This is a genomic window from Escherichia sp. E13S3, assembly GCF_004212325.1.
GTDB lineage: Bacteria > Pseudomonadota > Gammaproteobacteria > Enterobacterales > Enterobacteriaceae > Escherichia.
Genome location: NZ_RHJR01000003.1, coordinates 346,028 through 403,698, shown reverse-complemented (window position 1 = coordinate 403,698; position 57,671 = coordinate 346,028). Strand labels below are relative to the sequence as shown.

The window sequence follows — 57,671 nt, the reverse complement described above, 5'->3', positions numbered from 1 at the left end:
TTTGAAGTTGCTGGATACTCGCCCGGCTATAGGTACGGTGCTAAACCAGGGCGATTATGAAAATTTCAAAAAGTCCTTAACCAGCATTGCGTTGCGTAAAGGTTATTTCGATAGCGAATTTACCAAAGCGCAGCTGGGCATTGCGCTCGGCCTGCATAAAGCCTTCTGGGATATTGATTACAACAGTGGCGAACGTTACCGCTTTGGGCATGTCACTTTTGAAGGTTCGCAAATTCGCGACGAGTACCTGCAAAACCTGGTACCGTTCAAAGAAGGCGATGAATACGAGTCAAAAGATCTGGCGGAACTGAACCGTCGCCTTTCCGCGACTGGCTGGTTTAATTCGGTAGTAGTGGCACCGCAATTTGATAAAGCGCGCGAAACGAAAGTATTACCGTTGACGGGCGTGGTTTCGCCGCGAACAGAAAACACCATCGAAACCGGGGTCGGTTACTCTACGGACGTGGGACCGCGCGTGAAAGCGACGTGGAAAAAGCCGTGGATGAACTCATACGGTCACAGTCTGACTACCAGTACCAGTATTTCCGCGCCGGAACAGACCCTCGACTTCAGCTATAAAATGCCGCTGCTGAAGAATCCGTTAGAACAATATTATTTGGTGCAGGGCGGTTTTAAGCGTACTGACCTGAATGACACCGAATCCGATTCCACTACCCTGGTCGCTTCCCGCTACTGGGATCTTTCCAGCGGCTGGCAGCGCGCCATTAACCTACGCTGGAGTCTCGACCACTTTACTCAGGGTGAAATTACTAACACCACAATGCTGTTTTATCCAGGAGTGATGATTAGCCGGACGCGATCACGCGGCGGCCTGATGCCGACCTGGGGCGACTCGCAACGCTACTCTATCGACTATTCCAACACAGCCTGGGGATCGGATGTCGATTTCTCCGTTTTCCAGGCACAGAACGTCTGGATCCGCACACTGTACGATCGCCATCGCTTTGTTACGCGCGGCACGTTGGGCTGGATTGAAACTGGTGACTTCGACAAAGTACCGCCGGATCTGCGTTTCTTCGCCGGGGGCGACCGCAGCATTCGCGGCTATAAATACAAATCTATTGCGCCGAAATATGACAATGGTGACCTGAAAGGGGCATCAAAGCTAATTACCGGATCACTGGAGTACCAGTACAACGTGACCGGAAAATGGTGGGGCGCGGTGTTTGTCGATAGCGGTGAAGCGGTGAGTGATATCCGCCGCAGCGACTTCAAAACCGGCACCGGGGTCGGCGTGCGCTGGGAATCGCCGGTCGGGCCGATCAAGCTCGATTTTGCCGTACCGGTCGCGGATAAAGACGAGCACGGGTTACAGTTTTACATCGGTCTGGGGCCAGAATTATGAGTTTATGGAAAAAAATCAGCCTCGGCGCGGTTATCGTCATCTTATTACTGCTGGGCTCGGTGGCATTTCTGGTCGGCACCACCAGCGGCCTGCATCTGGTATTTAAAGCGGCGGACCGCTGGGTGCCTGGGCTGGACATTGGCAAGGTCACTGGCGGCTGGCGCGACCTTACCTTGTCTGACGTTCGTTATGAGCAGCCTGGCGTGGCGGTAAAAGCGGGCAATCTGCATCTGGCCGTTGGGCTGGATTGTCTGTGGAACAGCAGCGTTTGTGTTAACGATCTGGCGCTGAAAGATATTCAGGTCAACATCGACAGCAAAAAAATGCCTCCTTCTGAGCAGGTTGAAGAAGAGGAGGATAGCGGGCCGCTGGATCTCTCCACGCCGTATCCCATCACTCTGACGCGTGTGGCGCTGGATAACGTCAACATCAAAATTGATGACACCACGGTGTCGGTGATGGACTTCACCTCCGGCCTGAACTGGCAGGAGAAAACCCTGACCCTGAAACCGACGTCGCTGAAAGGCTTGCTGATTGCCTTGCCGAAAGTGGCGGACGTGGCGCAGGAAGAAGTGGTCGAACCGAAGATTGAAAATCCGCAGCCGGAGGAAAAGCCGCTCGGCGAAACGCTGAAAGATCTCTTTTCTCGCCCGGTATTGCCGGAAATGACCGACGTGCATTTGCCGCTCAACCTGAACATTGAAGAGTTTAAAGGCGAGCAACTGCGCGTGACAGGCGACACGGATATCACCGTGAGCACCATGCTGCTGAAAGTGAGCAGCATCGACGGCAATACCAAACTGGATGCGCTGGATATTGACTCTAACCAGGGGATTGTCAATGCCAGCGGTACGGCACAACTGTCTAACAACTGGCCGGTGGATATCACCCTCAACAGCACTTTGAATGTGGAGCCGTTGAAAGGTGAAAAGGTGAAGCTGAAAGTGGGCGGCGCGCTGCGCGAACAGCTGGAGATAGGCGTTAACCTTTCCGGCCCGGTGGATATGGATTTACGCGCCCAGACGCGGCTGGCGGAAGCTGGATTGCCGCTCAACGTGGAAGTGAACAGCAAACAACTTTACTGGCCGTTCACTGGTGAGAAGCAATATCAGGCGGATGACCTGAAACTGAAACTCACCGGCAAAATGACCGATTACACGCTGTCTATGCGTACGGCGGTGAAAGGGCAGGAGATCCCGCCAGCGACCATTACCCTTGATGCGAAAGGGAATGAACAGCAGGTCAATCTCGATAAACTCACCGTTGCGGCGCTGGAAGGAAAAACCGAGCTGAAGGCGCTGCTCGACTGGCAGCAGGCCATTAGTTGGCGCGGCGAATTGACGTTCAACGGCATTAATACGGTGAAAGAGTTCCCGGATTGGCCATCGAAACTCAATGGTTTGATCAAAACGCGCGGTAGCCTGTACGGCGGCACCTGGCAGATGGACGTGCCGGAGTTGAAGCTGACCGGCAACGTCAAACAGAACAAAGTGAACGTTGAGGGAACGCTGAAAGGCAACAGTTATATGCAGTGGATGATCCCAGGTCTGCATCTGGAACTGGGGCCAAACAGTGCCGAAGTGAAAGGCGAGCTTGGGGTGAAAGATCTCAATCTTGACGCCACGATCAACGCGCCTGGTCTGGATAACGCGCTGCCAGGACTTGGCGGTACAGCGAAAGGGCTGGTGAAAGTTCGCGGTACGGTGGAAGCGCCGCAGTTGCTGGCGGATATCACCGCGCGCGGCTTGCGCTGGCAGGAACTTTCTGTGTCGCAGGTTCGCGTGGAAGGCGACATCAAATCCACCGATCAGATTGCGGGTAAACTCGACGTGCGCGTTGAGCAAATCTCGCAACCGGATGTGAATATCAACCTTGTCACTCTGAATGCGAAAGGCAGCGAAAAGCAGCACGAGTTACAGTTGCGGATTCAGGGCGAGCCGGTTTCCGGTCAACTGAACCTGGCGGGTAGCTTTGATCGCAAAGAAGAACGCTGGAAGGGAACACTTAGCAATACCCGCTTCCAGACGCCGGTCGGCCCGTGGTCGCTGACGCGTGATATCGCGCTGGACTACCGCAATCAGGAGCAAAAAATCAGCATTGGGCCACACTGCTGGCTTAACCCGAATGCGGAACTGTGCGTGCCGCAAACCATTGATGCCGGGGCTGAAGGGCGTGCGGTGGTGAATCTCAACCGCTTCGACCTGGCCATGCTGAAACCGTTTATGCCGGAAACTACTCAGGCCAGCGGTATCTTCACGGGTAAAGCGGACGTTGCCTGGGACACCACCAAAGAGGGGCTGCCACAGGGCAGTATCACTCTTTCGGGGCGTAACGTGCAGGTGACGCAAACCGTCAACGATGCGGCGCTACCGGTGGCGTTTCAGACGCTGAACCTATCGGCAGAGCTGCGGAATAATCGCGCTGAGCTGGGCTGGACCATTCGTCTGACCAATAACGGCCAATTTGATGGTCAGGTGCAGGTGACCGATCCGCAAGGCCGCCGGAATCTTGGCGGCAACGTCAACATCCGCAATTTTAACCTCGCAATGGTGAACCCCATCTTTACGCGTGGTGAAAAAGCCGCGGGGATGGTGAGCGCTAACCTACGTCTGGGCGGTGATGTGCAAAGCCCGCAGCTGTTTGGTCAGCTACAGGTCACGGGCGTGGATATCGACGGCAACTTTATGCCATTTGATATGCAGCCGAGTCAGCTTGCGGTCAATTTTAACGGTATGCGCTCGACGCTTGCGGGGACCGTGAGGACTCAGCAGGGTGACATCTACCTGAACGGTGATGCTGACTGGAGCCAGATTGAAAACTGGCGGGCGCGGGTAACGGCGAAAGGCAGTAAGGTCCGGATCACCGTACCACCGATGGTGCGAATGGATGTGTCGCCTGACATCGTATTCGAAGCGACACCAAGCCTGTTTACCCTTGATGGTCGCGTGGATGTACCGTGGGCGCGCATTGTGGTGCACGATCTGCCGGAAAGTGCGGTGGGTGTCTCAAGCGATGTGGTGATGCTCAACGATAACCTGCAACCGGAGGAGACGAAAACCGCGTCAATTCCGATCAACAGCAACCTGATTGTCCACGTCGGCAATAACGTGCGCATTGATGCCTTTGGCCTGAAGGCGCGGCTGACGGGCGATCTCAACGTCGTACAGGACAAACAAGGGCTGGGCCTGAACGGGCAAATTAACATCCCTGAAGGACGCTTCCATGCATATGGCCAGGATCTGATTGTGCGCAAAGGCGAGCTGCTGTTCTCTGGTCCACCGGATCAACCGTATCTCAATATCGAAGCCATTCGTAACCCGGATGCTACAGAAGATGACGTAATCGCTGGTGTTCGTGTCACCGGGCTGGCGGATGAGCCGAAAGCGGAGATCTTCTCTGACCCGGCGATGTCACAACAGGCTGCATTGTCTTACTTGTTGCGTGGACAAGGGCTGGAGAGCGATCAGAGCGACAGCGCGGCGATGACTTCGATGCTGATTGGTCTGGGGGTTGCGCAAAGTGGTCAGATTGTGGGTAAAATCGGCGAGACATTTGGTGTAAGTAATTTAGCGCTCGACACCGAGGGGGTTGGTGATTCTTCCCAGGTGGTGGTCAGCGGCTATGTATTACCAGGCTTACAAGTGAAATACGGCGTGGGGATATTTGACTCTATAGCAACACTCACGTTACGTTATCGCCTGATGCCGAAGCTATATCTGGAAGCCGTGTCTGGTGTAGATCAGGCACTGGATTTGCTCTATCAGTTCGAGTTTTAGCTATGCGAATATTTGTCTACGGCAGTTTACGTCACAAACAAGGCAACAGCCACTGGATGACAAATGCCCAGTTGCTGGGCGATTTCAGTATCGATAACTACCAGTTGTATAGCCTGGGCCACTATCCAGGCGCAGTTCCGGGAAACGGAACGGTACATGGTGAAGTTTATCGTATTGACAACGCCACGCTGGCCGAACTTGATGCCTTGCGCACCAGGGGCGGTGAATACGCGCGCCAGTTGATTCAGACGCCGTACGGGAGTGCATGGATGTACGTTTATCAACGACCCGTCGATGGATTAACGCTGATTGAAAGCGGCGACTGGTTAGACAGGGATCAGTCATAATATAAACACGCCACCTTCGGGTGGCGTTGTTTTTTGCGATGCCCCTCGCAATCAGTTTTGTAACTTTCCCACCAGTTTCTTTTCTCTCCGAGTCGCTTTCCAGATCTGTTAACGCATAAAAATCTCTGCTGGTGTTCACAAATGCGCAGGGGTAAAACGTTTCCTGTAGCACCGTGAGTTATACTTTGTATAACTTAAGGAGGTGCAGATGCGTATTACCATAAAAAAATGGGGGAACAGTGCAGGTATGATCATTCCCAATATCGTAATGAAAGAACTTAACTTACAGCCGGGGCAGAGCGTGGAGGCGCAGGTGAGCAACAACCAACTGATTTTGACCCCCGTCTCGAAGCGCTACTCGCTTGAAGAACTGCTGGCGCAATGCGACATGAACGCACCGGAGCTTAGCGAGCAGGATGTCTGGGGTAAATCCACCCCTACGGGTGACGAAATATGGTAAAGCGAAGCGAATTTGAACGGGGAGACATTGTGCTGGTCGGCTTTGATCCAGCAAGCGGCCATGAACAGCAAGGTGCTGGCCGACCTGCGCTTGTACTCTCCGTTCAAGCCTTTAATCAACTGGGGATGACGTTGGTGGCACCCATTACTCAGGGCGGAAATTTTGCCCGTTATGCCGGATTTAGCGTTCCGTTACATTGCGAAGAAGGCGATGTGTATGGCGCGGTATTGGTGAATCAGGTGCGAATGATGGATTTACGCGCCCGCCAGGCAAAGCGTATTGGTCTGGCTGCGGACGAGGTGGTGGAAGAAGCGTTATTACGTTTGCAGGCGGTGGTGGAATAAAGGTTTATTTATTGCGGGCATAAAAAAACCCTTACTAACCGAAGCCCGGCGTTCAGGGTTATTGCGCTATAAGAACTTATTTATTCTTTGCGCGCTCGAAGGAGGCAACGATTTCAGCTTTAGCGGCTTCTGCGTTTTCCCAACCTTCAACTTTCACCCACTTGCCTTTTTCGAGGTCTTTGTAGTGCTCGAAGAAGTGAGCGATCTGAGCTTTCAGCAGCTCCGGCAGATCGTTAACGTCTTTGATGTGATCGTATTCTTTGCTCAGTTTGGTGTGCGGAACAGCAACCAGTTTCGCATCTTCACCAGCTTCGTCGGTCATTTTCAGAACGCCAACCGGACGGCAACGGATCACAGAACCCGGCTGCAGCGGGTACGGAGTCGGGACCAGAACGTCAACCGGGTCACCGTCCAGAGACAGAGTGTGGTTGATATAGCCGTAGTTGCACGGATAGAACATCGCGGTGGACATGAAGCGGTCAACGAACAGTGCGCCGCTCTCTTTGTCGATTTCGTATTTGATCGGATCAGCGTTAGCCGGGATTTCGATAACAACGTAGATGTCTTCCGGCAGATCTTTACCCGCAGGGACGTTGAGTAAGCTCATGTCTGTTTCCTTTAAAATATGTGGCAAACAAGTGCCGAGTATTATAGCCAACTCGCGCCGAATGTCTTCGCTTGTTTTCGTCCTCATTTTCCTTTTTCGCCAGTTTTAAGACGGTTCGCAGAGCTGGAAAATCCATAACCGTAGCCGCATTTTTCATAATGATATGAAAGCGATTACAAACTTGTGATTAACGATGTATTTACTTTTTTGAAGTGTGATGTAACGCAATCTGTTACAGAACCAATTGTCTATAGTTTTTTCGCGAACATCTTTTCACCAATAATAATCACCCCGACGAGGACAACCCTATGTGGAAACGCTTACTTGTAGTCTCTGCAGTCTCGGCAGCCATGTCGTCTATGGCGTTGGCCGCTCCTTTAACCGTAGGATTTTCGCAGGTCGGATCCGAATCCGGCTGGCGCGCAGCAGAAACTAATGTGGCGAAAAGTGAGGCCGAAAAACGCGGTATCACACTGAAAATTGCCGATGGTCAGCAAAAGCAGGAAAACCAGATTAAAGCAGTGCGTTCCTTTGTCGCGCAGGGGGTAGATGCCATCTTTATCGCCCCGGTGGTTGCAACGGGTTGGGAACCTGTTTTGAAAGAAGCAAAGGAAGCCGAAATTCCGGTCTTTTTGCTTGACCGTTCCATCGACGTGAAAGACAAATCTCTCTATATGACCACCGTCACCGCCGACAACATCCTCGAAGGCAAGTTGATCGGTGACTGGCTGGTCAAAGAGGTCAATGGCAAACCGTGTAACGTGGTTGAGTTACAGGGCACCGTTGGGGCCAGCGTCGCCATTGACCGTAAGAAAGGCTTTGCCGAAGCCATTAAGAATGCGCCAAATATTAAAATAATCCGCTCGCAGTCCGGTGACTTCACCCGCAGTAAAGGCAAAGAAGTCATGGAGAGCTTTATCAAAGCGGAAAACAACGGCAAAAACATCTGCATGGTTTACGCCCATAACGACGACATGGTGATTGGCGCAATTCAGGCAATTAAAGAAGCGGGCCTGAAACCGGGCAAAGATATCCTGACAGGCTCTATCGACGGCGTGCCGGACATCTACAAAGCGATGATTGATGGCGAAGCGAACGCCAGCGTTGAACTGACGCCAAACATGGCGGGACCCGCCTTTGACGCGCTGGAGAAATATAAAAAAGACGGCACCATGCCTGAAAAGCTGACGCTGACCAAGTCCACCCTTTACCTGCCTGATACCGCAAAAGAAGAGTTAGAGAAGAAGAAAAACATGGGGTATTGAGACGTATCAGGCATCAATGCCTGATACCGACTCGTAGGCCGGATAAGGCGTTTACGCCGCATCCGGCAGTTGTGCACTGGTGGCTGATGCGACGCTGGCGCGTCTTATCATGCCTGGCTGGAGCACGCTTTACTTCGGGGGAAACCATGACGACCGACCAACACCAGGAAATCCTCCGCACCGAAGGATTAAGCAAATTTTTCCCTGGCGTCAAAGCGTTAGATAACGTTGATTTCAGCCTGCGCCGTGGTGAAATCATGGCGCTACTCGGTGAAAACGGAGCTGGTAAATCAACGTTAATCAAAGCACTTACCGGCGTTTACCATGCCGATCGCGGCACCATCTGGCTGGAAGGTCAGGTTATTTCACCGAAAAACACCGCCCACGCACAGCAGCTCGGCATCGGCACCGTCTATCAGGAAGTTAACCTGCTACCCAATATGTCGGTCGCTGATAATCTATTCATCGGCCGCGAACCTAAGCGTTTCGGCCTGCTACGCCGTAAAGAGATGGAAAAGCGCGCCACCGAACTGATGGCATCTTACGGTTTCTCCCTCGACGTGCGCGAACCGCTCAACCGCTTTTCAGTCGCGATGCAGCAAATCGTCGCCATTTGTCGGGCCATCGATCTCTCCGCCAAAGTGCTAATCCTCGATGAACCCACCGCCAGTCTCGACACTCAGGAAGTAGAGTTGCTGTTTGGCCTGATGCGCCAGCTGCGCGATCGCGGCGTCAGCCTGATCTTCGTTACTCACTTTCTCGATCAGGTCTATCAGGTCAGCGATCGGATCACCGTCTTACGCAACGGCAGCTTTGTTGGCTGTCGGGAAACCCGCGAGCTGCCACAAATCGAACTGGTGAAAATGATGCTGGGGCGTGAGCTGGATACTCATGCGCTACAGCGTGCCGGAAGAACATTGCTTAGTGACAATCCTGTTGCAGCGTTTAAAGATTACGGCAAGAAAGGAACGATCGCGCCGTTTGATCTGGAAGTACGCCCCGGCGAGATCGTCGGGCTGGCAGGTCTGCTGGGATCAGGGCGGACAGAAACCGCCGAAGTGATCTTCGGTATCAAACCAGCCGATAGCGGCACGGCGCTGATCAAAGGCAAACCGCAACCCCTGCGATCGCCACATCAGGCTTCGGTACTGGGCATCGGTTTTTGCCCGGAAGACAGGAAAACCGATGGCATCATCGCCGCCGCCTCGGTGCGGGAAAATATCATCCTCGCTCTCCAGGCCCAGCGCGGCTGGCTACGGCCGATTTCCCGTAAAGAACAGCAAGAGATTGCCGAACGCTTTATCCGTCAGCTGGGCATTCGTACTCCTTCCAGCGAACAACCGATTGAATTTCTCTCCGGCGGCAATCAGCAAAAAGTGTTGCTCTCACGCTGGCTGCTGACTCGTCCGCAATTTCTGATCCTCGATGAGCCAACGCGTGGCATTGATGTTGGCGCCCATGCCGAGATCATTCGCCTGATAGAAACGCTGTGCGCTGACGGTCTGGCGCTGCTGGTGATCTCCTCCGAACTGGAAGAACTGGTGGGCTATGCCGATCGGGTGATTATCATGCGCGATCGCAAACAGGTGGCGGAGATCCCGCTGGCAGAGCTTTCCGTTCCGGCGATCATGAACGCCATTGCGGCGTAAGGAGATCAGTGTGATGCCTCAATCTCTCCCGGACACTACGCCGCCGAAAAAGCGCTTTCGCTGGCCGACGGGGATGCCGCAGTTGGTGGCGCTATTGTTGGTGCTGGTGGTCGATAGCCTGGTGGCCCCGCATTTCTGGCAGGTGGTGCTTCAGGATGGGCGTTTGTTCGGTAGCCCTATCGACATTCTTAATCGCGCCGCCCCGGTTGCGTTACTGGCGATTGGCATGACGCTGGTGATCGCTACGGGTGGGATTGATCTCTCCGTAGGGGCGGTGATGGCCATCGCCGGAGCCACAACGGCTGCGATGACGGTCGCGGGGTTCAGCCTGCCAATTGTTTTGTTAAGCGCCCTGGGTACCGGCATTCTGGCTGGATTGTGGAACGGCATACTGGTGGCGATCCTCAAAATTCAGCCGTTTGTTGCCACCCTGATCCTGATGGTTGCCGGGCGCGGTGTGGCTCAATTGATCACCTCCGGGCAGATCGTCACGTTCAACTCGCCGGATCTCTCATGGTTCGGCAGCGGATCGCTATTGTTCCTGCCTACGCCGGTCATTATCGCTGTGTTGACGCTTCTCCTGTTCTGGCTGTTGACCCGCAAAACGGCACTGGGGATGTTTATTGAAGCCGTTGGCATCAACATTCGTGCGGCAAAAAATGCCGGAGTCAACACACGAATCATCGTCATGCTCACCTACGTATTGAGCGGGCTGTGTGCGGCGATTGCGGGCATTATCGTGGCGGCGGATATTCGCGGTGCCGACGCCAATAACGCCGGGTTATGGCTGGAGCTGGATGCCATTCTTGCGGTGGTCATCGGTGGCGGATCGCTGATGGGCGGGCGCTTTAACCTGCTGCTCTCAGTGGTGGGGGCGCTGATTATTCAGGGAATGAACACCGGAATTTTACTTTCGGGCTTCCCGCCAGAGATGAACCAGGTGGTGAAAGCGGTGGTGGTGCTTTGCGTGCTGATTGTCCAGTCGCAACGCTTTATCAGTCTGATTAAAGGAGTGCGTAGCCGTGATAAAACGTAACTTGCCACTGATGATCACCATCGGCGTCTTTGTGCTGGGCTATCTCTACTGCCTGACGCAGTTTCCCGGCTTTGCTTCCACGCGCGTGATCTGCAATATCCTGACCGATAATGCCTTTCTTGGCATCATCGCCGTCGGCATGACCTTTGTGATCCTCTCCGGCGGGATCGATCTCTCCGTCGGTTCGGTGATCGCCTTTACTGGCGTGTTTCTGGCAAAAGTGATTGGCGATTTCGGCCTCTCGCCGCTGCTGGCGTTTCCACTGGTGCTGGTGATGGGCTGTGCCTTCGGCGCATTTATGGGGCTTCTGATCGACGCTCTGAAGATCCCGGCGTTCATCATTACCCTGGCGGGAATGTTCTTTTTGCGCGGCGTCAGCTATCTCGTTTCGGAAGAGTCGATCCCGATAAACCATCCAATTTATGACACGCTTTCAAGCCTGGCGTGGAAAATCCCCGGCGGTGGTCGCTTAAGCGCGATGGGGCTGCTGATGCTGGCGGTGGTGGTTATCGGCATATTCCTCGCGCATCGTACGCGTTTTGGTAATCAGGTATACGCCATTGGCGGCAACGCAACGTCGGCAAACCTGATGGGAATTTCCACTCGCAGCACTACTATTCGCATTTATATGCTCTCTACCGGATTGGCGACACTGGCAGGAATTGTCTTCTCGATTTATACCCAGGCCGGATACGCCCTGGCGGGTGTAGGTGTGGAACTGGACGCTATCGCGTCGGTGGTGATTGGCGGTACACTTTTGAGCGGTGGCGTTGGAACGGTATTAGGGACGCTTTTTGGTGTGGCGATTCAGGGACTGATCCAGACTTACATAAACTTTGACGGCACGCTGAGCTCATGGTGGACGAAAATCGCCATCGGCATTTTGTTATTCATTTTTATTGCCTTACAGCGTGGGTTAACGGTGTTGTGGGAGAATCGTCAGAGTTCGCCAGTAATAAGAGTGAGTCCGGAAATTAGACTAAAAGAATAAATTTAACTGATATATAAGGATATTTTTATGTGGGCAAAGGAAGGCGAGGATTTAAGTACAACATGCAAAAACTGTGGTGTGGCTGTTTTACCACCGGACGATTATTGTAAAAGTTGTGCGGATAAAAAACTTACGGGAATTGGCGGTTGGTTGTATTTACCTGCTATTTCTTTAGTGCTGGTGATTATTTCGAGCATCTATTCTTTTATACAAACATGGGGGCTTGTTCAGGGCAATCAGGAAGAACCGCTCAGAACTCTGCTGTATCTGGAAGTGGTTGGATTTGCCATGGTATTTCTGTTGGTAAGTTATACTACTTTTTTGTTTTTTAAAAAGAAACGCCAGCTTCCGCACTACTATATTGCCCTTCTTCTGTCTCTCTTCGTATTTAATGTTGCTGATATTTGGGGAGCAGTACAGTTTCTTCATGCCACAATTGAGCCTTTAGACGCATGGGGTGTGCTGAAAAATATCATTCATATGGCGATCTGGATTCCCTATTTCCGTGTCTCTAAACGAGTCAAATTAACTTTTGTTAATTAAAACGCAAAAACGCCGGAACCATCCGGCGTTTTTAGACCATTACGCGTCCGGGAACTCACGGATAAAGCGTTCGACATCTTCAACCATATGGTCGTTGCCGACGAAGAACGAACGACGCTGGTGCAGGGTTTCCGGGATGATATCCAGAATACGCTCTTTGCCATCGCTCGCTTTACCGCCCGCTTGTTCCGCCAGGAATGCCATCGGGTTGCACTCATACAGCAAACGCAGTTTACCGTCCGGGTGGCTGGCAGTGCTTGGGTAGAGATAAATACCGCCTTTCAGCAGATTACGGTGGAAATCCGCGACCAGCGAGCCGATATAACGTGAGGTATACGGACGGTTGGTAGATTTATCTTCTTCCTGGCAGAATTTAATGTACTTCTTCACCCCGTTCGGAAACTTAATGTAGTTCCCTTCGTTGATAGAGTAGGTTTTTCCTTTCTCCGGGAAGCGCATCCGTTCCTGGCACAGGCAGAAAACGCCGAGCGAAGGATCGTAAGTAAAGGCGTGAACACCGCATCCGGTGGTGTAAACCAGCATGGTAGAGGAGCCGTATACCACGTAACCTGCAGCAACCTGTTTGTTACCAGGCTGGAGGAAATCTTCTTCAGTTACCGGCGTGCCGACCGGTGTAACGCGACGGTAAATGGAGAAAATGGTACCGACAGAGACGTTAACATCGATGTTGGACGAGCCATCCAGCGGATCCATCAGCACAACGTATTTTGCGTGTTCACAACCTTCAAAGACGACAATCTCATCTTCTTCTTCGGATGCAATGCCCGCAACAATATCGCGTGCTTTCAGTGCGGCTTTCAGTTTTTCATTAGCGAACAAGTCGAGTTTTTGTTGAACCTCGCCCTGCACGTTCTCAGCACCGCTGGCACCCAGGATATCAACCAGTCCAGCTTTGTTGATATCGCGATGAATAATCTTGGCGCCCAGTTTTATTGCCGATAGCAAAGCAGTGAGCTCACCGGTAGCATGAGAAAACTCGTGCTGCTTTTCGACAATAAATTCACCTAACGTTTTCATAAAACTTTCCCTGCAATGTTTATGGAGTAAAGCGACCGCAATAATCTTAACAAATAATCTCAATGTTGCGCTCAGGTGAATCGCGCCAGCAAATTACGGATTATCCTGAAATGCGTTTCTCTGTTGCCCGACATATGCGTAAAATGAACGGTAGATTAAAAAAGGATAGTGACGTATGCGCATTCATATATTAGGAATTTGTGGCACGTTTATGGGCGGTCTGGCGATTCTGGCGCGTCAGTTGGGCCATGAAGTAACGGGGTCGGACGCCAATGTGTATCCGCCGATGAGCACCTTACTTGAGAAGCAAGGCATTGAACTGATTCAGGGTTATGATGCCAACCAGCTCGATCCTCAGCCAGATCTGGTGATTATTGGCAACGCCATGACCCGTGGAAATCCGTGTGTGGAAGCGGTACTGGAAAAAAACATTCCATATATGTCAGGTCCGCAGTGGTTGCACGATTTTGTGCTGCGCGACCGCTGGGTGCTGGCCGTTGCTGGTACACACGGTAAAACCACCACGGCGGGAATGGCGACCTGGATTCTGGAACAGTGCGGCTATAAACCAGGTTTTGTGATCGGTGGAGTACCGGGGAACTTTGACGTTTCTGCGCGCCTGGGCGAAAGCGACTTCTTTGTTATCGAAGCAGACGAGTATGACTGCGCCTTCTTCGACAAACGTTCTAAGTTTGTTCATTACTGCCCGCGAACGCTGATCCTCAACAACCTTGAGTTCGACCACGCCGATATCTTCGACGACCTGAAAGCGATTCAGAAACAATTCCACCATCTGGTGCGTATTGTTCCTGGTCAGGGGCGTATTATCTGGCCGGAAAACGACATCAACCTGAAACAAACCCTGGCGATGGGTTGCTGGAGTGAGCAGGAGCTGGTGGGCGAGCAAGGTCACTGGCAGGCGAAAAAGCTGACCACTGACGCTTCCGAATGGGAAGTCTTGCTGGATGGCGAAAAAGTGGGCGAAGTGAAATGGTCGCTGGTGGGCGAACATAATATGCACAATGGTTTGATGGCGATTGCTGCGGCCCGTCATGTTGGCATCGCACCGGCTGATGCTGCTAACGCGCTGGGATTGTTTATCAATGCCCGTCGCCGCCTGGAACTGCGTGGCGAAGCTAACGGCGTGACGGTGTATGACGATTTTGCCCATCACCCAACGGCAATTCTGGCAACGCTGGCGGCGCTGCGCGGCAAAGTTGGCGGTACGGCGCGTATTATTGCCGTGCTTGAGCCGCGTTCCAACACCATGAAGATGGGAGTCTGCAAAGATGATTTGGCACCGTCACTAGGTCGTGCCGATGAAGTCTTCCTGCTGCAACCGTCACATATTCCGTGGCAGGTAGCAGAAGTGGCAGAAGCATGTATTCAGCCTGCGCACTGGAGTGGAGATGTTGATGCACTGGCAGAAATGGTGGTGAAAACCGCTCAGCCTGGCGACCATATTCTGGTGATGAGCAACGGCGGTTTTGGTGGGATCCATCAGAAACTGCTGGATGGTCTGGCGAAGAAAGCGGAAGTTGCGCAGCAATCCTGAGACGTTTTATCAGGCCTACTTTTGTAGGCCTGATAAGGCGTTCACGCCGCATCCGGCATTTGAGCATAGCGCCTGATGCGACGCTTGACGCGTCTTATCAGGCCTACAGATCTGGCGGTGCTCTGCATCCGGCAAACCATACTCACATCAACAACGAAAATTACCCTTCGTTCTCTGCCAGCTCGCGCAGATACTGGAAAATCTGGCGTGCGGATTTCGGCGGCTTATTCCCTTCTTTCTCTTTCTTCGCGTTGCGGATCAGAGTTCGCAGCTGCTGACGATCGGCATCTGGCCACAGATTCAATACTTCAGCGATAGCATCATCCCCTTGATCGATCAGACGATCGCGCAGGTTTTCCAGTTTATGGAACAACACCACCTGCTGGTTGTGGCGGTTTTTCAGCTTATCCAGCGCCTGACGGATAGGCTCTACATCGCGTTGGCGCAGCATTTTACCAATGAGCTGCAACTGGCGGCGGCGACCTTCCATCTTAATACGCTGGGCTAACTCAATAGCCGCACGCAGATCCGCATCTAACGGGATCTTATCCAGCGCGTTTTTCCCCAGATCAACAATTTCTGCGCCCAGGCGTTTTAGCTCCTCGGCGTCACGTTTAATTTCACTTTTACTGACCCAGATAATTTCATCGTCTTCGTCTTCGATGTCATCACCGGGAACGTCGTCGAGCCAGTCTTCGGGCTGCTTAGTCATGTCAGGCTCCTTAAAAAAAAGAGGCTAATGTTACCAGTTAAGATGCGCACTGAAAAACGGTTCTCTGTTAGACTTCAGAGAAACTCTCTACATTATGGCACTTGCAATGAAAGTAATCTCTCAAGTTGAAGCGCAGCGCAAGATTCTGGAAGAAGCAGTTTCGACTGCGCTGGAGTTGGCCTCAGGCAAATCGGACGGTGCGGAAGTTGCCGTCAGCAAGACCACCGGCATTAGCGTTAGCACGCGCTATGGTGAAGTGGAGAATGTCGAATTCAATAGCGATGGCGCGCTGGGGATAACCGTTTATCACCAGAACCGCAAAGGTAGCGCATCATCCACCGATTTAAGCCCGCAGGCCATTGCCCGCACCGTACAGGCGGCGCTGGATATTGCGCGTTACACTTCGCCAGATCCGTATGCAGGCGTGGCAGACAAAGAACTGCTGGCTTTCGACGCGCCGGATCTTGACTTGTTCCACCCCGCAGAAGTTTCTCCGGACGAAGCCATTGAACTGGCGGCCCGTGCTGAACAGGCGGCATTACAGGCGGATAAACGCATTACCAATACCGAAGGCGGCAGTTTTAACAGCCACTACGGTGTCAAAGTTTTCGGTAATAGCCACGGTATGTTGCAAGGCTACTGCTCAACGCGTCATTCGCTCTCCAGTTGCGTGATTGCCGAAGAAAATGGCGATATGGAGCGTGATTATGCCTACACCATTGGCCGCGCGATGAGCGATCTACAAACGCCAGAGTGGGTCGGGGCCGACTGCGCTCGCCGTACTTTATCGCGTCTGTCGCCGCGTAAACTCTCCACCATGAAAGCGCCGGTCATTTTTGCCAATGAAGTGGCAACCGGGCTTTTTGGGCATCTGGTTGGGGCGATAGCGGGTGGTGCGGTCTACCGTAAATCCACCTTCCTGCTCGACTCGCTGGGTAAACAAATTCTGCCAGACTGGCTGACCATTGAAGAGCATCCGCATCTGCTGAAAGGGCTGGCATCTACGCCATTCGACAGCGAAGGTGTTCGTACCGAACGTCGCGACATTATTAAAGATGGCATCCTGACTCAGTGGCTGCTGACCAGCTACTCGGCGCGCAAACTGGGGCTGAAAAGCACCGGACATGCGGGCGGTATTCACAACTGGCGCATTGCCGGACAAGGTCTAAGCTTCGAGCAGATGCTCAAAGAGATGGGCACTGGGCTGGTGGTGACGGAATTGATGGGCCAGGGCGTGAGTGCAATTACCGGTGATTATTCCCGTGGTGCGGCGGGCTTCTGGGTAGAAAACGGCGAAATTCAGTATCCGGTTAGCGAAATCACCATCGCAGGTAATTTAAAAGATATGTGGCGCAATATTGTCACCGTCGGTAACGATATTGAAACACGCAGTAATATACAGTGTGGTTCTGTGCTGTTGCCGGAGATGAAAATCGCCGGACAGTAAAAAAACTGGCGCGACCTGCCGCGCTATAAACTAAAAAATTACACAAAATCATTCGCACTGCATCGAGACGGAAAGTGAATGAGGGCCGGGGAGTGTACTCGTAGTACGTGACTCGGGCGAATGAGCGTAGCCGTCGATGAGGCAGTGTGAAGGATGAAGTGTAAATAAAAAAGGAAGTGAGCAATGCGTAAAAGCCTGTTAGCTATTCTTGCAGTCTCCTCGTTGGTATTCAGTTCGGTGTCGTTTGCCGCTGAGCTGGAAGACAATATGGAAACCCTCAACGACAATTTAAAAGTGGTCGAAAAAGCGGATAACGCGGCGCAAGTCAAAGACGCGTTAACGAAGATGCGCGCCGCAGCGCTGGATGCGCAAAAAGCAACGCCGCCGAAGCTGGAAGGCAAATCGGCAGACAGCCCGGAAATGAAAGACTTCCGTCACGGTTTCGACATTCTGGTTGGTCAGATTGACGACGCGCTGAAGCTGGCAAACGAAGGTAAAGTCAAAGAAGCGCAGGCTGCCGCAGAGCAACTGAAAACGACCCGCAATTCATATCACAAGAAGTATCGTTAATTCCTCATTGGGCGGTGAAACGTCGCTGCCCAATGATCTCTTCTCCCTTCGTAAAATCACCGCCAAATCTCTCTTCACTACGGCATATTTCTGCGTGTCGCCGCCATTTTTGCGAGGCGTTTTCCAGAAATGAATGTAATGCATATGTAATGCTATAATGCATTACACTTTTCATAATTACCGGAGGCATAATGGCCACACTTAACGTCCGTCTGGATGACAAACTGAAAAATGAGGCTTATGCGGTGCTGGAAAAATTAAATATTACGCCTACTGAAGCAGTGCGGCTGCTGTTTCAGTACGTTGCGGAAAATGGGCGAATGCCGGTAAAAACGCTCACTGTCAGTGATAGTGAAGAAGCCTTGTTACGCACTGTCAGGGAACGACTGGCCAACCCACAAGAGGCCATTAAGGTCCGACTGGATGAACTATGAGCTGGCCTTTGATCCGCGAGCGCTGAAAGAGTGGCAAAAACTGGGCGTGACAGTCCGGGAACAATTTAAAAAAAAGCTTGAGGATGTGCTGAAAAGGCCGCGCAATCCATCGGCTAAACTGCGGGATTTACCGGACTGCTACAAAATTAAGCTTCGCACTCTGGGATATCGCCTGGTTTATCAGGTTAACGATAAAGAGTTGCTCGTGTTGTTGATAGCTATTGGTAAGAGAGAGAACTCAGCCGTTTATGAAGATGCGGATAAACGGCTGGAAGAGTGATTAACGCAAATAGTGTACCACCTGGTTGCTGCTGCCGCGCCAGATCAGGGAAGGGTCTTTTAAATCCTGCATAAATTTGCCATCAACCAGCACGTTGATCAAATCAACAACCTGCATTTGTGCAGCGTTGAGTTCGTCGAGTTTATACCCTGTCCACACCCAGATGTCTTTACCCGGACATTCGGCACGAATGCGTTGTACCAGTTTCAGAATATCCGGCACGTTTTGCGGATGCAGCGGATCGCCGCCGGAGAGGGAAATGCCCTGGCGTTTGATGCGAGTGTCGTTCAGATCGTTGATGATCTGGTCTTCCATTTCTTTGGTAAATGGCAGACCGGAATTTACCCGCCAGGTGCTTTTGTTATAGCAACCGGGGCATTCATGAACACACCCGGAGACAAACAGGGTGCAACGAGTGCCGGGGCCGTTGACGATGTCGACAGGATAGTATTGATGGAAGTTCATATTTCGCCTGGCTTATCAGTCCGCGTGTAGGCCGGATAAGGCGTTTACGCCACATCCGGCAATCAATAACTGATGCGACGCTGTCGCGTCTTATCAGGCCTACAGCCGTTGCTACAGTCTGGAATTTGTAGGATTTGTAGGCCGGATAAGGCGTTTACACCGCATCCGGCAATCAATGCCTGATGCGACGCTGTCGCGTCTTATCGGGCCTACAGCCGTTGCTACAGTCTGGAATTTGTAGGCCGGATGCGGCGCTTTCACATCACATCCGGCATTTGCTTAACGCAGCGTGGAGATCAACCGATCTGCCCATTTCCTAAATGTTTAACGCGGCGCTTAACTTCTTCCTGCTTGCCGGCGTTAAACGGACGCGCATCCGGACTACCTAAATATCCGCACACGCGGCGAGTTACCGACACACGGGAGGTGTCATGGTTACCACATTTCGGACAAGTGAAGCCTTTGCTGGTGCACTCAAACTCGCCGGTAAAGCCACATTCGTAGCATTCATCGATCGGCGTGTTGGTGCCGTAATACGGCACATGCTGATAGCTGTAATCCCAGACATCTTCCAGCGCCTTCAGGTTGTGCTGAATGTTTGGATACTCGCCGTAGCAAATGAAACCACCGTTCGCCAGCGGCGGGTAAGGCGCTTCAAAGTCGATCTTGTCGTACGGGTTCACCTTCTTCTCCACATCAAGGTGGAAACTGTTGGTGTAGTAACCTTTATCGGTCACGCCCGGCACCACGCCAAACTCGGCGGTATCGAGACGGCAGAAGCGGTCGCACAGGTTCTCACTCGGCGTACTGTAGAGGCTGAAACCGTAGCCGGTTTCTTCTTTCCACTGATCCACCGCCTGACGCAGACGTTCAACAATCGCAATACCTTTCGCACGCAGCTGCTCGTTGTCGTAAACATGCTCGCCGCCGAACAGCGCGTTAATGGTTTCGTGGATACCGATGTAACCCAGCGAGATAGACGCTCGACCATTTTTGAAGATTTCAGACACGTCATCGTCTGCATTCAGACGTACGCCGCAGGCACCTTCCATATAGAGGATCGGCGCTACGCGCGCTTTCACGCCTTCCAGGCGGGCGATACGGGTCATCAGTGCCTTACGCGCCAGCACCAGACGTTCATCCAGCAGCTTCCAGAAGGTGGCTTCATCGCCTTTCGCTTCCAGAGCAATGCGCGGCAGGTTCAGGCTGATCACGCCGAGGTTGTTACGACCATCGTGGATCTGCTCACCGTTTTCGTCTTCCCACACGCCGAGGAAGCTGCGGCAGCCCATCGGGGTTTTAAACGAACCGGTGACTTTCACTACCTGATCGTAGTTCAGGATATCCGGATACATGCGCTTGCTCGCGCACTCCAGCGCCAGTTGTTTGATGTCGTAGTTCGGATCGCCCACTTTATGGTTCAGGCCATCGCGAATTGCGAACACCAGTTTCGGGAACACGGCGGTTTTACGGTTTTTACCCAGGCCCGCGATACGGTTACGCAGGATAGATTCCTGAATCAGGCGCGATTCCCAGCTGGTACCCAGACCAAAGCCAAAGGTCACAAACGGCGTCTGACCGTTGGCGGTGTGCAGGGTATTTACTTCATATTCCAGCGACTGGAATGCGTCGTAGCACTCTTTGATGGTACGAGAGTTAGCGTAACCGTCGACGTCAGGAATGCTCCACTCTTCCGCAGTTTTACGGTGCTTGTTGTAGCTGGCGGTGACAAACGGCGCCAGAACTTCGTCGATACGGTTAATGGTGGTGCCACCATAAATATGGCTGGCGACCTGAGCAATAATTTGCGCAGTTACTGCGGTAGCTGTAGAGATCGACTTCGGCGGTTCAATCTCGGCATTCCCCATCTTAAAGCCTTGCGTCAGCATGCCTTTCAGGTCGATCAACATGCAGTTGAACATTGGGAAGAACGGCGAGTAATCGAGATCGTGGTAGTGGATATCACCACGTTCATGTGCCTGCACCACGTCACGCGGCAGCAGGTGCTGACGTGCATAGTGTTTCGCAACAATCCCGGCCAGCAGGTCACGCTGGGTCGGAATGACTTTACTGTCTTTATTCGCGTTTTCATTGAGCAGCGAGGAATTAGTCTGCTCGACCAGGCCACGGATCTCCTGGTTCAGACGACCGCGTTTTTCACGTTCAATGTCGCGATCGTGACGGTACTCAATATATGCGCGGGCCAGTTGTTTGTACGGGCCAGACATCAGTTGGTTTTCAACAGCGGTCTGGATTTCGTTGATATCTACCTGGTTACGCCCCTGCATTTGCTCGCTGACGATAGCGGCAACAGTGGCACAATAATCTGCATCATCGACTTCCGCTGCTTTAGCTGCACGCAGAATAGCTTCTTTGATGCGCTCTGATTTAAACGGCACTTTGCAGCCGTCTCGTTTCATCACATGCGGTGTCATGATCGCTCCATATTTTTAAGAACAGGTTATCCACAGAAAGTTGGGAAGTGCGCCCCGGTTTATTCAGCTCTTGTTACGGGGATTTACTGCAATCCCAATTCGCTTTATCCACAATTGTGTCGGCTTCGTTGACGTGTATCTTGTTGCAAGTTTAGACGATGGATACAACATATTGGGTTGAGATGCATTTTAAAGTCTATATATAGTGCTTTGCATTAAGGATGTTTGCGTTTTTTTTGATTTAGCTCAAAGTAAAAAGCAGAGAGTACGGATGGCGGGCGCTAGAGCGATGTGTAAATTTTTTGATGATTTTCTGGTTATAAAATCAACAAAAACAATATACTACCCGGTAAGTCCCCGGAAATACTCGCTTTAGCATGGTCTGGAGAAGGATTATCTCTGAAACCACCAGACAACCTCAAAAGACCGTAATGTCGTGGCACAGAGTTGTGGTTAGGTTTCTTCAAAGCTATACATCAGAAGCTGCCAGTAGTGTTCTGAACACTCTTTGGATAAATCTGGTAGAAGGTAACTCTCAGGAAAGGGCTGCTGGGATGACGATTTGTTGAGGTTCGCTGCGTCCGGTTACCTGGTCGATCAACTGGCTGGCAGCCTGACGTCCGGCTTCGGCGTAGCCTGGATCAACGGTGACGATCTCCGGATGGAGAAACTTCATTAACGGCGTATTACCAACGCTCGCCAGTTGCAGGGTGTCGATGTGTTGCTCTTGCAGGTACTTACATGCCCCGAGCGCCAGCGTGTCGGTTGCGCACAGCAACGCAGTGGTTTCTGGCGTAATCACTTTTGCCACGTTCTCGTAACCTTGCTTCATGGCCAGGCCGGGCAGGGCGGCGACGGGATGTAGTTTATGTGCTTTGCAGAATGCCAGATAAGCCTCATGACGCCGCTTACCAGTGGTAATGTCGCTGTGCGGTACGCCAAGATAACTAATATTGCGATGCCCCCGATCGTAGAGGCATTGCATCAGAATCTTAATCGCCCCTTCGTCGTCATAACAGACCGAAGCAAAACCTTTTGCGTCATGCGCCAGCAGTACCAGAGATGATTGCCAGTGAGCTAACATTTCTTCCGTTATGCCGGTAAAACCGAACAGCACCACTCCGTCAATATTGCGACGTTTCAGAACGCCTAAATGTTCAGTAACCAGCTGTGGCGAAAACTGGCTTTCCATCATGATCGGATCGTAACCCTGTTCATAGAATGCCGGCAGCATCGTCTGAACGGCGAGATTTTCTGATAACGAATCCAGACGGGTGACGATAATAGCAACTACTTTATCGCTTTGCCCACGCATAGCACGTGCGGAGCGGGAAGGGGAAAATCTATGCTGATTCATCACTGCTTCCACGCGCTCGCGCGTGTGCTGACTCACGCCACTTTCGTTATTCAGCACTCGGGAAACCGTGGATTTTCCCACGCCGCTTAAACGAGCAATGTCTTTGATGGTCAGCCGATTTTGCATCCTGTTGTCCCGTAATTTGCGTTTAATTATTTGAGCCTAACTTCACCCACGCATTCAGCAATGGGTAAAGTCTGGTTTATCGTTGGTTTAGTTGCTTGCAGATATTATATCGGCATAAATGCTACGAATATTATTGGATTCTCCTTATTATTTGCGGCGCTTTTTTCACTTACCGGAGGTTTTATGGAACCTGATCCCACGCCTCTCCCTCGACGGAGATTAAAACTTTTCCGGTAAGCCTGTCTTTTCACGGCATTACCGGATGTGTAAGGCCGTGACGTTTTAACGTCCCAGCTCATGTTTATTACCTTCAGGTAAGGCTTTGCGACGCCTGAAGATATTTTCTGCACCATGCTTACAGGGTGCGGAGGGACTTCCTATGTTTAAAGAAATTTTTACCCGGCTCATTCGCCATTTACCTTCTCGTCTGGTCCATCGCGATCCGTTGCCTGGCGCGCAACAGACAACGAATATTCCGATCCCGCCTTCCTTAAGCGCGCATTGCCTGAAAATGGCGGTGATGCCAGAAAAGGAATTATGGAAAACCTTCGGCACGCATCCAGAAGGGTTAAATCAGGCGGAAGTGGAATTAGCCCGCGAACAACACGGTGAAAATAAACTACCCGCGCAACAACCGTCGCCGTGGTGGGTACATTTGTGGGTCTGTTATCGCAACCCCTTTAATATTTTGCTCACGATCCTCGGCGGCATTTCTTACGCCACGGAAGATTTATTTGCCGCGGGCGTTATTGCGTTAATGGTCGCTATTTCTACGTTGCTGAACTTTATTCAGGAAGCGCGCTCCACCAAAGCAGCAGATGCCCTGAAAGCGATGGTCAGTAATACTGCGACGGTGCTGCGCGTAATTAACGACAAAGGCGAAAATGGCTGGCTGGAGATCCCGATCGACCAGCTGGCGCCTGGCGATATTATTAAACTGGCGGCGGGGGATATGATCCCGGCAGATTTACGTATCTTGCAGGCGCGGGATCTGTTTGTCGCTCAGGCGTCGTTAACCGGTGAGTCTCTGCCCGTGGAAAAAGCCGCTACCACTCGCCAGCCGGAGCACAGCAATCCGCTGGAGTGCGACACCCTGTGTTTTATGGGCACCACCGTGGTGAGCGGCACGGCACAAGCAATGGTGATTGCCACAGGTGCCAATACCTGGTTTGGTCAACTGGCGGGTCGTGTTAGTGAGCAGGAAAGCGAGCCGAATGCCTTTCAGCAAGGGATTAGCCGCGTCAGTATGCTGCTGATTCGCTTTATGCTGGTGATGGCTCCGGTGGTGTTGCTTATCAATGGTTACACTAAAGGCGACTGGTGGGAAGCTGCACTGTTTGCGCTTTCGGTCGCGGTAGGCTTAACGCCAGAAATGTTGCCGATGATTGTTACCTCGACGCTGGCGCGTGGCGCAGTCAAGTTGTCGAAACAGAAAGTGATCGTCAAACATCTGGATGCCATTCAGAACTTTGGCGCAATGGATATTCTGTGCACTGATAAAACCGGCACCCTGACACAGGATAAAATTGTGCTGGAGAATCATACCGATATCTCCGGTAAAACTAGCGAACGCGTGCTGCATAGCGCGTGGTTGAACAGTCATTACCAGACCGGGCTTAAAAACCTGCTTGATACAGCGGTGCTCGAAGGTACGGATGAAGAGTCAGCGCGCTCGCTGGCCAGCCGTTGGCAAAAAATTGATGAGATTCCGTTTGATTTCGAGCGTCGTCGGATGTCGGTGGTTGTGGCAGAAAATACCGAACACCATCAGTTGGTTTGCAAAGGCGCATTGCAGGAAATCCTCAATGTGTGTTCGCAAGTGCGTCACAATGGCGAGATTGTACCGCTCGATGACACCATGCTGCGTAAGATTAAGCGGGTTACTGATACGCTGAATCGTCAGGGGCTGCGCGTGGTTGCGGTGGCGACGAAATACCTGCCAGCGCGTGAAGGAGATTACCAGCGGGCGGATGAATCCGACCTGATCCTCGAAGGATATATTGCTTTCCTTGATCCGCCAAAAGAGACAACCGCTCCGGCACTGAAGGCATTAAAAGCGAGTGGAATTACCGTAAAAATCCTTACTGGCGACAGTGAGTTAGTTGCAGCGAAAGTGTGCCATGAAGTGGGGCTGGACGCGGGAGAGGTGGTCATTGGTAGTGATATTGAAACGCTATCTGACGACGAACTGGCAAATCTCGCACAGCGCACCACGCTGTTTGCTCGTCTGACGCCGATGCATAAAGAACGCATCGTAACGTTGCTGAAGCGCGAAGGGCATGTGGTTGGCTTTATGGGCGATGGTATTAATGATGCGCCCGCCTTACGCGCTGCGGATATCGGCATTTCTGTAGACGGGGCGGTAGATATTGCCCGTGAAGCGGCTGATATCATTCTGCTGGAAAAAAGCCTGATGGTACTGGAAGAGGGGGTTATTGAGGGACGCCGAACTTTTGCCAACATGCTGAAATACATCAAAATGACGGCAAGTTCTAACTTCGGTAATGTGTTCAGCGTGCTGGTGGCGAGTGCTTTCTTGCCCTTCCTGCCGATGTTGCCGTTACACTTGCTTATTCAAAACCTGCTGTACGATGTGTCACAGGTGGCGATCCCGTTTGATAACGTTGACGACGAGCAAATTCAAAAGCCGCAGCGTTGGAATCCGGCGGATCTTGGCCGCTTTATGATCTTCTTCGGACCGATCAGCTCGATCTTCGATATTCTGACGTTTTGCCTGATGTGGTGGGTATTCCATGCGAATACGCCGGAAACGCAAACGCTGTTCCAGTCGGGCTGGTTTGTGGTGGGATTACTGTCGCAAACGCTGGTTGTGCATATGATCCGCACCCGCCGTGTGCCGTTTATTCAGAGTTGTGCGTCGTGGCCATTAATGGCGATGACCGCGATCGTGATAGTCGTGGGGATCGCGTTGCCGTTTTCGCCGCTGGCGGGTTATCTGCAACTGCAGGCACTGCCGTTAAGTTACTTCCCGTGGCTGATTGCGATTCTGGCAGGGTATATGGTGTTAACGCAGTTGGTTAAAGGGATTTATAGTCGTCGTTACGGCTGGCAGTAAAGAATTAACTGGGCATGGTGGCCCGGATTCAGATTGCAGACAAAGTGAGCTTTGTTCATGCCGGATGCGGCGTAAACGCCTTATCCGGCCTACAAATTCAATAAATTGCAGGAATCACGTAGGCCTGATAAGCGTAGCGCATCAGGCGATTTTGCTTTTGTCATCAGACTTAATCCGGGCATGATAGCCCGGATTTCCCTCAAGATTAGCGACGAACAGCGATCGCTTCGATCTCAATCTTTACGTCTTTCGGCAGACGGGCAACTTCAACGCAAGAACGTGCCGGGAAGGTGGCGTTGTGTTCGGTGAAGAACGCTTCGTAAGTGGCGTTTACGGTTGCGAAATCGTTCAAATCTTTCACAAACACGGTGGTTTTAACGATATCGCCCACTTTCAGACCTGCCGCTTCCACGATCGCTTTTACGTTATCCAGCGACTGACGCGCCTGTGCAGCGACATCTGCCGGTACTTCGCCAGTTTTCGGGTTTACCGGGATCTGACCGGAAGTGATGATCATACTGCCCAGATCAACGCCCTGAACATACGGACCGATAGCTGCGGGTGCATTTTCCGTCGCGATAGTTTTGCTCATGATTTCTCCTTTATTACAGCGGTAAAAAGTCTGGCTCATTATAGGGAGCCTGACATTTATTACCAACCGCAATTAATTGGCCAGCACCACATTATGCGAAAACTCTTTTTCACAATATTTGCATTTGAGCGCAATATCATTGGCGCGTTTTCTCACGGCAAAGCTGGAAGAAACCGGTTCTGCATGGCTGATACAGTTGCTGTTCGGGCAGACCAGCACATTATCAATACGTTCCGGCAGGCTGGGGCGTGATTTGCCGACCACTTCATAGTTGTCGATACGGTTTACCGTGGCCTGCGGCGCATACAGTGCCAGTTGGTCTACTTGATCTTCATTTAAAAAGGTATTTTCGATTTTGATCAGATCCTTGCGGCCCATCTCGCCGGAAGGTAGGTTCAGACCGATGGTGATGCGCTGATCGGTTTCGGTTAACTTGAACAAGCTCAATAGCTTAAAACCGATCTGGGCGGGGATATGGTCAATTACCGTGCCGCGTTTAATAGCTTCAACCTGCAATTTATTATCGTGTGTCATCTCTATTTCCCCTTACAGTACCAGATCGCGATTCAGAACCAGTGCCAGTAACGCCTGGCGAGCGAAAATCCCATTGCCTGCTTGCTGGAAGTACCAGGCGTGCGGCGTTTTATCGACATCCGTCGCAATTTCATCAATACGCGGCAGCGGATGCAGCACTTTCATATTGGCTTTGGCGTTGTGGAGATCGCTGGCGCGCAGGACAAACTGCGCTTTTACGTTGGCGTATTCGGACGGGTCCAGACGCTCTTTTTGCACGCGAGTCATATACAGAATGTCCACTTCCGCCATCACTTCTTCAATGGAACTATGCAGACTCCAGGCGATACCTTTTTCATCGAGCATATCCAGAATGTACTGCGGCATTGCCAGCGCATCCGGGGCGATGAAGTAAAAACGGTTGCCGTCGAACTTCGCCAGCGCCTGGGTCAGGGAGTGAACGGTGCGACCATATTTCAGGTCGCCGACCATTGCGACGCGAAGATTGTCGAGACGTCCCTGAGTTTCCTGAATGGTGAACAGATCCAGCAAGGTTTGCGTCGGATGTTGGTTGGAGCCATCCCCGGCATTCAGTACCGGTACATTGCCGGAAAATTCGGTGGCCAGGCGTGCTGCACCTTCCTGTGGATGGCGCATCACAATCGCATCGACGTAAGTGCTGATAACCGAGATGGTATCAGCCAGCGTTTCCCCTTTTTTTCCCAGTGAGGTGTTTGCGCTGTCAGAGAATCCCACCACGCTAGCGCCCAGGCGGTGCATCGAGGTTTCGAAAGAGAGGCGGGTGCGGGTTGATGCTTCGAAGAAGCAACTGGCAATCACTTTATGTTTCAACAGCTCTGGTTGCGGGTTCGCTTTCAGTTTCGCCGCTGTCGCCAGCACCAGATTAAGGTCATCGCGACTAAGGTCGTTTATGGAAATGATATGTTTTTGATATAGCGGATTAGCCATCTTTTATCTCCTGACGCCTGGGCAAAAAAAAGCCCCTCGATTGAGGGGCTGGGAATAGGTGAACAACGGGAAGAAAAACGGCAGGCCAGCGTCTTTTTTCAGACGCGGTAAGACAAAATGTCGAACACACTGAACCATACATCCTCCCGGCAAATTGTCCGGCATTATACTCAGCCAGAAAGTGGGATCAAGCGATTAATGCAAAAAATTACTCAGGTAAACGATTGTAGTGAATTTATATGCTTTAAAATTGAGTTTTTAACAACATTTGTTTTTGTGGCAAACGGGCAGAAAAACATGCTTTGGCGCAATCGGACAGCAAAAAATGCTGGTATGGCAGTAAGGAATTACGTATAACGAGAGAAATGAAACATTGTTTTAATTGAGGAATGAAAAAGATGATCATCGGAAATATTCATAATCTCCAGCCGTGGTTGCCAGAAGAGTTACGCCAGGCCATTGAACATATCAAAATGCACGTTACGGCAGAAACGCCAAAAGGTAAGCATGATATCGAAGGCAACCGTCTGTTTTATCTTATCTCTGAAGATATGACTGAGCCGTATGAAGCGCGTCGCGCGGAGTATCATGCCCGCTATCTCGACATCCAGATTGTGTTAAAAGGGCAGGAAGGAATGACTTTTAGCACACAGCCTGCGGGTACGCCGGATACTGACTGGTTAGCTGATAAAGACATCGCCTTTTTGCCTGAAGGTATTGAAGAGAAAACAGTTATCCTTAATGAAGGCGATTTTGTTGTGTTTTATCCGGGTGAAGTGCACAAACCGCTGTGCGCAGTGGGTGAGCCTGCTCAGGTTCGCAAAGCGGTTGTTAAGATGCTGATGGCTTAAGCGAGTACCTGCCGGTGGCGACGTGAAGCCGCCTCCGGTACTGAAATTATTTGGCAAGCGTAGCGACCATTACCGCTTTGATAGTATGCATACGGTTTTCCGCCTGATCAAAAACAATGCTGGCAGGAGATTCGAAAACCTCGTCCGTTACTTCCATCCCACCATGTAGGCCAAATTCTTCAGCCATCTTTTTGCCAAGCGTTGTTTGGTCATCATGAAACGCGGGCAGGCAGTGGAGGAATTTGACCTCTGGATTATCAGTTAACTGCATCATCTTGCTATTCACCTGATAATCACGCAGCAATGCAATCCGTTCAGCCCATTTCTCTTTTGCTTCACCCATCGACACCCATACATCGGTATAGATAAAGTCAGCACCTTTAACGCCAGTCGCGACATCTTCTGTCAGGGTAATATTCCCGCCATTTTGTTGTGCCAGGGCGCGGCATTCCGTAACCAGCGCAGCTTCCGGCCAGCATGCCTGTGGCGCGACCAGACGCAAATCCAGACCAGTAAGCGCCGCAGCTTCGAGCATCGAATTGCCCATGTTATTGCGGGCATCTCCGGCGTAGACCAGCGTCATCTCATTAAACGCTTTACCCGGTAAATGTTCTTGCATGGTCAGTAGATCTGCCAGCAGTTGCGTGGGGTGGAACTCATTGGTCAGCCCATTCCATACCGGGACGCCAGCGTATTCCGCCAGTGTTTCGACAATCTCCTGACCATAGCCGCGATACTGAATACCGTCATACATGCGGCCAAGCACGCGGGCGGTATCTTTAATTGACTCTTTATGACCAATCTGGCTGCCGCTTGGGCCGAGATAAGTGACGCGAGCGCCCTGGTCATATGCGGCAACTTCGAAAGAGCATCGGGTACGGGTTGAGTCTTTTTCGAAGATGAGCGCGATGTTTTTACCAGTAAGTCTGGCTTCTTCTTTACCGCTTTTTTTATCTGCTTTTAGTTTAGCGGCTAGCTGGAGCAAGGTGTTGAGTTCAGCTGGCGTGAAATCAAGTAATTTCAGGAAATGCTTATGATAAAACCCGGACATAGATCCCTCCTGTGGCTTACGCCATAATGAATTAAAATTCAATTTATATGTATGAATATTCATTTGCAAGCCTAAAGCATAAAACTTTGTCACAAAGGTGGAGGCAATGTCAGTGGTGTGTGACAATAAGAGTATCAGCAGGACATTAAGAGGAATAAGTCATGGCAAACCCGGAACAACTCGAAGAACAGCGTGAAGAAACACGTTTGATTATTGAAGAATTACTGGAAGATGGCAGCGATCCGGACGCGCTGTACACCATCGAACATCACCTTTCCGCAGACGATCTGGAAACCCTGGAAAAAGCAGCGGTTGAAGCGTTTAAACTCGGTTACGAAGTGACCGATCCGGAAGAGCTGGAAGTGGAAGATGGGGATATCGTAATTTGCTGTGACATCGTCAGCGAATGCGCGTTGAATGCCGATCTGATCGATGCCCAGGTTGAGCAATTGATGAACCTGGCAGAGAAATTCGACGTTGAATACGACGGTTGGGGGACTTATTTTGAAGATCCTAACGGCGAAGATGGCGACGATGAAGATTATGTCGACGAAGACGATGACGGTGTTCGCCATTAATTAATTGATTAAAATGCCCGATAGCACACACTAGCGGGCATTTTTTTAGAGTTCGCGCAACATCCGCACTTCACAATCAACATGGCCCGTGCAGCCAAGTGCATAGTCGATATGTTGAAAACCTAAATGTTCATACAAACCAATCGCTTCTTTCAAAAAAGCAGTCGTTTCCAGATAGCAGCGTTTGAAGCCCATTTCTCGTGCCTGCTCCATCGCCATTAAGGCCAGTTTTTTCGCCAGCCCTTTGCCGCGAATAGCAGGAAGAAAATACATTTTCTGCAGTTCGCAAATGTCCGATTCACTACCTGCTAATGGCGCAATCCCGCCGCCGCCCACCACTTCGCCATTGTGCTCAACTACCCAATAGGCATGACCGGGCTGACTATACACTTGATACAATTCGTCGAGATTGGGATCGGCGACGGTATAGCCTTTATCAGCGGTAAGACCGTACTCTGCGGACACCTGGCGGATGACGCTGGCGATGGCGGGATTATCGGCGGCGGTAAGTTTGCGCAAACGGAGCGCGGGGGAAACGACAACATTCATAGCATAGCTCAATTTCAAATGTATGATTTATAGCTCCCTTTAATACCACCCTCGCTTTGGTGGTGCAAGAAGAAGATAAATCAGAAAATATTAAGCATATATCGTTTAGATAAAGCGTATTCTAGATGGTCCAGTATCAATTGACTGGAATTATTATCTATATGAATGGAATTTATTTTAGGGATATAGTTCATGAATGGTGTAAACGTCGGGAAAGATAATCCTCGTCACGCATTTGTTTTTACAGGCAAGGGTGGTGAGTATTTTCTTATTTGTCTTGTGAATTTTTTACTGACAATTATTACTCTGGGAATATATGGGCCGTGGGCATTAGTGAAATGCCGTCGTTATATTTATCAGCATGTTACACTCAAGGGGCAACCATTTAGTTATAAGGGAACAGGTGGTGCCATTTTTGTTAGCATGTTGCTTATTATGATCGTTTATTTTTTCAGTATTTCTTGTTTTGCAGGCCAACACTTTGTTCTTGCTTTTCTCCTGTTTGCTCTCTTGATCTGCGGTATTCCTTGCATGGCAGTGAAGAGTCTGCAGTATCAGGCGAACATGACCTCGCTGAATGGTATTCGCTTTGGCTTTAACTGCTCAATGCTCCGTGCATGGTGGGTTATGTTAGGTCTGCCTGTTCTGTTGGCATTAGCTTTTTGGCTCGTACTGTACCTTATTGCGCAAGTGACGACATCGATAGGTGGGTTATTCTTTAACTTAGTGGTCTTAAGTTTGCTTTCCGTCATCGGACTGGGTGTTATCAACGGTATTACCTATAGCAAGTGGATGCCATTACTGGGTAATAACGCGACTTTTGGTGTCCATCAATTTTCCATTAAGGTCAACGTAAAAGAATGCATTAAAGGTTGTATGCTCGCAATATTAACCATGGTTCCTTTCATCATTGTGATTGGTATTATGATTGCGCCAGTATTTCAGCAGTTAATGATGATGACCATGTTGGGTAGGTCTGATGCGGGCAGTGAGCTAGTATTGCAATATTACCCGCAGATTACGGCTTCTTATTTCCTGTATTTTGTCGCGATTCTTGTTTTTGCCAGTTATCTCTATGTCACGTTACGCAATCTGTTTTTGAATAACCTGACGCTGGCAAATGGCACTATTCGTTTTCATTCATCTGTTACCGCGATCGGTATGCTTTTGCGCATGTTGGCGGTATTAATAGGGTCCTCAATTACCTGTGGTCTGGCTTATCCCTGGCTGAAAATGTGGATGGTTAGCTGGATTGCTAACAATACCCATGTCCAGGGCGACCTTGATTCGCTGGAGTTAACCAATGATGACAAACCGCAGGATAGCGGTCCGTTAATGTGGATATCTCGCGGTATTATGCCGTATGTTCCGTTTATCTAAATAAAAAGGCCGGAGCATGCTCCGGCCTTCGTTTTCTTCACTGTGTTGATTACAGCGCGGCGATAACTGCCTGCTGTTCAATCAGCTTCGCTTTCGCTTCCGCATAACCTTCCAGCTTCTCACGCTCTTTCGCGATGACCGCTTCCGGTGCGCGCGCTACAAAGCCTTCGTTCGCCAGCTTATTCTCGATGCGGCTGATTTCACCTTCAATCTTCGCCACTTCTTTCGCCAGACGCGCCAGCTCATCTTCTTTGTTAATGAGGCCAGCCATCGGGATCAGCAGCTCTGCACCGTCGACGATCTTAGTAACGGACACCGGACCTTTGTCATCGGCAGGCAGCACGGTGATACTTTCCAGACGCGCCAGCGTTTGCAGGAAGCCACGGTTTTCATTTACGCGACGTTCTGCATCCGCGCTGCAACCACGCAGCAGCAGCTCCAGCGGTTTGCCCGGCGCGATGTTCATTTCTGCACGGATGTTACGTACCGCAACGATCGCCTGCTTCAGCCACTCGGTGTCGGCCAGTGCGGCTTCATCGACCTGAGACGCATCGTACTGCGGGAACGGCTGCAGCATGATGGTGTCGGCAGTGATGCCGCAAAGTACTTTCACACGCTGCCAGATGGTTTCGGTGATGAACGGAATGATCGGATGCGCGAGGCGCAGCAGACCTTCCAGCACGGTCACCAGCGTATGGCGAGTACCACGCAGTTCGGCTTCGGTGCCACCGTTCATTACCGGCTTGGTCAGCTCCAGATACCAGTCGCAGAACTGGTTCCAGGTGAATTCATACAGAATGCCTGCGGCGATATCGAAGCGGAAGCTGTCCAGCGCTTCGCGGTACGCTTTGATGGTCTGGTTGAACTCCGCCAGAATCCAGCGATCCGCCAGCGACAGCGTCATTTCACCGCCGTTAAAGCCGCAATCCTGACCTTCTGTGTTCATCAGCACAAAGCGGCTGGCGTTCCACAGCTTGTTACAGAAGTTACGGTAACCTTCCAGACGCTTCATATCCCAGTTGATGTCACGACCGGTAGAAGCCAGCGCCGCCAGGGTGAAGCGCAGCGCGTCAGTACCGTGCGGCTCAATGCCGTTCGGGAACTGCTTCTCGGTGCGCTTACGGATTTTGTCCGCCAACTGCGGCTGCATCATATTGCCGGTACGTTTTTCCAGCAGTTCTGGCAGCGAAATACCGTCAACCATATCCAGCGGGTCGATAACGTTACCCTTGGATTTAGACATCTTCTGGCCTTCGTCATCACGAATCAGACCGGTCATGTAAACGGTGTGGAACGGCACCTGCGGTTTGCCATTTTCATCTTTGATGAAGTGCATGGTCATCATGATCATGCGGGCAATCCAGAAGAAGATGATGTCGAAACCAGATACCATCACGCTGGTTGGGTGGAACTGACGCAGGGCGTCGGTGTTTTCCGGCCAGCCAAGGGTAGAGAATGTCCACAGCGCAGAAGAGAACCAGGTGTCGAGAACGTCTTCGTCCTGACGCAGAGCAACGTCGGCACCGAGGTTATTTTCCTTGCGCACTTCTTCTTCGTTGCGGCCAACATAAACGTTACCTGCTTCGTCGTACCATGCCGGGATACGGTGACCCCACCACAGCTGACGAGAGATACACCAGTCCTGAATATCGCGCATCCAGGAGAAGTACATGTTTTCGTACTGCTTCGGTACGAACTGAATGTCGCCATTCTCAACCGCTTCAACTGCCGGTTTCGCCAGTACATCGGCACGCACGTACCACTGGTCGGTCAGCATCGGTTCGATAACCACGCCACCACGGTCGCCATAAGGAACGGTCAGGTCGTGCGGTTTAATTTCTTCCAGCAGGCCGAGCGCGTCAACCGCAGCAACGACGGCTTTACGTGCAGCAAAACGCTCTAGTTTCTGGAACTCTGCCGGGATCTCGCTGGAATAAACATCAGATTCGTTACCTTTGGTATCGAATACCTGGGCGCTTTCACGGATATCGCCGTCAAAGGTCAGGATGTTGATCATCGGCAGGGCGTGACGTTTACCGACTTCATAGTCGTTAAAATCGTGTGCCGGGGTGATCTTCACGCAGCCGGTGCCTTTTTCCATGTCGGCGTGTTCGTCGCCAACGATCGGAATACGACGGTTAACCAGCGGCAGAATGACATATTTGCCAATCAGATCTTTGTAACGCGGATCTTCCGGGTTAACGGCTACGCCGGTATCGCCCAGCAGGGTTTCCGGACGGGTAGTCGCAACCACCAGATAATCTTTACCGTCTGCGGTTTTCGCGCCGTCAGCCAGCGGATAGCGGATGTGCCACATCGAACCTTTCGATTCGCGGTTTTCCACTTCCAGGTCAGAAATAGCGGTACGCAGTTTCGGGTCCCAGTTTACCAGGCGCTTGCCACGGTAAATCAGGTCTTCTTTATACAGACGAACGAAAACTTCTTTCACCGCATTGGACAGGCCTTCGTCCATGGTGAAGCGTTCACGCTCCCAGTCGACGGAGTTGCCGAGACGGCGCATCTGACGGGTAATGGTGCCACCGGATTCCGCTTTCCATTCCCAGATTTTGTCGATGAAAGCTTCGCGGCCGTAATCGTGACGGGTTTTACCTTCTTCTGCGGCAATCTTGCGCTCAACGACCATCTGGGTAGCGATCCCGGCGTGGTCAGTACCGACCTGCCACAGGGTGTTTTTGCCCTGCATGCGCTGATAGCGGATCATGGTATCCATGATGGTTTGCTGGAAGGCGTGACCCATATGCAAACTGCCGGTGACGTTCGGCGGCGGGATCATGATGCAGAAACTTTCCTGGCTTTCATCGCCATTAGGCTTAAAGTAGCCCTGCTTTTCCCAGTGCTCGTAAAGCGGCTGTTCGATATCTTGTGGGTTATATGTCTTTTCCATTATTTCCAGGTTGCCGTATTCAGGTTGAAACCAGCCACGCGGTAGGCTTTATAGCGTTCGCGCGCCAGTTGTTTCAGAGAATCTTCATAAGGGACGAAGTCTACCACTTCTGTGAAAGCGGTGGCAAAATCTGCAAAGCTTGTTCGCAGACTAATCAATATATCGCGCGGGCTGCTGCTACGTTTTTGCGGCCAGGCGATCTCCACCGGCGCACCGCCGCGCGGTCCTTCTCCCGCTAAATTATGCGGAACAAAGCTTTCTCCCGGACGCGCCCACAGGGCTTCATCCAGCCGGTAAGCCTGCTTTTCATCTTCACAGGCGATGAGCACGCGCTTACCGCTGCGCCAACGTTCTGCGGCAATTTCACACACCAGCTGCTCAACGGCGCTTAAGCCATCGACGGTGGTGTCATTGTCCAGAAGGTAGAACGTTGCGTTTTTCATATATGGGGCTTCTTGTGGTGGATTTAAATATGCATCTGGTAATACACAGCATTGCCTGATGCGACGCTTGCGCGTCTTATCAGGCCTACAAGTTCAGTGCTGTGTGTAGGTCGGATAAGGCGTTCATGCCGCATCCGACAATAACAGCATTGCCTGATGCGACGCTGCCGCGTCTTATCAGGCCTACGAGTTCGATGCTGTGTAGGTCGGATAAGGCGTTCATGCCGCATCCGACAATAACAGCATTGCCTGATGCGACGCTGCCGCGTCTTATCAGGCCTACGAGTTCAGTGCTGTGTAGGTCGGATAAGGCGTTCACGCCGCATCCGACAATAACAACTTTGCCTGATGCGACGCTGCCACGTCTTATCTGGCCTACGAGTTCGGGCTGTGTAGGTCGGATAAGGCGTCACGCCGCATCCGACAATAACAGCATTGCCTGATGCAATTACTCTTCGCCGTTAAACCCGGCGCGATTCAACAGGAACTGTGCCAGCAACGCCACCGGACGACCGGTTGCGCCTTTTGCTTTACCAGAACGCCAGGCGGTTCCTGCAATATCCAGGTGCGCCCAGTTGTACTTGCGGGTAAAGCGCGACAGGAAGCAACCTGCGGTAATTGCCCCACCAGGACGACCGCCAATGTTCGCCATATCGGCAAAATTGGACTCCAGCTGTTCCTGATACTCGTCACCCAGCGGTAAACGCCATGCGCGGTCACCGGATTGTTCAGACGCGGCAATCAGTTCATGGGCCAGCGGATTGTGGTTCGCCATCAGACCAGTAATATGATGACCCAGCGCGATCACGCAGGCACCGGTCAGCGTCGCCACGTCAATCACCGCTTCCGGCTCAAAACGCTCAACGTAAGTTAACACGTCGCACAGTACCAGGCGGCCTTCGGCGTCGGTATTCAGCACTTCTACGGTTTGACCGGACATGGTGGTTAACACATCGCCCGGACGATAGGCACGTCCGCCAGGCATGTTTTCGCAGCCTGCCAGCACGCCGATAACGTTAATCGGCAGTTGCAGTTCCGCGACCATCCGCATCACGCCGTAAACCGCTGCCGCGCCGCACATATCGTACTTCATCTCATCCATGCCTTCGGAAGGCTTGATGGAGATACCGCCGGAGTCGAAGGTTAAACCTTTACCCACCAGCACGATTGGGCGTGCATCTTCCGACGCGTTGCCTTTGTACTCAATCACCGACATCAGCGATTCGTTTTGCGAACCCTGACCGACCGCCAGATAGGAATGCATCCCCAGCTCTTTCATCTGCTGTTCGCCGATAACGCGGGTGATAACATTCTTGCTGTAGCTGTCAGCCAGCTGGCGCGCTTGTGAAGCGAGGTAAGCGGCGTTACAGATATTCGGCGGCATATTGCCGAGATCTTTCGCGGCTTTAATCCCGGCGGCAATCGCCAGACCGTGCTGGATCGCGCGCTCACCGCTGGTCAGTTCACGGCGGGTCGGCACGTTGAACACCATTTTACGCAGCGGACGACGCGGTTCGCTCTTGTTCGTTTTCAGCTGATCGAAACTGTAGAGCGTCTCTTTTGCCGTCTCGACAGCCTGGCGCACTTTCCAGTAGTTGTTACGGCCTTTAACGTGCAGCTCGGTCAGGAAGCAGACCGCTTCCATCGAGCCAGTATCATTCAGCGTATTAATGGTTTTCTGAATAACCTGTTTGTACTGGCGCTCATCCAGCTCACGTTCTTTACCGCAACCAATAAGAAGGATGCGCTCAGAAAGCACGTTAGGCACATGGTGCAGCAACAGTGTCTGCCCCGGTTTTCCTTCCAGTTCGCCCCGGCGCAGCAGGGCGCTGATGTACCCATCGCTGATTTTATCGAGCTGTTCTGCAATCGGAGAAAGGCGACGTGGTTCGAAGACGCCCACGACGATGCAGGCACTCCGCTGTTTCTCCGGGCTACCGCTTTTTACACTAAACTCCATGCACTACGCTCCTGAATCTTAAAGACAACAGCGGTGGCTACAGATAGAATTGCAAGCTTTCGTAACTCATGTCCGCTGTTGCGATGACTTCGTGTTAATCTTAACGTTATTACGGCATTGGCACGTCAGAACAAAATCTGAGAGGTGAATCCGTTGAGTATAATTATCTTAGCGACGATTTCGACGACTCAAGAGAATAAATGACGTTTAAGCCATGAAACAAGCTAAAATCCTGCAAAAGACGAGTTTTTACGGGCGTATTTAAAGTGATAATCATAAGATATCTGGTGCGGGAGACGCTCAAAAGCCAGCTGGCGATACTCTTCATCTTGCTTTTGATCTTCTTCTGTCAAAAGTTAGTGAGGATCCTCGGCGCAGCGGTTGACGGCGATATTCCGGCGAATCTGGTGCTCTCCCTGTTGGGGCTGGGCGTGCCGGAAATGGCGCAGCTTATCCTGCCATTAAGCCTGTTCCTCGGGCTGCTGATGACGCTGGGCAAACTGTATACCGAAAGTGAAATTACGGTAATGCATGCCTGCGGCCTGAGCAAAGCGGTGCTGGTGAAAGCGGCGATGGTTCTTGCGGTGTTCACGGCGATTGTCGCGGCGGTTAACGTTATGTGGGCGGGGCCGTGGTCATCGCGCCATCAGGATGAAGTGCTGGCAGAAGCGAAAGCTAACCCAGGCATGGCGGCGCTGGCGCAAGGGCAATTCCAGCAAGCGACTAATGGCAGCTCAGTGCTGTTCATCGAAAGCGTTGACGGCAGCGATTTCAAAGATGTATTCCTCGCGCAAATTCGACCAAAAGGTAACGCGCGTCCTTCTGTGGTGGTGGCCGATTCCGGACATTTAACGCAACTGCGCGACGGATCCCAGGTCGTCAGCCTCAACCAGGGAACGCGCTTCGAAGGCACTGCACTGTTACGTGATTTCCGCATTACGGACTTCCAGGATTATCAGGCGATCATTGGTCACCAGGCGGTGGCGCTCGACCCGAACGATACCGACCAGATGGACATGCGCACATTGTGGAACACCGACACCGATCGTGCCCGCGCAGAACTGAACTGGCGTATCACGCTGGTATTCACCGTGTTTATGATGGCGCTCATGGTTGTGCCTCTGAGCGTGGTTAACCCGCGTCAGGGACGTGTCCTGTCGATGCTGCCAGCCATGCTGCTATATCTGCTTTTCTTCCTGATCCAGACCTCCCTTAAATCGAACGGCGGTAAAGGTAAGCTGGACCCGACGCTGTGGATGTGGACCGTTAACCTGATTTATCTGGCTTTGGCGATTGTTCTCAACCTTTGGGACACCGTGCCGGTCCGCCGCCTGCGCGCCAGTTTTTCGCGTAAAGGAGCGGTGTGATGCAACCTTTTGGTGTTCTTGACCGCTATATCGGTAAAACCATTTTCACCACCATCATGATGACGCTGTTCATGCTGGTGTCGCTTTCCGGCATTATCAAGTTTGTCGATCAGCTGAAAAAAGCCGGGCAGGGGAGTTACGACGCGGTAGGCGCGGGGATGTATACCCTGCTGAGCGTGCCGAAAGATGTGCAAATCTTCTTCCCGATGGCGGCCCTGCTGGGCGCGTTGCTCGGACTGGGGATGCTGGCACAGCGCAGCGAACTGGTGGTGATGCAGGCTTCTGGTTTTACCCGCATGCAAGTCGCGTTATCAGTAATGAAAACCGCCATTCCACTGGTTTTGCTGACGATGGCGATTGGCGAATGGGTCGCGCCGCAGGGCGAACAGATGGCGCGTAACTACCGCGCGCAGGCGATGTACGGTGGTTCGTTGCTCTCTACTCAACAAGGTTTATGGGCCAAAGATGGTGACAACTTTGTCTATATTGAGCGAGTAAAAGGTGACGAAGAGTTAGGTGGTATCAGTATTTATGCCTTTAACGAGAATCGTCGTCTGCAATCCGTTCGCTATGCCGCTTCCGCGAAGTTTGACCCTGAACATAAAGTCTGGCGTCTGTCGCAGGTTGATGAATCTGACCTGACCAATCCAAAACAGATAACCGGTTCGCAGACGGTGAGCGGCACCTGGAAAACCAACCTCACGCCGGACAAACTGGGCGTGGTAGCGCTGGATCCTGATGCGCTCTCCATCAGTGGTTTGCACAACTACGTGAAGTATCTGAAGTCGAGCGGTCAGGACGCCGGGCGCTACCAGCTTAATATGTGGAGCAAAATCTTCCAGCCGCTATCCGTGGCGGTAATGATGCTGATGGCGCTGTCATTTATCTTCGGTCCACTGCGCAGCGTGCCGATGGGCGTTCGTGTGGTCACCGGTATTAGCTTCGGTTTTGTGTTCTACGTACTGGACCAGATCTTCGGCCCGCTGACGTTGGTTTACGGCATCCCGCCGATTATCGGCGCACTGTTGCCAAGCGCCAGCTTCTTCTTAATCAGTCTGTGGCTGTTAATGAGAAAATCGTAACTTGATGAATGAATAAAGGGAGCTAAAGCTCCCTTTATTATTGTTAGCAAAGTGGCGTAGGCCTGATAAGCGTAGTGCATCAGGCAAAGGCAAGCTGGTGTGAGAGAACACAAACAGCGCCTGACTTACCTTTTTCTCCCCCCAAGCAAACTCCCCAGCACACCGCGTACAATCTGATTCGTCACCTGGCGGGCGGCGCTTTTCGCCATTGTTTGCACCACGCCATCTTTCTTCCCGCCGCGTGGTCCGGTAGTGCCAAACAAAATATCCTTCAACCCACCCAGAATACCGTCATCTTCACTTATCTCTTTCCCTTTGGCCGGAGGGGTATTTTGCTGCTCGGTGCTTGCCTGTACGCCTTTTTGCAACATCTCATAGGCGGATTCCCGGTCCACGTCATCTTCATACTTGCCATACACCGGGGAGTGATTAATCAAGCCATTACGCTCATCTTCTGTCACTGGCCCCATCCGTGAACAAGGCGCGATCACCATCGCACGCTCTACCACAGAAGGGCTTCCTTTCGCATCCAGAAAAGAGATCAACGCTTCGCCGGTTCCTAGTTCCTGAATCGCCTTTTCCGTATCAAATGCAGGGTTGGGGCGCATGGTTTGCGCTGCCGTCTTCACTGCTTTCTGGTCTTTCGGTGTAAAGGCGCGCAGAGCGTGCTGAACGCGATTTCCCAACTGCCCAAGCACGTTGTCCGGAATATCAGAAGGGTTTTGCGAAACAAACCAGACGCCCACGCCTTTTGAACGGATAAGCCTTATTACCTGTTCAATCTTATCCAGCAGCACCTGAGGCGCATCGTTAAACAACAGATGCGCTTCGTCGAAGAAAAACACCAGTTTCGGTTTATCCAGATCGCCTGCTTCCGGCAATTGTTCATACAACTCTGAAAGCATCCACAACAGGCTGGCGGCGTACAGTTTAGGCATCTGGTAGAGTTTTTCGGCGCTAAGGATATTGATAACACCCTTACCGTTGGCATCAGTACGCATCCAGTCTTTGATATCCAGCATCGGCTCACCAAAGAAATGCGTTGCCCCTTGCTGTTCCAGCGTCAGTAATCCGCGCTGGATGGCACCAACCGATGCGCTACTGATATTACCGTACTGATTCTGGAATGATTTGGCGTTATCACCGATGTATTGGGTAATCGCCCGCAAATCTTTAAAGTCGAGAAGCAACAATCCCTGATCGTCAGCAATACGGAAAATGATATTCAGGACGCCAGATTGCACATCGTTGAGATTCAACAAACGCGCCAGCAACAACGGCCCGAGATCCGATACCGTTGCCCGCACTGGATGACCTTTCTCACCAAAAATATCCCATACCACCACTGGATTCGCATGTGGTTGCCAGTCGTTGACGCCGATATTTTTCAACCGAGCGAGCAGTTTTTCCGAGGTAGTACCTTCTGCCGCAACCCCGGTCAAATCACCTTTTACATCGGCCATAAACACCGGAACGCCGATTTCTGACAGAGATTCCGCCAGTTTTTGCAGCGTGACAGTTTTACCTGTCCCCGTTGCGCCAGTAATCAGTCCGTGACGGTTAGCCATAGCGGGTAGTAAAAACAGTTCTGTGTCCGGCGTGCGGGCAATTAAACGTGATTCGCTCATGAGATTTCCTCCAGTTCCCTGTCTGGAGTATAGGCACGGTTAAAAAGTTTTCACCACTAAATTCAGCCGATTGCGAGATATCTTAAAGTCCTGGCAGAAGCGACCCAACAAAGCCTCCGCAATTCATAATTGTAGGCACTGCACCTTGCCAGAAGTTGATCTGATTATCGCGAATACAGGCGCCGCAGTGACCACTGCTGCGTGGCGCTACCCTGGGCAACCACGCGGCGAATCACCTTATGTTCGGCAATTAGCGGATATTGCGACAATCCCTATTCGTTATTGATTATCGACATGCTTTTGTCGTTCTCTGGTGTTGCCCGGGAAGTGTAGAGCATGGTAGGGCGGGGCCTGGAGTGTGACAAAGGTTACATATCGCTGAAGACAACGCTGAAATTTTCAGCACTTAGCGAGGATGGCACAAGCTGGCGCTTGCATGGTGGCGCGTGACAGGTATAATTCACAACGTTTTCCGCATACCTCTTCAGTGCCGAAGTGGCGAAATCGGTAGACGCAGTTGATTCAAAATCAACCGTAGAAATACGTGCCGGTTCGAGTCCGGCCTTCGGCACCAAAAGTATGTAAATAGACCTCAACTGAGGTCTTTTTTTATGCCTGAAATCCGCGCCACGCAAATCTTTTCCGCTGTTTTTTTCAACTAACGTCAACTTGGTTCAATCCATATTAATTCCTTTAAGAATACCGAACCAAGTATGTTTGCGCTTATCTATTAAGGATTCGGCTCTTTCAGAAAATCTAATCCATCCTCCAGGCACAATATTTATTGCGATCGTGCTCGCATCGTGGACAATGTTTAATCATAAGTAATATTTACATCAATGAAATCAATGATTTCTATTATGTCACGGAATGGAAAATGGACAGCAATACATTGGGATTCACTTCATACTGGCGCAACTCCTTAGCTGACGCCGAATCTGGTAAAGGAACGTTTTCACGTAAAGATACAGATTCATTCATTCGATGGATAAATATCACCGCAGGGCAGTTGGATGACGAGACTATTCGGGCATTTTTTGACGGTGAAGGGGAGTCGGTAAAAACCGTTGAAGTCGTGTTACGGCCCCAAGTGTGGAACCGCATAGTAAAGCATGGCAAAGAGCAAATGGCAGGTGCACCCGCAATTATCACGCCACTGGTTACCTCCGCTCTTCTGAATAGGGAAGGTTTTTTGTTTCCTGCCGCTTCAGCCACTATTCCCCGCGATCTGCTTGAACCTCTCCCTTCCGGTCATTTTTCTATTGGTGAGTTGGCGCAATATGACAAATACAAAACCACGCATAACACAGCCACCATTAATGAAGATGAACCAGAACATTACGAAGAAACTGACGAAGAGAAAGCGGAACGCCATGCCAGGTATCTTCAGCATTGGCAAAATTATCTTCAACAGTCAGATAACCTTTTAAGAAACGTCGCGGGAAATTGGGTCGCTACATCTGAGCCATACGAACGGGCTGGATATGGTTATATTGTTAAAGCTAGCCAGCATGTAGGGGCCAGCGTTCATATCCTGCCTATGTATGACCATCTTCTGATGAGCCAGGTTAAGGTTCCGCTATTAACGCGTTTTGCCTCAAACGAAGTGGCTCCAGTGGAGCCACTTCTCGCTAAGAATGCGATGTTCTGCGAACGTCTGGGGCATTCCGGCGATAAGTTTCCGCTGGCAGTGGCGCAGCGCGATGCCCTGAGCCATTATCTGACTCAACAGCAGGGTGATATGCTCGCTGTCAACGGTCCTCCGGGAACGGGTAAAACTACGCTGGTGCTTTCTATTATTGCCACCGAGTGGACAAGAGCCGCACTTAATCAAACTGAACCTCCTGTAATTATTGCCACATCGACTAACAATCAGGCCGTCACCAATATTATTGAAGCCTTTGGAAAAGATTTCTCTACTGGTTTTGGCGTAATGTCTGGGCGTTGGTTGCCGGAGGTAATAAGCTATGGCGCTTATTTTCCGTCTAAAAGCCGTCAGGTTGAGGCAGCGAAGAAATACCAGACTGAAGATTTTTTTAACCGCGTTGAATCCCTGGAATATCTGGAAAAAGCCTGGGCCTTTTACCTTGAAAAAGCGGAGGCGGCGTTTGGAGCTGGAGAGTGCAATTCGCCAGAGCATGTAGTGACGCTTTTGCATGAACGTTTAACTTCACAGTTTATGCAACTTCAGCAAATCGAACCCGCATGGCGCAGACTCAATGATATCCGCCATGAACAGCGAGTCATCAGTGAGAATCTCGACCAGTATCTTCAGGACAAAAACACACTTCTTCTCAATATTGGCAATGAAATTTCACTTTTAGCCAGAGGTAAAAAGCAGTGGCAGCAATACCGTGCCGATGAGTCGCTTATGTATGCATTTTTGTCATGGCTCCCTGCTGTTCGTGCTAAACGCCATTACCAGATTAACCTCTTCCTGGACTCTACGTTCGGCGCAAGAATGACAGCGTTCCAGGGAAATTGTCCCGAAGATATTGATAAATTTATCGATAGTTTGATCGCTAAAGCGCAACAAGAGCAGGCGGCGTGCCAACAGAATATCAACTTTGCGCAGGACATAGCCCGAAGCGAAATGGAAGCAGCAAAACAATGGCGCGGGTTGACTTATGCTCTGGGCTACAGGGGAGACGATGAGCTGAACCTCGCCGGAGCGGACGAGCTTGCCGATACTCAGATTCGTTTTCCAGCGTTCTTGTTAGCGACTCATTATTGGGAAGGTCGCTGGCTGATGGATATGGCGGCAATTGATAACCTGCAAAAAGAAAAAGGAATTACCGGGACAACTATCGCCGAGGCTCGTTGGCTAAGAAGAATGAAACTTACTCCTTGTGTGGTAATGACCTGCTACATGCTGCCTTACCATATGAACAGGAGAAAATCTTTTGGTGGGGACAGAACATCGGATAATAATTATTTATATAACTTTGCCGATTTACTGATTGTCGATGAAGCAGGGCAGGTACTCCCGGAGGTTGCTGCGGCCTCTTTTGCATTGGCGAAGAAAGCACTGGTGATTGGCGATACGGAGCAAATAGCTCCAATCTGGAATTGTCTACCCGTTACTGATATGGGCAATATGCTTGAGGAGAATATTCTTTCTGGTGGCACTCAGGAAGAGTTAATAAATACATATTCCCATGTATGTGGGTCTGGAAAAAGTGCAGCATCTGGTAGCGTAATGCAGGTTGCCCAGTTCAACTCCCGCTACCAGTATGATCTCAAGTTCGAGCGCGGAATGTATCTGTATGAGCATCGTCGCTGTTTCAATAACATCATCGGCTACTGTAACTCACTTTGCTATCACGGTAAGTTGCAGCCTAAAAGAGGGATGGAAAAAGGGACGATTTTTCCCGCAATGGGATATCTGCATATTGATGGCCGAGGCATGAAGCCAAATGGGGGGAGCCGTTATAACCCTCTTGAAGCTGAAACAATAGCAGCATGGCTGGCGACACATAAGGATGATATAGAGCGCCATTACGGGGAACCTCTGTACAAAGTTGTTGGTGTTGTGACGCCATTTTCGGCGCAGGTTAATGCCATCAAAACGTCATTGCGTAAGCTGGAGATTAATGACAAAGACGAAGAGGGCTCACTGACAGTGGGGACTGTGCACTCCTTGCAGGGTGCGGAAAGGGCGATTGTTCTCTTTTCCCCAGTCTACTCAAAACATGAAGATGGCAGGTTTCTTGATAGCAACAGCAGTATCCTCAATGTTGCTGTCTCACGCGCTAAGGATAGTTTTCTGGTCTTTGGCGATATGGACCTTATTGAGATGCAGCCCGCATCTTCGCCGCGAGGGTTATTGGCAAAATTTCTGTTTGCTTCAGATAATAATGCGTTGCAATTTGAGTTTCAGAAACGACAGGATTTAATTTCCGCACGGACACAAATTTCAACGTTGCATGGTGTGGAGCAGCATGATGAATTCTTGAATAATGCTCTGGCCGCAGCTCAACAGAAGATCACGATTATTTCCCCCTGGTTATCCTGGCAAAAAGTGGAGCAAACGGGGTTTCTGACGTCAATGGCTCTGGCCCGCTCCCGAGGTATTGATATTACCGTGGTAACGGATAAAAACTGCAATATTGCGCATATCGATGATGATAAGCGCCAGGAGAAACTGCATCTTCTAAATGATGCAGTCGAAAAGCTCAATAATATGGGCATTGCTACAAAATTGGTGAATCGCGTTCACAGCAAAATTGTGATTAGAGATGAGGAGTTGCTGTGCGTTGGATCTTTTAACTGGTTCAGTGCTGCGCGAGAAGATAAATATCAACGATACGATACGTCTTTGGTGTACCGTGGCGAAGGCGTAAAAAATGAAATAAAGGCGATATATAGCAGTCTGGATCAACGTCAGCTATAAGTGTGATGAACAGTTCACAACACAGGAGTGGTAAGGGATATATTTTAACAATGTGAAAGCGACTTTCAGATTTATTGCGAGTCGCCTTCCTGATTTTCAATCTTATTGTTTACTAATCATTCTCCTTTGCGTAATGCGTCTGGCATTAACGGCAGGGGCTTTTAGGAATGAAAGCGAATGCAAGTAATAACGGAAATCTAAACCGATCATAACGGTCTAATTTCTTCGCCCCGTATTAAGCATATCATGGCTGTTCATGATGCCGAATTGAATCAGATAGCGACGTTAAATCAGCAAAATAAGTATTACCTCACCCCCTAAAAACCTCTTTCCGATGCCACTCCACAAACCCCTCATAAGGGTAATTTTTACGCACCTGCGGCAACGCAATAGTTTTCCCGTCAAAATCCCAGAATAGTTTCTCAACGATCCCTCCGCCATTTACCGCATTCGATACCAGTACCCGCATATTTTCATCAAGGCCAATCGATCCTTTATCAAAGGCTTTATGGTGAATTGCGCAAAGCGCCAGGCCATTAGGGATTTCACAAGGACCGCCGTGCTGTTTCCATTTTATATGCGCTGCTTCCAGCGCGACGGTGGTGTCATCGTGGCGCATATTAAAGCCACATATCGCGCACTGGTAGTTATAAGCACGTAATACATTTTTGCGAAATAACGGGTCGCGCTGTTTACGGATTTGCTGGAGATCAAAACCCAGCTCGTCAGCGATTTCTTCCTGAATACTCTCGGTGAAGTGCGCTTCGAGTATCTGTTGTGCCAGAGTGTTGATGAGTTTTTTATTGCCGGTTACCAGGGCGTAATGCTGTTCATCGAAACCGCCTGCAACGTGGTATTCGGTCAGTTCCTTCACTGGCGGTTGTCGGCTGCTCCCTGCTGTTGAGCAAAGCCCGGCATTGTGTAATTGCCAGAATCCGTCGCCTTGTAATCGCCAGAACGGCATATCAGGTCGGTACTGTGAACGCTGTGGCCCAAAACGTTCCAGTAAACTGTGCAGAGGTTCGTAGATTTCCGAGCCATAATCGAAAAGGCGCGGATGTCCATTCAGGTATCCCGCTAATACGTATAGCAATAACAACGGCTTATGCGGTGCGCGCTGTTCACCCTTGTGCCAGATTTTTATGTTGGCAATTGCCTGCTGTAGCGATTTACTGGAAGCCATTGATATCCCTGGCAGTGAAATAATTGCGATCATGCTCGCAAATTTTCTGCTGTTCAAGCCTGCAAGCGAAGATATATTACCTTGATCTCATTTGTTTTTTTATTTCCTGTGTGCCCTAATTGTCATGCGATGCTGCACCGACGCAAACCACCGTTTACGCCGGAGGAGTTAAAAGCGTTGATGGATGCAAATAAATCAAATTAATGAACGCTCATCTTTCGCGCCAAAACTGCAAAATAGCGTCAACAAATTTGTCTACAATCATCCCCCGACTGAAATGACGGCTTCGTAGCGCCGTCGTCTTGTTCTCAGGAATTCGGTACGCTGAACCGTTATATCCCTTGCTCAAATTATTTGGATTTTCATCAGGCGCGTTTGTCAGTTCTCTTTTAAAGTGATATGGCGGGCGCAGGATGTATCTGCGCAAACCGCGCCAGTTATTTTATTCCGGGATGAACAACATCTTTATTTTCAGGCAATGGAAACCCTGAAAAGTTAGTTTTGCACAGTAACTTTATTATCTTTCACTGAGAGCAACACTGAATCCGCCACCGCTTTACCACCCGCAGTTTCACCGCCAATAATCAATAGACTATTATTCCAGGGCAATGATACTCCGTAGGCCCGACCTTGCGTCAGTTCGCCAGATTTCTCCCATTTCCCGTTATGCCACAGATAAATATCAGCGCTATATGATTTTTTCAGGCCTTCATGCGCATAGTTCTTACCGTTCTGGTAATTTGCCCGCGAGCCTTTAAATCCGGCACCTCCGGCAAATATAAGAAAATCATTGCTTATCCCCGCAAAACCGCCAGCGACGCCATCTGATGATGAGACGGGAGGAAGCTTATTCCATTTTACGTTATTGCCGGTAAGATCAAGTTCAAATACGGCATCTGTCCGCAGTCCAGGCTTTATTTCACCATTAATAAGCCAGGTTTTATCACCTTTATTCACAACCGTCGCACCAGCCGTACCGTACCAGGGCGATTCGCTAGCGTAACTCCATTGCTGTGTTGAGGGATCAAAAGACAACAAAAACTTATTGAAGAAATAATCTTCTGCTTTTTTGTCAAAATAGTGGGCGTTGATTTTATCTATAGTTGCTGAATCTTTTCCAGCCTCGTTGAGATCTTCAAAATAGCCATTGAAGATATTTTGGTTAACACCGCCAGTAACATAAGCTTTGCCGTTGTGAACAAAAGTCACATGACCCGCCATGCCCATCGGTGCGTGTGACATCAATTTAATCCAGGTATTAGTTGCTGGGCTATATTTGTACACATCGTTGAACACCCTGGTTAAACCTTGTTGGTTTTTGCCAACACCGCCAAATACATACAAATCACCATCAATAAATGCGGACGTTGCTTGATCTCTTGCGCCACCGGGGAATTCAACCAGAGCTGTCCATTTTTTATCTTTGGCTTGCGTATCCAGCTTGTACCATGCCGTACCAGCGCTACCTAAACCAATGTAGACAGTGTCGTTATCAATTGCACCAGTACCACTTTTAAATGGTACTGGAATTTCCGGCAATACAGACGCGTTTGCGGCAAATGATGCCATCATGATAGCAAGCGCCGTTATTGTTTTATTCATTGTGACTGTCTCCTGTCTACCAAGCTTTAACCTTCACCCGTATGAGGGAAGTTTTAAGTATGAGGCTAACCATAGCATATGCCTTTATACCTATTACACCATAAAAACCAGACAAGTTATGCCATAAACTACTTTTGTAATTTGAGTCACAAATCAGGAAAATTTTATTTATCCTCCGCGAAAGTCTTAACTTTCACGGAGTGTTAGAATTTACAAAGTTGCTGGCGTAAAGGCTCCGGTTTGTATTTCTTTAACCAGCTCACCCACGGTATATATTCTCCATCCTTCGACTTCGGCGGGAGTAAGGTTAACTGCAATTTTAAGGCCTGGCCATGCTGCTTCTACGGTTGCAATAATTTCATGTTCTGAGTTTTGAAGATCTAACCCAGGAACAGGAGGTTGAAAGCCTTTATGTTGCATCATATTAATATCACCATGCACTGACGGATCAGTCAGGTCATATATTTCATTCCAGGATTCTGCTTTTAATAAACCTTGTTGGGAACGTAAACGTTGAATGGTAGCCATCTCAGCTTGGGTAACGAATATACCTTCGTGGAGGGGCTGTTTACGATGGCAATCCTTACACAGGACAAGCAGATTTTCATGGTGATTATCATATTTGATGCCATTTTTATGATGGACATGGCACAAGTTTTTGGCGGTTGATAAATTGACACCACAATCATTACAGGTATACTTGGCCTTTTCTCGTATTGATTTAGATATATCTTTCCAGTTTTCGACATACCCACTATTTGTTTTGTCATAGATACCCTTAGGCATATGACGAAAACAGGTACTATAATCTGAAAAAAACTCATTTAATGAGAATGATTTAAAAATCTCTCTTTTTCGTTGTTTATCAATACTTCCTTTATAATTAAGTCGTTCGAGGCAATTCATACATACCCGTAAATCAACATCCTGGCTCCGACCTGAGCCATCATCAATTTCGAATAAACCATCTATGCGGTTAGTTGCATGATACCTTTCAAATCGATTTTTATGGCGCATTTCATCAAGAGTTCTGCACCAGGCAATATGAAAACGTTTTCCTTTTTCGCCATCTACGATAGCCGCATCATAACGCCCTGAATGGTCCCGAATATATAAAAGAACCTGGCGGCCATGATAAGAGATAAGCCCGCTACCAGGGTCAAGATCTTCGATACTAACTTCTTTACCCGTGGATAACTCAATATCTATAGGATCAAAGTCAATAGGGGATTCATCCAGAAAAAAATCGACTCCTTCTGGTAACATTTTCTTCCCTAATTGAATAAGTTCTGAAATGTCGATAGATAATTTCATCTCTTACTCCTGAATAATCTTTCTAATCTGCAACTCAGCATTTGTTACAACTTTGAAGGTGACACGACGAGAGCGATTAGGATCCTCCTTGCCGGTTTTATCAAGAATGGGATGTGCAGATGAATAACCTACTGCGGCAAATTTATTTTTAACCCATTGTTGGTGTGTCGCGATATTTTTTATATCATAAACGTATTGTAATACTGCTCGTGTACGACCTTGTGATAGTGCCATATTATTAAAATAAGCAATATCAGGATTCGTTGTTCCTGTCCAGTCAGTACTTGTGTGACCTTCAATGCGGACTTCAGTAATATGTTCCTGATAATTATCAAGAACTTTTAGGTAGCGAGGAAAGAAGTCGTCAAGAATGAGTTTAAACTTTGGTTTAAGCTCTGTGCTTCCTAAGCCAAATAAAACATCCGGTGATTTAAATCGAACCTCCAGAGTCTGTTTATCGATCTCTGCATCCCAGTCTTGTAAATCCTTTGCAAACTCAATATCCAGAGCATTATAAAGCTGTAACTGAGCATTCTCGTAGGCTACGGCAACTTCTTTAATTTTTTCTTTTTCAATACGTACGTAGTGCATATAAGCAATAGATATGAACATGAAAACCATCATCAGCCCTGCCATTAAGTCTGACATGGATACCCAGTGTTCATTATCTTGATCTTTTTTAGGTAATTGTTTCCCTATAATCTTATCCATGATCGATTACCCGCGATGTTTATTAGCAGAAATTAATGCTTGTAACTGCCCCATAACTATTTGGTAATCTTTAATAAGTTTTTCATAGTTACCGACAAAACCATTGCTGATTGAAAGCAGAGCATTACCTAATGATTGCATTTCACGGTTCATTTCACGTTCAGTTGCTTGCTCAAAAGCATGTAACTGCTCGTTGATGGATAGAGCAAATTTTTCAATTGATTCTCTGACTTGAGACGTCAGCCCTGCACTTGCCTTATCAAATGATGTCTGGATTGAATCAAACATATTATCGGCATTACTGGATAGTTGATGGTTAATCTTTTCACCAGTCTTACTGAACATATCAATCACATTCGTCGTATTTTGTTCCATATTTCTATGCAATTCTTTCGAGTGCGACTCTAGTGATTTCAGGAATTCTTCACCACTTTGTTTCATTTCAGTAATTGTTTCACCTAACGTGCTGGTTAGGGTTTCGGAGGAATTGCTGACATCATGAGCCATCGAGGCAAATGCTTGTTGTGTTTGGGTAACCGATTGTCTGAATCCTTCGGTACCTTCATCCAGGGCCACGCGCATTGAATCTGCATTAAGAAGTATTTGCTGGCTGGTTTGCTCAAGAGATGCACTAACATTTGCAGCTCCAGATTTCAGCAGTTCACCCACTTCAGCCATTTTGTTTTGTATTTCAGGTAATACGGTTGTAGCTTTATCGCGGATGGCGACAAAGGTTTCTAAATGGCGGGAGAGTTCGCTGATTTGATGTTGGTTCACCTGAAGCACTTCACGCAGTTCAGACATAGCCAGAGGAATTTCTTTACATTCTTCCCAAATCCCGGCAACCGCAGTTTTTGTTTCAACCAGGGACTCGACACTTTGTTGATATTGTTCTGACATCTGCTCAACTTGCGTTTTATAATTTTCCTGCCACTCAACAAGTTTTTTTACAGAGGTATCAAGTGCTTTAAAATTTTCACCAAACTGTTCAGTTAAATTTTCATTAAAATCAATAATAACTTGTCGCAAAGCATCAATAATTTGTTCTGTAGCACCTTTTGCCATTAGATCTGCAAATTTTTCCAGTTGTTCCCAAAGCTTATTACTGAAATGAGTGTGATTAGTTAATTGTGCTTGCGAGGAATCGCTAATCTCAGTACGTAGTAATTTTATTTGAGCAATAAGAGAACCTTCACTATCACCGTTAATACCCGAGACTAATTTAGTCAGAGTCTGATTCTGCTCTTTTAATTCATGATAGATATGTTCAGGTGTAACAGATTCAGGGTTATTTTCTGCTAACGCACTTCGTTTATTTGCAAAAAAGAAAGCATCCATTCCATTAAATAAAATGGCAAAAAACATACCTACAATGCTTGTAATGAACGCTGTTTTTAGACCACCTAATAATACGGGAATGCTGGTATCAATACTTTCGGTATTAAAATTGAGTAACCCAATGATAATACCAATGAAAGTACCCAGAATACCTAATGCTCCCATTAAGGTTGGAGCATATTCTCTAAACTTACTATGTATATTTTTTTTGTCACACCACCACGCTGATAAAAATACGAATATAACAGCCCAGATGAAAATATTGGTGATCAGTGTAGAGTCTATCGATTGAAACAACTGCTCAAAAAGCTGCGCTAACATTTTGATACCTGTGCAAATAATGGATAGTTGTAATTGCTTAAAAAACAAACAAAACGCACATAATTTATATGGTTAAGTCCGGTGTAGCGCTCATGATTGTAACAAGTTTTTTCGAGATATAAATGATTTGTCTCATTTTTAGCGAGTTCATCGGGTTGAGCTTTTTTAGGATGATAGTAATCTGTTACGAATTGTATCAAAGGAAGGCAGGTTGCTTGTGAAAACTCCAGTTAACCCACTTTTGCAATGGCTTAACATGTTTTTTAGTCGCCGTTCATTATCCGGAGCTGATGGAAGGGCGTTATATGCTTACCGTTGTACTGATACAGAGTACGAAAGTTTGGCAGAACTACTGCGTACTTATGCCCCCCGTAGTTATCCCAGAACGATATTCATTTCCTATAGCGATGTTCTATTTAGCATATATGCCGCAGAGTTTATCCGCCGGACTCATACGGTCGGACACCCTAAATGGGACACAATTTTAGATTCTATTGACTGGAAAGTTCCGTATGTTCATCGACAGAAGCTGGTTAATGATGGCATTCGCTACTGGAAAAGAAAGATAAGAAACCTGGGGCAAGCTTCGGGTTATCTTCATACACTGGCTTGTGAAGGTGGTTTACCTATCCGCATGATTGAAAATGAGAGCGGTTATTTGATTACCTATTTCAGAAGGATATATCAGGCGCTTCGTGGGCAATCATCTCAATATCCTGCCGCTAAAATTGCACAAGAATTAGGCGATACGATTCCTGTCACAATGCAAAACGAACTGGTCTATGAAATAGCCGGTGAATTCTGCGAGACTCTCTGCCGATTACTTAGTGAGCATCCTCCTCAAAGCAGTGATCCCGTTTCTGCATTACGTAAGCTCTCTCCAGACTGGCATCTTCAACTTCCACTCGTTCTCCCCGAAGCGAATGCTGCAGAGATTGTAAGGCGATTACTTTCTCAATCTTCTGAAATACGCAGTGCAAGTAGTCTTCAGGTTGAAAGAATCTGGGTCGATGTTGATGACAGTTGGTATTGCGATGCCCGGTTCCGATTCCCGGCCACAATGCGTACAGAACAGTTAACCTCTTTGTTTGAATGCCATATTCAGCCGGAGCAGACCCGACTCATCATTTCAGGAAAATGGAAAAATGGCGGGGCAAGGTTGGCAATGCTAAGCCGTTATGAGCAGCAAGATTGGCGGGTCGAGTTATTACCTATTGCAATGCAAAAACTCTCTGGTGCAGATGCAATGGCCGAAATCTCATTGTCGCTTCATGAAGGTCCAATTCTGTTAGGCCACACAATTCCAAAAGGCGGTTATGAACTTACTGAAGAACTTCCCTGGGTTTTTGAAGCGATGAATGAGAGTGAATCGCAGCTAAAACTTGTTGGTATGGGGTCTGTGAGTTCCAGGCTAAATGCTCTGTTTATTTCGCTACCGAAAAATAGCCATTTAGATATTAGTGGAGAAGGTGAGTTTGATATCCCAAGGTTGCTGAAAAACAGTGAACGCAGCTTAACTAAAATAAGTGGAGTATTTAGCGTTGTTTTACATGATGGTGCAGTTTGTACAATTCGCACCCAGCAACTTTATGATTCTGCGATTGAATATTATATTAAATCGACAGAAGTTGAACTGGTTAAATCGGATTATCCTGTCCATCGAGCCTGGCCGAAGATCGGTTGGAAAAAGGAGCTGCAATATGGCATTGTACCGGAGAAAGAACTTTTTTGGCGATCCATTCGTTCAGGTAACAATGCCTGGTATTCTGTCGCATCAGAAATGCCAAAAGGGCAGATAGAAGTCCGGCGAATAGTTAACGGTGAGGTTTTATTTAGCGGTAAAGTTGTAGTTTTACCAGCAGACTTCGATATTAAAATTATACCTGAGAGTGCTCAGCAAGGCATTATAATGCTTTCTGGTATAACGGATACTAGAATTGATAAATATTCAAACAATGAAAAGGTAACACTTAAGTCCGATTATTCACAAAACGAGTGTGCTATTTATTGTAATTCATCGCAGATGCTGGAAAGTACCATTAATTTACGGGTTTCCTGGAAAGATGGTTCTAATCTTAAATTATTATTACCTAAGCCGGTTAGTGGTGGCCGATTTGTAACTAATGATGGTTCTGTTTATTTTGATGGTGTGGCATCTATAACACATTTGCATGGAATAGATGCTGAGTTGTTAACCATATCTTGTGCCGGAAAAGGATACCTGAATATCGAGTTGTTGGATGACAATCCAGTAGCTGAAAAATTCCATTATTTACATGCCGACCTTCCTCTTTTATCAGGCCGCAATGACCAATTACAACAAATTTCACTTTATGAGAACTATAATTTGCTAAATGCTATGCTGGCATGTGCATGGAACAGTAATAGTACATTATGTGTTGATTTTTACTCTGACAGATTTGGAAAGGATAAAGCAACACTCAATATTAAACGCTACGATGGTAGTTTTATTGAACACGATAAAGAATTACTGGTAGATATAAAAAGCTCTATTGTTTTTCCTCCCAATAGAATAGATGAGCTGGTTGTTGAGGCTATTTCTATTAAGGATCCAGGTTTACACATCTCTCTGCTAAAAAAAGATGAATTTGCTTATGATCTTTCAGGTCTAAATGTTCATGATAGCCCATGGTTAATTGTGGGAAAACTTGATGGTACAGTTCGCATTGCACCAGTAATTGAATGGATGTTACCTGTATTGCAGACAAATGATTTATTACTAAATGCTCTATGCGAAGCAGACCCAGAACAGCGCAAAAAAAATTTTAATGAGCTAATTTTTGAAATAGACAACAACCCTTTGCAAAATTATTGCTGTTTATTAACAGAGTATATTAAGAAATACAAAATGAATAATGGCTTATCCTTGCTGGATCTGGATTTGTTCAGAGGTATTTCGAGTAATTACCGCGTGGTTGTTCAGTTGTTAATATCATCATGTCTTTCTGGTGATAGCGATACGATTTATGATATACAGGAAGAATTACCCTTTTCATGGGGATGGACTCCTGTTTCAATCTGGAAAGGTGTTTTTCAAAAGTGTTGGACTTATCTGGAAAAACAGATTAACGATAAAACATTAGCATTACATATATTGCAACCCTTTATTGCTTTTATGAACCATCGTGCACATATCGATCGTCGGCTGGCTCCCATTGCGAATATGTTACTTACATATAGCGAGAGCCTACCAGTCGGTTGTAATGTCTTGCCAACTGTTAGTCGTGAGCAGTTTAATGAAGCTAAACAGATGCTATTAAGGAACCCCGACAGCTTTGGGCGTATCAGTATCTTCCCTAAAGAACTTTGGGCTAGTGCTATAACTCCAGAGTTAAAATCTGTTTTTAATAAGCTTTGGATTGAAGATAAATATCACTCACGGCTTGAAAAACGTTTTAATTTGATGTTAGTCGCAGCGCTGTTAACCCAAAAAGATAATAACCTGATACATCAACTGTCTGCGCTTTTTGAATTCCACTATCAGCAAGCCCCGCAGCAATTAGGGGTAATCTATCAATATTATTTTGAACAAGCAGGAGTATGTCATTGATGGACGTTCAGCAACTGCATTATGCGCCACTTCTAAATCAGCTTCATCAGCGTGCGGTGAGGTCGGTGGTAAGTCAGTTGGCATTGCGGAGCAAGTCGTTGACTCATTATCTGGAATCACAATATTTTCAGCCTCCCGGTCAGGAGGGGTCACTGCTTGCAGACCCGGTATTCGAAAGTACATTCGGCTGGATGCCTGCGGATGAAACAATGGAGGATTTGCGGGACAAGCTGATCTCCAGCCCGCTGGTTGATGCATTGAGCAAAGCGCCAGTGCCATTTCGTCATCAACTTACTGCGTGGCGAACGATTCTGGAAGACAAAAAATCCTTGTTAGTGAGCAGCGGTACGGGATCCGGGAAAACAGAATGCTTTATGGTACCGGTTCTGGAAGATCTTATTCGTCAGCAAAAATCGACCCGCCAGTCACTAACAGGGACACAAGCTATTTTCTTGTATCCGTTAAATGCATTAATTAACAGCCAACAGGAGCGACTTCGCGAATGGACGCGCGGATTTAAGGGGAAAATACGCTTCGCGCTATATAATGGCGAAACCCGGCATACCAAATACGAAGTTCAGGAAGATCAGTTGAAAGTACCTGAACAAGCTTTGAGTCGGGAAGCCATTTATGAAGCACCACCTTCCATCATGGTGACGAATACCACCATGCTGGAATATATGCTGATTCGTCGTAAAGATGCCCCAATCATCGAAAAGTCTCAGGGGATGTTAAAGTATATCGTCCTGGATGAAGCCCATAGTTATATTGGTTCTCAGGCTGCTGAGTTAGCGCTGCTTTTACGTCGTGTTATGCAGGCTTTCAATGTTGGACCTGGCACAGATAAACCTGTGCAGATTATCGCGACCTCTGCCACTATTGGTGAAGACTCTCCTGAAGGTAATAAGGAGCTTGCTAAATTTGTCGCTGATCTCGCGGGCGTTACAGAACGTGATGTCAAAGTGGTTCGCGGTTATCGACAAATACCGCGGGTATCGGAGTCGCTGATTCGTCATGAATACCCCACATCTTTAACTTCTCTTAAATCTCTGAGCCCTCAGCATCTTTACCAACAGCTTTGTCATTACCGTGTGGCCCAGCAATTGCGTCAGGCGTTAACTCATCCCGGACGGCAGGCAGTACGTTTGAGTGAGTTGCTCAATGTTGCCAGAAGAACCTGGCCAGATATTAATCACCGTGAGCTACTGCAACTCCTCGATCTAATGGCAAGATCGCGAGAAGGTGAACTGGCTTTTACGCCATTACGTATGCATGGGTTTATCAGAACACTGGCGGGTCTATGGGCATGTTCAAACAAACAATGCTCACATAAAGCGCATGAATTAAATCAGAGTGACTGGCCATTTGGTCAGGTATGGTTTGAGCAGCGCCAATATTGTGACTGTGGTGCGCCGGTATTTGAAGTTTTACGTTGCTCCGGGTGTGGTTCAGCTTATTTGTCTGCCAAAGAGGAGGTGCGCGGTGATGGAA

47 protein-coding genes, 1 tRNA gene and 4 pseudogenes (2 of these 52 running past the window's edge) are annotated in these 57,671 nt (G+C 49.2%); 29 read left to right on the top strand and 23 right to left on the bottom strand.

What is annotated here, in order from left to right; all coding sequences use genetic code 11:
* The 5 genes from tamA to chpB form a co-directional block, all read left to right on the top strand.
* Positions 1-1,366, top strand: partial view of an autotransporter assembly complex protein TamA gene (tamA, locus tag D9597_RS04755; RefSeq protein ID WP_130221754.1) — the 3' portion only. The gene continues 368 nt to the left of window position 1, outside the view; the window shows 1,366 of its 1,734 coding nt (coding positions 369-1,734); its start codon lies off the left edge, out of view; its stop codon occupies positions 1,364-1,366.
* Positions 1,363-5,142, top strand: a complete 3,780-nt coding sequence (tamB, locus tag D9597_RS04750; RefSeq protein ID WP_130221753.1) for an autotransporter assembly complex protein TamB — start codon at positions 1,363-1,365, stop codon at positions 5,140-5,142. The genes tamA and tamB overlap by 4 nt, the downstream gene beginning before the upstream one ends.
* Before the next feature lie 2 nt (positions 5,143-5,144).
* Positions 5,145-5,489, top strand: a complete 345-nt coding sequence (locus D9597_RS04745) for a gamma-glutamylcyclotransferase (protein ID WP_130206055.1) — start codon at positions 5,145-5,147, stop codon at positions 5,487-5,489.
* 208 nt (positions 5,490-5,697) lie between these two features.
* A complete protein-coding gene (locus tag D9597_RS04740; RefSeq protein ID WP_130221752.1) occupies positions 5,698-5,949 on the top strand; it encodes an AbrB/MazE/SpoVT family DNA-binding domain-containing protein in 252 nt (83 codons plus the stop codon).
* Entirely contained in the window at positions 5,943-6,293 is a 351-nt protein-coding gene (chpB, locus tag D9597_RS04735) for an endoribonuclease toxin ChpB (protein ID WP_130221751.1), read from the top strand. The genes D9597_RS04740 and chpB overlap by 7 nt, the downstream gene beginning before the upstream one ends.
* 76 nt (positions 6,294-6,369) lie before the next feature.
* On the opposite strand, the gene ppa is transcribed toward chpB, so the two are convergent.
* A complete protein-coding gene (ppa, locus tag D9597_RS04730) occupies positions 6,370-6,900 on the bottom strand; it encodes an inorganic diphosphatase (protein ID WP_064525871.1) in 531 nt (176 codons plus the stop codon).
* Between the two features lie 308 nt (positions 6,901-7,208).
* On the opposite strand from ppa, the gene ytfQ reads away from it, so the two are divergent.
* The 5 genes from ytfQ (at position 7,209) to D9597_RS04705 (ending at position 12,384) form a co-directional block, all read left to right on the top strand.
* A complete protein-coding gene (gene ytfQ, locus D9597_RS04725) occupies positions 7,209-8,165 on the top strand; it encodes a galactofuranose ABC transporter substrate-binding protein YtfQ (protein ID WP_064525873.1) in 957 nt (318 codons plus the stop codon).
* Between the two features lie 146 nt (positions 8,166-8,311).
* Positions 8,312-9,814 (top strand): galactofuranose ABC transporter, ATP-binding protein YtfR, encoded by a 1,503-nt coding sequence (gene ytfR, locus D9597_RS04720; RefSeq protein WP_130221750.1) that lies wholly within the window; start codon positions 8,312-8,314, stop codon positions 9,812-9,814.
* A gap of 13 nt (positions 9,815-9,827) precedes the next feature.
* Entirely contained in the window at positions 9,828-10,850 is a 1,023-nt protein-coding gene (gene ytfT, locus D9597_RS04715) for a galactofuranose ABC transporter, ATP-binding protein YtfT (RefSeq protein ID WP_130221749.1), read from the top strand.
* Positions 10,837-11,841 carry a galactofuranose ABC transporter, permease protein YjfF gene (gene yjfF, locus D9597_RS04710; protein WP_130221748.1) on the top strand — a complete coding sequence of 335 codons (1,005 nt, stop codon included), beginning with the start codon at positions 10,837-10,839 and terminating at the stop codon, positions 11,839-11,841. Before ytfT ends, yjfF begins: the two co-directional genes overlap by 14 nt.
* Positions 11,842-11,868: 27 nt before the next feature.
* Entirely contained in the window at positions 11,869-12,384 is a 516-nt protein-coding gene (locus tag D9597_RS04705) for a DUF2569 domain-containing protein (protein ID WP_130221747.1), read from the top strand.
* Positions 12,385-12,423: 39 nt separating this feature from the next.
* Here the strand turns inward: D9597_RS04705 and fbp are convergent, their stop codons facing one another.
* Complete coding sequence (fbp, locus tag D9597_RS04700; protein ID WP_000853753.1) at positions 12,424-13,422, bottom strand: class 1 fructose-bisphosphatase; 999 nt, start codon at positions 13,420-13,422, stop codon at positions 12,424-12,426.
* A gap of 175 nt (positions 13,423-13,597) precedes the next feature.
* On the opposite strand from fbp, the gene mpl reads away from it, so the two are divergent.
* On the top strand, positions 13,598-14,977 hold the full coding sequence (mpl, locus tag D9597_RS04695) for a UDP-N-acetylmuramate:L-alanyl-gamma-D-glutamyl-meso-diaminopimelate ligase (RefSeq protein ID WP_130221746.1): 1,380 nt from the start codon (positions 13,598-13,600) through the stop codon (positions 14,975-14,977).
* A gap of 160 nt (positions 14,978-15,137) precedes the next feature.
* On the opposite strand, the gene yjgA is transcribed toward mpl, so the two are convergent.
* The gene (yjgA, locus tag D9597_RS04690; protein WP_000166270.1) at positions 15,138-15,689 is read right to left on the bottom strand and encodes a ribosome biogenesis factor YjgA; all 552 of its coding nucleotides are present in this window, start codon (positions 15,687-15,689) and stop codon (positions 15,138-15,140) included.
* Between the two features lie 94 nt (positions 15,690-15,783).
* Here yjgA and pmbA point away from each other — a divergent pair, with 94 nt between their 5' ends.
* From pmbA to D9597_RS04665, 4 genes are all read left to right on the top strand, one after another.
* The gene (gene pmbA, locus D9597_RS04685; RefSeq protein WP_001162191.1) at positions 15,784-17,136 is read left to right on the top strand and encodes a metalloprotease PmbA; all 1,353 of its coding nucleotides are present in this window, start codon (positions 15,784-15,786) and stop codon (positions 17,134-17,136) included.
* A 183-nt stretch (positions 17,137-17,319) separates the two neighbouring features.
* Positions 17,320-17,706, top strand: a complete 387-nt coding sequence (gene cybC, locus D9597_RS04680; RefSeq protein ID WP_130221745.1) for a cytochrome b562 — start codon at positions 17,320-17,322, stop codon at positions 17,704-17,706.
* Positions 17,707-17,897: 191 nt separating this feature from the next.
* Complete coding sequence (locus tag D9597_RS04670) at positions 17,898-18,140, top strand: type II toxin-antitoxin system RelB/DinJ family antitoxin (protein ID WP_000212715.1); 243 nt, start codon at positions 17,898-17,900, stop codon at positions 18,138-18,140.
* Positions 18,130-18,420, top strand: a complete 291-nt coding sequence (locus tag D9597_RS04665; RefSeq protein WP_130221744.1) for a type II toxin-antitoxin system RelE/ParE family toxin — start codon at positions 18,130-18,132, stop codon at positions 18,418-18,420. The genes D9597_RS04670 and D9597_RS04665 overlap by 11 nt, the downstream gene beginning before the upstream one ends.
* Here D9597_RS04665 and nrdG read toward each other — a convergent pair whose 3' ends face one another.
* The 3 genes from nrdG to treR all read right to left on the bottom strand — a co-directional run bounded on the left by nrdG (position 18,421) and on the right by treR (position 22,830).
* Entirely contained in the window at positions 18,421-18,885 is a 465-nt protein-coding gene (nrdG, locus tag D9597_RS04660; protein WP_130221743.1) for an anaerobic ribonucleoside-triphosphate reductase-activating protein, read from the bottom strand.
* Between the two features lie 296 nt (positions 18,886-19,181).
* A complete protein-coding gene (gene nrdD, locus D9597_RS04655; protein ID WP_130216657.1) occupies positions 19,182-21,320 on the bottom strand; it encodes an anaerobic ribonucleoside-triphosphate reductase in 2,139 nt (712 codons plus the stop codon).
* A gap of 535 nt (positions 21,321-21,855) precedes the next feature.
* Complete coding sequence (gene treR, locus D9597_RS04650; protein ID WP_276319998.1) at positions 21,856-22,830, bottom strand: trehalose operon repressor TreR; 975 nt, start codon at positions 22,828-22,830, stop codon at positions 21,856-21,858.
* A gap of 156 nt (positions 22,831-22,986) precedes the next feature.
* Here treR and mgtL point away from each other — a divergent pair, with 156 nt between their 5' ends.
* Together mgtL and mgtA are read left to right on the top strand one after the other, a co-directional pair.
* Positions 22,987-23,040, top strand: a complete 54-nt coding sequence (gene mgtL, locus D9597_RS04645; protein ID WP_001387276.1) for a mgtA regulatory leader peptide MgtL — start codon at positions 22,987-22,989, stop codon at positions 23,038-23,040.
* Positions 23,041-23,182: 142 nt separating this feature from the next.
* Entirely contained in the window at positions 23,183-25,879 is a 2,697-nt protein-coding gene (mgtA, locus tag D9597_RS04640) for a magnesium-translocating P-type ATPase (protein ID WP_130221741.1), read from the top strand.
* 205 nt (positions 25,880-26,084) lie between these two features.
* Here mgtA and D9597_RS04635 read toward each other — a convergent pair whose 3' ends face one another.
* From D9597_RS04635 to pyrL, 4 genes are all read right to left on the bottom strand, one after another.
* Positions 26,085-26,471: an enamine/imine deaminase gene (locus tag D9597_RS04635; RefSeq protein WP_000047542.1), complete on the bottom strand. Its 387-nt coding sequence runs from the start codon at positions 26,469-26,471 to the stop codon at positions 26,085-26,087.
* Between the two features lie 72 nt (positions 26,472-26,543).
* Entirely contained in the window at positions 26,544-27,005 is a 462-nt protein-coding gene (gene pyrI / locus D9597_RS04630; RefSeq protein WP_097748119.1) for an aspartate carbamoyltransferase regulatory subunit, read from the bottom strand.
* A 12-nt stretch (positions 27,006-27,017) separates the two neighbouring features.
* Entirely contained in the window at positions 27,018-27,953 is a 936-nt protein-coding gene (pyrB, locus tag D9597_RS04625; protein ID WP_000013052.1) for an aspartate carbamoyltransferase, read from the bottom strand.
* Between the two features lie 3 nt (positions 27,954-27,956).
* Positions 27,957-28,091: a pyr operon leader peptide gene (pyrL, locus tag D9597_RS04620; RefSeq protein WP_032341226.1), complete on the bottom strand. Its 135-nt coding sequence runs from the start codon at positions 28,089-28,091 to the stop codon at positions 27,957-27,959.
* Between pyrL and D9597_RS23280 the strand changes: the two are divergent.
* A pseudogene (locus D9597_RS23280) lies at positions 28,071-28,154 on the top strand (hypothetical protein); the annotation flags it as partial. The gene pyrL and the pseudogene D9597_RS23280 sit on opposite strands and share 21 nt — an antisense overlap.
* A 197-nt stretch (positions 28,155-28,351) precedes the next feature.
* Positions 28,352-28,804 carry a toxin-antitoxin biofilm protein TabA gene (gene tabA / locus D9597_RS04610; RefSeq protein ID WP_130216649.1) on the top strand — a complete coding sequence of 151 codons (453 nt, stop codon included), beginning with the start codon at positions 28,352-28,354 and terminating at the stop codon, positions 28,802-28,804.
* A gap of 46 nt (positions 28,805-28,850) precedes the next feature.
* On the opposite strand, the gene argF is transcribed toward tabA, so the two are convergent.
* Positions 28,851-29,855 (bottom strand): ornithine carbamoyltransferase, encoded by a 1,005-nt coding sequence (gene argF, locus D9597_RS04605; RefSeq protein WP_130221739.1) that lies wholly within the window; start codon positions 29,853-29,855, stop codon positions 28,851-28,853.
* Positions 29,856-30,016: 161 nt separating this feature from the next.
* Between argF and rraB the strand changes: the two genes are divergently transcribed.
* Positions 30,017-30,433 (top strand): ribonuclease E inhibitor RraB, encoded by a 417-nt coding sequence (gene rraB / locus D9597_RS04600; RefSeq protein ID WP_130206080.1) that lies wholly within the window; start codon positions 30,017-30,019, stop codon positions 30,431-30,433.
* Between the two features lie 45 nt (positions 30,434-30,478).
* Here the strand turns inward: rraB and D9597_RS04595 are convergent, their stop codons facing one another.
* Complete coding sequence (locus tag D9597_RS04595) at positions 30,479-30,982, bottom strand: GNAT family N-acetyltransferase (RefSeq protein ID WP_130206082.1); 504 nt, start codon at positions 30,980-30,982, stop codon at positions 30,479-30,481.
* Between the two features lie 192 nt (positions 30,983-31,174).
* Here D9597_RS04595 and D9597_RS04590 point away from each other — a divergent pair, with 192 nt between their 5' ends.
* The gene (locus D9597_RS04590; protein ID WP_130221738.1) at positions 31,175-32,362 is read left to right on the top strand and encodes a DUF898 family protein; all 1,188 of its coding nucleotides are present in this window, start codon (positions 31,175-31,177) and stop codon (positions 32,360-32,362) included.
* A 49-nt stretch (positions 32,363-32,411) separates the two neighbouring features.
* Here the strand turns inward: D9597_RS04590 and valS are convergent, their stop codons facing one another.
* The 3 genes from valS to pepA all read right to left on the bottom strand — a co-directional run bounded on the left by valS (position 32,412) and on the right by pepA (position 37,670).
* The gene (gene valS, locus D9597_RS04585) at positions 32,412-35,267 is read right to left on the bottom strand and encodes a valine--tRNA ligase (RefSeq protein WP_130221737.1); all 2,856 of its coding nucleotides are present in this window, start codon (positions 35,265-35,267) and stop codon (positions 32,412-32,414) included.
* Positions 35,267-35,710, bottom strand: a complete 444-nt coding sequence (holC, locus tag D9597_RS04580; RefSeq protein WP_130221736.1) for a DNA polymerase III subunit chi — start codon at positions 35,708-35,710, stop codon at positions 35,267-35,269. Before holC ends, valS begins: the two co-directional genes overlap by 1 nt.
* A gap of 448 nt (positions 35,711-36,158) precedes the next feature.
* Positions 36,159-37,670, bottom strand: a complete 1,512-nt coding sequence (gene pepA, locus D9597_RS04575) for a leucyl aminopeptidase (protein ID WP_000397144.1) — start codon at positions 37,668-37,670, stop codon at positions 36,159-36,161.
* Positions 37,671-37,823: 153 nt separating this feature from the next.
* Here pepA and ytgA point away from each other — a divergent pair, with 153 nt between their 5' ends.
* The 3 genes from ytgA to lptG all read left to right on the top strand — a co-directional run bounded on the left by ytgA (position 37,824) and on the right by lptG (position 40,119).
* On the top strand, positions 37,824-37,874 hold the full coding sequence (ytgA, locus tag D9597_RS23275; protein WP_211180521.1) for a protein YtgA: 51 nt from the start codon (positions 37,824-37,826) through the stop codon (positions 37,872-37,874).
* A gap of 62 nt (positions 37,875-37,936) precedes the next feature.
* Positions 37,937-39,037, top strand: a complete 1,101-nt coding sequence (gene lptF / locus D9597_RS04570; protein ID WP_105290081.1) for an LPS export ABC transporter permease LptF — start codon at positions 37,937-37,939, stop codon at positions 39,035-39,037.
* A complete protein-coding gene (gene lptG, locus D9597_RS04565; RefSeq protein ID WP_105290080.1) occupies positions 39,037-40,119 on the top strand; it encodes an LPS export ABC transporter permease LptG in 1,083 nt (360 codons plus the stop codon). The genes lptF and lptG overlap by 1 nt, the downstream gene beginning before the upstream one ends.
* 125 nt (positions 40,120-40,244) lie before the next feature.
* On the opposite strand, the gene D9597_RS04560 is transcribed toward lptG, so the two are convergent.
* Both D9597_RS04560 and D9597_RS04555 read right to left on the bottom strand, forming a co-directional pair.
* The gene (locus tag D9597_RS04560) at positions 40,245-41,747 is read right to left on the bottom strand and encodes a helicase HerA-like C-terminal domain-containing protein (RefSeq protein ID WP_130216641.1); all 1,503 of its coding nucleotides are present in this window, start codon (positions 41,745-41,747) and stop codon (positions 40,245-40,247) included.
* A gap of 109 nt (positions 41,748-41,856) precedes the next feature.
* Positions 41,857-42,043, bottom strand: a pseudogene (locus D9597_RS04555) (alcohol dehydrogenase); the annotation flags it as partial.
* A gap of 193 nt (positions 42,044-42,236) precedes the next feature.
* Between D9597_RS04555 and D9597_RS04550 the strand changes: the two are divergent.
* Both D9597_RS04550 and yjhR read left to right on the top strand, forming a co-directional pair.
* Positions 42,237-42,321 (top strand) — tRNA-Leu (locus D9597_RS04550).
* 303 nt (positions 42,322-42,624) lie between these two features.
* Complete coding sequence (yjhR, locus tag D9597_RS04545) at positions 42,625-46,140, top strand: helicase YjhR (protein WP_130221735.1); 3,516 nt, start codon at positions 42,625-42,627, stop codon at positions 46,138-46,140.
* Positions 46,141-46,450: 310 nt separating this feature from the next.
* Here yjhR and D9597_RS04540 read toward each other — a convergent pair whose 3' ends face one another.
* Positions 46,451-47,323 carry a phosphorothioated DNA-binding restriction endonuclease gene (locus D9597_RS04540; protein ID WP_130221734.1) on the bottom strand — a complete coding sequence of 291 codons (873 nt, stop codon included), beginning with the start codon at positions 47,321-47,323 and terminating at the stop codon, positions 46,451-46,453.
* 99 nt (positions 47,324-47,422) lie between these two features.
* Between D9597_RS04540 and D9597_RS04535 the strand changes: the two are divergent.
* Positions 47,423-47,527 (top strand): annotated as a pseudogene (locus D9597_RS04535) (HNH endonuclease); the annotation flags it as partial.
* A gap of 7 nt (positions 47,528-47,534) precedes the next feature.
* Here the strand turns inward: D9597_RS04535 and D9597_RS04530 are convergent.
* From D9597_RS04530 to zorA2, 5 genes and pseudogenes are all read right to left on the bottom strand, one after another.
* Positions 47,535-47,714: pseudogene (locus tag D9597_RS04530) on the bottom strand (sialate O-acetylesterase); the annotation flags it as partial.
* Between the two features lie 104 nt (positions 47,715-47,818).
* A complete protein-coding gene (locus D9597_RS04525; RefSeq protein ID WP_130221733.1) occupies positions 47,819-48,925 on the bottom strand; it encodes an N-acetylneuraminate epimerase in 1,107 nt (368 codons plus the stop codon).
* Between the two features lie 210 nt (positions 48,926-49,135).
* Entirely contained in the window at positions 49,136-50,239 is a 1,104-nt protein-coding gene (gene zorE, locus D9597_RS04520; RefSeq protein ID WP_130216631.1) for a type II Zorya anti-phage system protein ZorE, read from the bottom strand.
* Between the two features lie 3 nt (positions 50,240-50,242).
* Positions 50,243-50,950 (bottom strand): type II Zorya anti-phage system protein ZorB2, encoded by a 708-nt coding sequence (gene zorB2, locus D9597_RS04515; RefSeq protein WP_130216629.1) that lies wholly within the window; start codon positions 50,948-50,950, stop codon positions 50,243-50,245.
* A 6-nt stretch (positions 50,951-50,956) separates the two neighbouring features.
* Entirely contained in the window at positions 50,957-52,609 is a 1,653-nt protein-coding gene (zorA2, locus tag D9597_RS04510; protein WP_130221732.1) for a type II Zorya anti-phage system protein ZorA2, read from the bottom strand.
* Positions 52,610-52,820: 211 nt separating this feature from the next.
* Here zorA2 and D9597_RS04505 point away from each other — a divergent pair, with 211 nt between their 5' ends.
* Together D9597_RS04505 and D9597_RS04500 are read left to right on the top strand one after the other, a co-directional pair.
* Complete coding sequence (locus tag D9597_RS04505; protein ID WP_130221731.1) at positions 52,821-56,180, top strand: STY4851/ECs_5259 family protein; 3,360 nt, start codon at positions 52,821-52,823, stop codon at positions 56,178-56,180.
* Positions 56,180-57,671, top strand: partial view of a DEAD/DEAH box helicase gene (locus D9597_RS04500; protein ID WP_130221730.1) — the 5' end (the start) only. The gene runs 4,823 nt beyond the window's last position; 1,492 of the gene's 6,315 nt are visible here — the first part of the coding sequence; the start codon lies at positions 56,180-56,182; its stop codon lies off the right edge, out of view. The genes D9597_RS04505 and D9597_RS04500 overlap by 1 nt, the downstream gene beginning before the upstream one ends.

Bases quoted from the DNA above. Each gene is read 5' to 3' on its own strand.
- tamB (WP_130221753.1), top strand. From the start codon at position 1,363: ATGAGTTTATGGAAAAAAATCAGCCTCGGCGCGGTTATCGTCATCTTA.
- D9597_RS04745 (WP_130206055.1), top strand. From the start codon at position 5,145: ATGCGAATATTTGTCTACGGCAGTTTACGTCACAAACAAGGCAACAGC.
- D9597_RS04740 (WP_130221752.1), top strand. From the start codon at position 5,698: ATGCGTATTACCATAAAAAAATGGGGGAACAGTGCAGGTATGATCATT.
- chpB (WP_130221751.1), top strand. From the start codon at position 5,943: ATGGTAAAGCGAAGCGAATTTGAACGGGGAGACATTGTGCTGGTCGGC.
- ppa (WP_064525871.1), bottom strand. From the start codon at position 6,900: ATGAGCTTACTCAACGTCCCTGCGGGTAAAGATCTGCCGGAAGACATC.
- ytfQ (WP_064525873.1), top strand. From the start codon at position 7,209: ATGTGGAAACGCTTACTTGTAGTCTCTGCAGTCTCGGCAGCCATGTCG.
- ytfR (WP_130221750.1), top strand. From the start codon at position 8,312: ATGACGACCGACCAACACCAGGAAATCCTCCGCACCGAAGGATTAAGC.
- ytfT (WP_130221749.1), top strand. From the start codon at position 9,828: ATGCCTCAATCTCTCCCGGACACTACGCCGCCGAAAAAGCGCTTTCGC.
- D9597_RS04705 (WP_130221747.1), top strand. From the start codon at position 11,869: ATGTGGGCAAAGGAAGGCGAGGATTTAAGTACAACATGCAAAAACTGT.
- fbp (WP_000853753.1), bottom strand. From the start codon at position 13,422: ATGAAAACGTTAGGTGAATTTATTGTCGAAAAGCAGCACGAGTTTTCT.
- mpl (WP_130221746.1), top strand. From the start codon at position 13,598: ATGCGCATTCATATATTAGGAATTTGTGGCACGTTTATGGGCGGTCTG.
- yjgA (WP_000166270.1), bottom strand. From the start codon at position 15,689: ATGACTAAGCAGCCCGAAGACTGGCTCGACGACGTTCCCGGTGATGAC.
- pmbA (WP_001162191.1), top strand. From the start codon at position 15,784: ATGGCACTTGCAATGAAAGTAATCTCTCAAGTTGAAGCGCAGCGCAAG.
- cybC (WP_130221745.1), top strand. From the start codon at position 17,320: ATGCGTAAAAGCCTGTTAGCTATTCTTGCAGTCTCCTCGTTGGTATTC.
- D9597_RS04670 (WP_000212715.1), top strand. From the start codon at position 17,898: ATGGCCACACTTAACGTCCGTCTGGATGACAAACTGAAAAATGAGGCT.
- D9597_RS04665 (WP_130221744.1), top strand. From the start codon at position 18,130: ATGAACTATGAGCTGGCCTTTGATCCGCGAGCGCTGAAAGAGTGGCAA.
- nrdG (WP_130221743.1), bottom strand. From the start codon at position 18,885: ATGAACTTCCATCAATACTATCCTGTCGACATCGTCAACGGCCCCGGC.
- nrdD (WP_130216657.1), bottom strand. From the start codon at position 21,320: ATGACACCGCATGTGATGAAACGAGACGGCTGCAAAGTGCCGTTTAAA.
- mgtA (WP_130221741.1), top strand. From the start codon at position 23,183: ATGTTTAAAGAAATTTTTACCCGGCTCATTCGCCATTTACCTTCTCGT.
- D9597_RS04635 (WP_000047542.1), bottom strand. From the start codon at position 26,471: ATGAGCAAAACTATCGCGACGGAAAATGCACCCGCAGCTATCGGTCCG.
- pyrI (WP_097748119.1), bottom strand. From the start codon at position 27,005: ATGACACACGATAATAAATTGCAGGTTGAAGCTATTAAACGCGGCACG.
- pyrB (WP_000013052.1), bottom strand. From the start codon at position 27,953: ATGGCTAATCCGCTATATCAAAAACATATCATTTCCATAAACGACCTT.
- pyrL (WP_032341226.1), bottom strand. From the start codon at position 28,091: ATGGTTCAGTGTGTTCGACATTTTGTCTTACCGCGTCTGAAAAAAGAC.
- tabA (WP_130216649.1), top strand. From the start codon at position 28,352: ATGATCATCGGAAATATTCATAATCTCCAGCCGTGGTTGCCAGAAGAG.
- argF (WP_130221739.1), bottom strand. From the start codon at position 29,855: ATGTCCGGGTTTTATCATAAGCATTTCCTGAAATTACTTGATTTCACG.
- rraB (WP_130206080.1), top strand. From the start codon at position 30,017: ATGGCAAACCCGGAACAACTCGAAGAACAGCGTGAAGAAACACGTTTG.
- D9597_RS04595 (WP_130206082.1), bottom strand. From the start codon at position 30,982: ATGAATGTTGTCGTTTCCCCCGCGCTCCGTTTGCGCAAACTTACCGCC.
- D9597_RS04590 (WP_130221738.1), top strand. From the start codon at position 31,175: ATGAATGGTGTAAACGTCGGGAAAGATAATCCTCGTCACGCATTTGTT.
- valS (WP_130221737.1), bottom strand. From the start codon at position 35,267: ATGGAAAAGACATATAACCCACAAGATATCGAACAGCCGCTTTACGAG.
- holC (WP_130221736.1), bottom strand. From the start codon at position 35,710: ATGAAAAACGCAACGTTCTACCTTCTGGACAATGACACCACCGTCGAT.
- pepA (WP_000397144.1), bottom strand. From the start codon at position 37,670: ATGGAGTTTAGTGTAAAAAGCGGTAGCCCGGAGAAACAGCGGAGTGCC.
- lptG (WP_105290080.1), top strand. From the start codon at position 39,037: ATGCAACCTTTTGGTGTTCTTGACCGCTATATCGGTAAAACCATTTTC.
- D9597_RS04560 (WP_130216641.1), bottom strand. From the start codon at position 41,747: ATGAGCGAATCACGTTTAATTGCCCGCACGCCGGACACAGAACTGTTT.
- yjhR (WP_130221735.1), top strand. From the start codon at position 42,625: ATGGACAGCAATACATTGGGATTCACTTCATACTGGCGCAACTCCTTA.
- D9597_RS04540 (WP_130221734.1), bottom strand. From the start codon at position 47,323: ATGGCTTCCAGTAAATCGCTACAGCAGGCAATTGCCAACATAAAAATC.
- D9597_RS04525 (WP_130221733.1), bottom strand. From the start codon at position 48,925: ATGAATAAAACAATAACGGCGCTTGCTATCATGATGGCATCATTTGCC.
- zorE (WP_130216631.1), bottom strand. From the start codon at position 50,239: ATGAAATTATCTATCGACATTTCAGAACTTATTCAATTAGGGAAGAAA.
- zorB2 (WP_130216629.1), bottom strand. From the start codon at position 50,950: ATGGATAAGATTATAGGGAAACAATTACCTAAAAAAGATCAAGATAAT.
- zorA2 (WP_130221732.1), bottom strand. From the start codon at position 52,609: ATGTTAGCGCAGCTTTTTGAGCAGTTGTTTCAATCGATAGACTCTACA.